Here is a 54,254-nt window from a genome sequence, read left to right as displayed (position 1 = left end):
ATCCTGCTCGGTGACCGGCTCGCGGCCAAGATCGGCGCGCGGGTCAACTCCAACATCACGCTCGCCTCGGCCCAGGGCGTCAGCATGAACGCGACCGTCGTCGGCACCTTCCATTCCGGCTTCCGCGGCACCGACGAGACCACCGGCTACGTGCTGCTGCGCACCGCGCAGATCCTGGAGCGCCAGACCGGGATCATCAACGAGATCCGCGTCCGCACCAACGATCCGATGCAGGCGCGCCTGATCAGCGAGCGCATCGGCGAGCAGACCGGCTACAAGGCGGTCTCCTGGCAGGAGGCGCAGGAGGACCTGTTGTCGGCGATCACGCTGCGCAACGTGCTGATGTACACCATCGTCGGGGCCATCCTGCTGGTCGCGAGCTTCGGCACCTACAACATCATCTCGACCATCACCCACGAGAAGACCCGCGACATCGCCATCCTCAAGTCGCTCGGCTTCCGCGACCGCACGGTCCGCACCATCTTCATCGTCGAGGCGCTGTTCATCGGCCTGACCGGTGCCGCTCTCGGCTGGGCGCTCGGCTACCTGCTCACCCGCGGGCTCGCCTCGCTCGAGTTCAAGACGCCGTTCTCCGACTACAATCATCTGCCCGTGCTGTATTCGCTGAAGCACTATCTGCTGGCGGGCGCGGTCGCGCTGATCTCCAGCGCCGTCGCCGGCTACTTTCCGGCCCGCGCCGCGGCGCGGTTGCATCCGGTCGACATCATCCGGGGCGCGACGTGAGCCCGCCCCTGATCGAGGCGCGGCAAGTGACGAAGGTGCTGCCCGGCGAGGTGCCGGTGACGCTGGTCGCCGACATCGATCTCGTGATCCATCCGCGCGAGCTCATCGCCATCACCGGACCGTCGGGCTCGGGAAAATCCTCGCTGCTCTATCTGCTCGGCCTGCTCGACCTGCCGAGCCAGGGCGACGTGCTGATCGACGGCCGCTCGACGACGGGCATGAACGAGGACGAGCGCGCCGAGGTGCGGCTGTCACGGCTCGGCTTCGTCTTCCAGTTTCATTTCCTGCTGCCGGAATTCTCGATCACCGAGAACGTCGCGCTGCCGATGCGCGCGCTGGCACGGCTGTCGCCGCGCGCCATCACCACGCGCGCCGAGGAGCTGCTGAGCTCGCTCGGCCTCGCCGAGCATCTGCGCAAGACGCCGGACAAGCTGTCGGGCGGCCAGCGCCAGCGCGTGGCGGTGGCGCGCGCGCTCGCCAACGATCCTCCCGTCATCCTGGCCGACGAGCCGACCGGCAGCCTCGACACCGCCGCGACCGCGCAGGTGTTCGGCATCCTGCGCGATCTCGTCACCCTGCGCGGCAAGACCGTGGTCGCGGTCACGCACGACCTCAACCTCGCCGCTCAGATGCAACGGCGCGTGCACATCATCGACGGCCGGCTGGCGCAGGACGAGCTGGCGCGCTGATCCGCCTGCCGCGACCTCGGCACGGCCGACGCGCGAACCGCCGCCCACGCCCGATTTGATCTAGCGCAAAGACGCGAGATTCCGATTCAGAGGATGCTGGCGGCCAGCGGATGTTCCTTCCCCGGATTCACCCGCACACTTCGGATGCTCCCGGGTTTTGCCGCTGCGGGAGCATCCGAATTTTTTATCGGCCTCGTCGCGCAGTTCGCGCCAGCTATCAGGTCTCACCTGCGAGGCCACGTTGCTGCGGAGATGGTCGGGGCAGCTGGATTCGAACCAACGACCTGCAGTACCCAAAACTGCCGCGCTACCAGGCTGCGCTATACCCCGATGTTCTCAAGGGACGATTGTCCTCGACGAACCCGTCACTACACGGTCGCGGCCTCGGCAGCAAGACCGCGGCCTGGCCGTGAAGATGGAGCCGACATGAAAACGGCCCCGGAAAGCACCTTTCCAGGGCCGTCAAGTGCAGTGATCGCAAGCAACTCAGTGCGAGGACAATGCCGGCGAGCCCGTCTCGGGGTGGATCTCGGCCGCCATCATGCCCTTGGAGCCGGGCCCGTAGCGGACCAGCACCCATTGGCCGGGGCGCAGCTCGGTCATGCCGTAGCGGCGCAGGGTCTCCATGTGGACGAAGATGTCCGGGCTCCCTTCCCCGCAGGTCACGAAGCCGAAGCCGCGCAGGCGGTTGAACCACTTGACCTGGGCTCGCTCCAGCCCGCTGGTCGGCGTCACCGTGACATGGGTGCGCGGCGGCAGCATCTGCGCCGGATGGATCGCCGTCGACTCGTCCATCGAGACGATGCGGAAGGCCTGGTAGCCCTTGGAGCGCTGCACGCACTCCACCACCAGGCGAGCCCCTTCATAGGCGGTCTGGTAGCCGTCGCGCCTGAGCACCGTGACGTGCAGCAGCACGTCCGGCCAGCCATTGTCGGGAACGATGAAACCGTATCCCTTCGAGGCGTCGAACCATTTGATGACGCCGCTGATTTCGACGAGGTTCTCGCCAAGACCGGTCATCGCATCGATTGCCGAGTCGCGCGCGACGCCGGTTTGATATTCCGCCCCGAGCCGGGTTGGTGTCGAACCACCAACGACCGGCACCCCAAGCTTCTTGGACTCAAATCCGTCCGACCCCATAACCCCGGACCTCACATATGAATTGTGAGCCGCCACCCCTGCAACGGCGCCCTCATACACGTGCTCACCACCTATACCCACGATGAGTCACGCGAATCTCTCGAATCAAAGATAACATTCCCTCGTGCCGCGCATAGATAAAAATCGGTTTCACTGAGGCATATGAACAGAGATGCCGACAAAAATGCATCAATTTCCGTTCAATTACGGACGAACGATCCGAGTACTTCGCCGATCTCGTGGTGGACAACGAGGTCGGCAACGTCGTCCTGATCGGTCGGTTCCCGGTTGATGATCACGAGTCGCGCGCCAGCCCGCTTTGCCATCAATGGAAAGCCAGCGGCCGGCCACACAACCAGCGACGAGCCGATCGCGACGAACAGATCACAGTGCTGCGCGAGCTCGGTGGCGCGCTGCATTTCATGCTCCGGCATCGACTGACCAAAGGATACCGTCGCGGTCTTCACCGGCTCCGCGCAATCGGGGCAATCCGGCGCGGCCCCGTCGGCCTCGAAGCGCTGGCGCACCCAGGTGAGCTCATAGCGCTGCCCGCATCCGATGCATCGCGCGTAGGTGGTGTTGCCGTGCAGCTCGATGACGTGATCCGGCGCGAAACCGGAGTCCTGGTGCAGGTTGTCGATGTTCTGAGTGATCACGGCCGGAATTTTCCCCGCACGGTAGAGCGACGAAAGCGCCAGATGTCCGCGGCCGGGCCGCGCCGCGGCAAACGTCTCCTGCATCGCGAAGCGCCGCCGCCAGGCCTCGTCCCGCGCCTCCTGGCTGGCGACGAATTCGTCGAAATGGATCGGCCGGTTGCGCGTCCATAGACCGCCGGGAGACCGGAAATCCGGAATGCCCGTCTCGGTCGATATTCCAGCGCCGGTGAAGGGCACGATCACACGCGCCGCAGCGATCATGTCTCCCAGGCGGTTCACCCCGTCGTGCAGATCGGATGCAATCATCAGCGGCGGCCCCGAACCATGAAACCTCGCACCATCATTGTCCTCCCTTCATAGCACGGCAAGCGGGCTCCCGCCTCCGAGCATGTCCGGCCCGGCTGCGTCGTTGCGCCACTCCGCATCCTCCGGAACCAGCCGTGAACGACGCAACTGCAAGCAAGACGAGTCGGATCGTTCCGTGTCTACCGGAAGACGTTGGCGGTGCTCGCCTTCTCTCCCCAGCAAAACGCGCGACCCGCCTGCAGCGGGGCCGCGCGTCCGCAATCACGCCTCAATCGGACACCCACATCGCGCCAGCGATTCGCCAGGAAGTTTGTCACGCGTCTCAGGGCGAGGCTCGCCGGATAGCGACCGGAGCAGAGAGGATCCGTGAGGCAGAACGAGACGCAGGACGACCGCCGCGCGAAGGAGCGCGCCGACATCACCGCAAGGATTGCACGGTTCAAGTCGACCCAGGAGAAGTTCGCGCGCGAACGCGAGGAATATGCCCGCTTGGCGTGGAAGAAGGCACAGCGCGGCGAGGCCGCGGAATAGCAGGGATGAGAGAAGAGCCCGGAGGCTTTCGCCATCCAGGCCCTCCTCCTTACGACTGGCGCTTACCAGTGATGACGCCAGTGGTGGTAGCGATGATAGTACGGTCCGCCGTAATAGGCATACGGCCCGGGCGCGTAGACGTAACGCGGGCCGTAGTCGTAGTAGCCGTAGCCTGGACCATAGTAATACGGGTGCGACGCCGCGATCGCGCCGGCGGTCAGCGCTCCCGCCGCGAGGCCGAATGCGAGACCCGGGCCGATGCCGCGCGCCTGTGCCGGAGCGGGTGCCGCCAGTGCGGTGATGGCGACGGCGCCCGCGGTCGCCAGAACAGCCAATGTCTTTCTCATGATCGAATGTCCTCCAATTCCCGTGCGTCCAAACAACGCAGATGCTGGGGAGTTGGTTGCAGGCCGGCTCCCCGCCGCGCGCGTCTGGAACCGTCACCGTCGCCACACGTTCACTGCCATGGGGGGAATCCGCGATGGCATCCTGGCTGGAACTTCTGTTCAACATCATCGGCTATGGCGGATTCGTCGTGCTTGCGTCCTGTCATCCCAGGACCGAGGCGGCCGGTGTAGCGCCTGAAACAGGAGCGGACGACGGCGCGGATCTGAACGGCGAGCGCCGCTAGAGCCGAGCTTTGCGGCGATCGCCGGGCCTTCATCCACAGTCGATCCAACGCTTGTCCACAGCTCCTCGCCTGGACTCTCCGGATTGCGGATCAACGGCTTGCTGCGCCATATCCACCGGCTTCTCCCCAGCACGCGCGACGGCGCTCCTGCGCGGGCCGGAGGTCGCACGGGCCGGTCAATTTTCCCGCAAAATCCTTTGAACCTGCCTGCGCCACCCCGAGACAGATCAGTACTGGGGATTTCAGGGCCCAGTGCTCGAGGGTGGCGCCACGCGACGAAGATATTCCGTCGCGCTGGCGCTGCTGTCGTTTTTCGGGCCCCCGTGGTGCCAACCTTCGCGATCCGGGGACGGCGGCGCTTCGGCGACCGCAACGCTCAGCCGCGCTGCAACCACATAGCCGCAACGAAAAAGGCCTCCCTTCCGGGAGGCCTTTGACGTGATCACGACCGTGACTGACGGTCAGATCAGGCAACCGCGTCCTTGGCGGCCTTGACCGGGCGCGCGCGCACGATCTTGCGGGCCGGCTTGGCCTTGAACATCATCTCTTCGCCGGTGAAGGGGTTGGTGCCCTTGCGCGCCTTCACGGCGGGCTTCTTGACGACGACGAACTTGGCGAAGCCCGGCACCAGGAACACGCCGTTCTTCTTCAGCTCCTTGTGGCCGACGTCGGTGAGCGTCTCCATGACGTTCTTGACGTCGCGCTTGGACAGCTCGGTCGAGGTCGCAATCTTCTCGATCAGTTGCGACTTGGAAAGTTGGGTAGCCATCGTATCTCCTTGTGATTGATACTGGTGAATGACGTGACGACTGCGCGGCTATCAGCGCATTGCTGCGCAGACTGGTCGGGGCTTTCTGGCTGCATTGCACAGCCGGGACTTCAGTCGTCTGGTGGCGTATCACCCCGCGATTTTCGGGATTCTCCTGCATTTCAAGGGGCCCCGAAGCACCCACAGCGGCGCCAAAATTCCAACGGAGCGCGCAGAAGTCAAGCTGCGTTGGCGATCGAACGGAGCATGCGATTCATTTTCCCCTATATTTCTAGGCATTTTCGACGGTCCTGCGTGATTTTGGCCGCACATTGCAGGCGAAACACGCTGAAATACCTGCATGCGGTCGCATCGCGCCCGTTCATCCATGCCGCGAATCACTGCCAAAACAGCGATTCGCGGGCATGCGGAGAGGCTTTCGCAACACCGCGCAGCCCATCGAATGCGTCGCCGCGCGCACCGCACATCCGCGCGAGCCGGCATCGCCGCAGCATCGGGCTCGATACACGGGCGAACGAATTGCTGCTATGGATCGGCGTCCGCAGGCGGCCATTGACCATCCGCTTCGAGTTCAGGGAGAGAAGAAACGATGCGTTATCTCCACACCATGCTGCGCGTGCGCAATCTCGACGCCGCGCTCAAATTCTATTCCGATGCGCTCGGCCTCAAGGAGGTGCGCCGGATCGACAACGACAAGGGTCGCTTCACACTGGTGTTTCTCTGCGCACCCGAGGATGAACACCTGCTGAAGAGCCTGCCGCCGACGCGCGGCGCCCCGCTGGTCGAGCTCACCTACAATTGGGACGAGGAGAGCTATGGCGAGGACCGCTTCTTCGGCCATCTCGCCTATGAGGTCGACGACATCTACGCCACCTGCGACCGGCTGATGAAGCTCGGCATCACCATCAACCGGCCGCCGCGCGACGGCAACATGGCGTTCGTCCGCTCGCCCGACCTGCACTCGATCGAGCTGTTGCAGAAGGGCGAGCCGAAGGCGCCCGCCGAGCCCTGGCTGTCGATGCCGAACACCGGACATTGGTGAGTCATCTGCCCGCGTGATTCCGGCCGGAACATCGAGGCCACCCTCGCGTTGTCGCTCCGATTGACGGTGAGGATACGAGGAGGCCGAGATGGGTCGTGGAATTCTATTGTGGTTGTTGGGCGTGCCGATTCCGGTGATCATTCTGCTGTGGCTGTTCTTCGGCCGCTGATCCCGCGAACGACGCGTTCGACCGAAAAGCCCCGCCAACGAGCGGGGCTTTTTGCGTAACATGCGCTAATGATGACGCTCGCCAGAGAGGAGCCGAACGTGTCCGCCGACAACAGACTGACGATCTGGGGCCGCCCCAATTCGGTGAACGTGCAGAAGGTGCTGTGGTGTCTCGCCGAGCTCGATGTCGCCCATGACCGGATCGACGCGGGGATGCAGTACGGCCGCAACAACGAAGCGGACTATCTCGCGATGAATCCGAACGGCCGCATCCCGACCCTGGTCGAGGGTGATTTCGTGCTGTGGGAGAGCAACGCGATCATGCGCTACCTCTGCCTCGCTCACGGCGACGGCACGCCGCTCTACCCGACGACGCCGCGGCACCGCGCCGCGGTGGAGCGCTGGCTGGACTGGACGCTGTCGACGGTGCAGCCGATCGAGCGTCCGCTGTTCTGGGGATTGGTGCGTACGCCGCCGGAGCAGCGCGACATGCCCGCCTTGCAGAAGGCGGCCGACGACGCCGCGGCGATGTGGCGCATCCTCGACGCGCATCTGGCCACACGCAGCCATGTCGAGGCCGAGCGCTTCACGCTCGCCGACATCGCGCTCGGCGCCTATGCGCGGCGCTGGTTCGGAGTCGAAGGTGTTGTCAAGCCGGAGCTGCCGAGTCTCGCGCGCTGGTACGGACAGATCGCGCAACGCCCGGCCTTCATCCGCCACATCGCGCCGCCGCTGTCGTGAGCGCCTCAGCGGCCGGCCGAGGTGCCCATCTCGACGCCCAGGGCGCCGCCGACCTTCACGCAGGTATCGGTTCCCTCGACGCGTACGAAGTTCGCACCGTAGGACGCGCAGGGATTGTTGGTGGCGGCGCCTGAACGGGGTGCGGCCTTATTCGGCCCAGCCTTATTCGGCCCGGGAAGCGATGGCACAAGAAGCGATGACCCCGGCGAGCCGGCGGCCGCAACGGTCACGGCGGCGAACGCCGCGAGGACGCCCAGGATGAGAGATCGACACATGCCGCTTGTTAGCGCGTCTGCGGCAGTGAAGCGATACTGGCCTATTTGCCGATGAACTTGACGCCGACCGAGGCGCCGCGGCGCCACACCACCTGGCACTGCCGGCCGGTTCTTGCGTCGCGCGCGAAGGCGAGCCGGATGGTCGCCGGCAGCGCCGCCGCGTCCTGCAAGGTCAGCTTGGCGCCGGCGCTGGAAATGTCCTGAACCAGGCAATGGCGCACGGCGAACCCGCCATCCAGCGTGATCCACGCCGGCTGCTTCATCGATTTGCGGGCTTCCCGCTTCTTGGGCGCGGCCATCATCCTGCTCCTGCTCGCCCGCTGCAGTACGGCAAGGACCCTAATGGACGGTTGACCGGATCACGTACTGGGCGTGCGATTCATGGATGCAGGACCCCGCGCCGACACGTCTCGGCGCAAACCGTCCGTTTCAAGATCGGAGATGGAAGGAAAGCCGGCGCGGAATGGCGCTCCCTAGCGGAATCGAACCGCTCTCTCCACCGTGAAAGGGTGGCGTCCTGACCGATAGACGAAGGGAGCAATACGCACGATGCCAGAGGGCACGAGGCCCCGGTGCCATCGCCGCTTGCACGTTTCGGCAAAACCTTCAGCAAATCAGCCGCTTGAGGCGATGATCTGCGAGGTCGGCTGAACCACCGACGGTGATTCCGTGCCGCGCGCCGAACGTATAGAGGCGTTTCGCCGGCCGGGCAAGCCACCCCGTGCCGGTCTTTCCAGTCTGGTCCCGCATGCTCAACGGGCCGCAAACAGCGGAGAGATGCCGTCCGTGTCGATGTAGACCACGCCGTCCTCGACCTTCACCGGATACGCGGCCAACGCACTCTCCGGAGGGTGGAGCGGTGCGCCGGTACGGGCATCCCACGTCCAATTGTGCACGGGGCAACTGAGCACGCGGCCGTCGAAGCCGGCCTCCTCCATCGGCGCCGCGGTGTGCGGGCAGACGCCCTGGAACGCCTTGAGCTTGCCATCGTCGGGCCAGGCCAGGATGATGAGCTGGGCATCGGCGATCACGAGGCGCATGCCGCCTTCGTCGATGGTGTCGGCCTTGCAGACACGGGTGAACATTCACTGGCCTCATGCTTTCCGTTGCGAACATCGCACGCGAAGCAGCCCGAGCAAGACTCGTTCCGAGGATCGCGCCGTGCCCGCGAGCCCGACAAGACCGTGGCACCCTTCTTGCTGCCCTTCCCGGCATCTTCGTCGAACGAGCCATCATGTCGCAAAGGCGACAGACCGTTCGGCGGCGAGCTGCTGCGGAGTGCGACATGACCGACATGACCGAGCTGAGAACGCGCAAGGAGCCGCTCAATCTCGCCATCGTGCATGTCGATCCCGACGCCTTCATCGCCAACCTCACGGCTTGGCTCGAGATCACCGCCTTCATCAAGGCGCAACGCGCCGGCGAGGCCACGGTGCCTGCCGACGGCAAGACGCCCGCATTGTCGGCGGCGCAATTGAAGAACGGCGGCGTCCATGAGGTCGGCAACGACGCGCTGTTCGCCTTCGCGATGACGGCGTCGCTCAAGGGCGACAAGGCGGCGGTCGACACGGTCGAGACGGCCCTGCTCGACGGCATGGGCAAGGATTTTCCCGGCTCGTTCGCGCTGTGGCACTTCCGCGCCACGATCGATGCGCCGACCACGCTGGACGATTTCGTCGGCCAGGCCGGCAGGAAGATGCTGACCGGCGATCTGTCCCCACCGCCGCTGCGCGCCAAGGAAAATTGGAGCGCCGGACTGCGCTTCTTCGAGAAGGCGCGCAAATCGAACTTCGTCCACGAGATCATGTATCCGCTGGCGAAATGGACGCGGGCGCGCTGGACCGAGACGGCGGAGAAAGGCGTCGCCTTCCTGCACCACATCGAGGACAACGTCCCGGTGCTGCGCGAGGTGCTGGCGGACCCCCGCAACGATCAGGCGTTCATCGCCAACGTGCTGCTGCGGCTCGCACCCGCCGTCGATATGGAGCTGAACGAGGAATATCAGGGCTTCCTGCGTTCGCTGGCGCGACGCAACTGATCCAGGGGGATTCCGGGACACCCCGCCCACGCAAAAAGGCCGGCGGGCGTTACGCCGCCGGCCTTTTGTCGCGACTGCCGGCTCCGGCCGTCCGGTTCCGTCGCACTCCTGGGGGAGTATGCAAACAGGGTCGCGCGGCCTGGTTAACGATGTCTTAATACAAGCCAGCCAACCGTATGCTTACGGGGCAGCACCGTCAGCTCAGCAGCAACGGGAGCTTCTTCTCGCGACGGAGCGCGCGCTCCTGACAGCCCGACAGCCGGATGAGCTTCTGCGGATACATGTCATAGCCGTGGCTGCCGAAGGCGTTCTGCTGCGCCATCGGGACCTGCGCAGGCCTGCCCGTCGCGTCGACGGCACCTGCATCCTGCGAACCTCGGGCCGGTTCGAGCCCTGTGTTCAAAGCGGTCATAGCCAACTCCGAGACGAGTGCCTGCCCCCGAGCTGAAACTATAGTCCACGGCTCGCGGGGCGCAATTGGGCAAAATGCCATCAGCCGGCCGTGGCGCGCGCCTGCTCCGCCTCCTGTTCCCAGCGCAGGATGGTCCGCTCGAGATTGTGGAATTTCTCGGCGACGTCGCCGTCGAACAGCGGGTCCTTGCGGTCGGACATGCGGGCGTCGATGTCGGCCCAATCCTCCGCCTGGAGGGTACGCAGCGCCGCGGGAAACAGCAGGGTCTCCTCCTTGCGCAGATGCTCGCGCTGGCTGTCGATGAACTCATGCACGGCGGCGTGGAAGCGTTCGCGCAGGATCTCCTGGTCCGACAGCACCGCGTTCACGGCGTCGGCAAAGCCGCGCAGCCGCCGCGCCTCGGTCTCGTGCTCGTCGTCGACGTCGCCATAGGCCGCGGCCGCGGCTGGATCGCGCTCGCGCAGCTTGCCGAAGATCATCTCCTCCTTGGGATGATGACAGCGCTGCGGATAGTCCTCGAAATAGGCGATGATGCTCTGCAGAATGTCGTAGTCCGGCCGCCGATTGTGATCGAACAGCTCCAGTTCGTGCTCGAGCACCGAGAGAAGCTTCTCGAGATTCTCGTGCTCCTGCAGCAGCGCTTCGATGATCCTTGCCATGGCCGCCCTCGCCTGTGCGCCGGCCGGGCCTTGCCGAACCGGCATTTTCCCTGAACGCAAAAGACTACGCCCGCGCGGGCGCGGGCGGCATTGCGGCAGATCAAACTGACAGGCCGATGTGACAGGTCAGCGGAACGGGCTCACTCCGCGGCCAGCGCCTGCGGCGCCCGTGCAAGGCCGAGCCGGTCCCAGACGTCGACCAGCGCCTCGGCCAGGGCGTCGATCAGGCCGTCATCATGGTAGGGCGATGGCGTGATCCGCAGCCGCTCCAGGCCGCGCGGCACGGTCGGATAGTTGATCGGCTGGATGTAGATGCCGTGCTCGGACAGGAGCAGGTCGGACGCCGTCTTGCACTTCTCGGGATCGCCGACATGCACCGGCACGATGTGGGTGTCGGACGGCATGACCGGCAGCCCCGAGGCGTTCAGTACGGCCTTGAGCCGCGCCGCCCGATCCTGGTGCCGGTCACGCTCCCACTGCGAGGTCTTGAGGTGGCGGATCGCGGCGGTCGCCGCGGCGCAAACCGCCGGCGGCAAGGCGGTGGTGAAGATGAAGCCCGGCGCATAGGAGCGGACGGCATCGATCAGATTGGCATTGGCAGCGATGTAGCCGCCGAGGCAGCCAAAGGCCTTGGCGAGCGTGCCCTCGAGGATGTCGATGCGGGCCATCGCGCCGTCGCGCTCGGCGATGCCGCCGCCGCGCGGGCCGTACATGCCGACCGCATGGACCTCGTCGACGTAAGTGAGCGCGCCATAACGCTCGGCGAGATCGCAGATCCGGTGCAACGGCGCGACGTCACCGTCCATCGAATACAGGCTCTCGCAGACGATCAGCTTGGGACGGTCGGGATCGGCCGCCCGCAGCAGCTCTTCGAGATGGGCGAGGTCGTTGTGCCGCCAGACCTGCTTCTCGCTCCCGGCCTTGCGGACGCCCTCGATCATCGAATTGTGGTTGAGCGCGTCCGACAGCAGCAGACAGTTCGGCAGCAGTTTTGCGATGGTCGAGATGCCGGTCTCGTTGGAGACGTAGCCCGAGGTGAACACCAGCGCCGCTTGCTTGCCGTGGAGATCGGCGAGCTCGCGCTCGAGCTCGATCAGCGGATGGTTGGTGCCGGCGATGTTGCGGGTGCCGCCGGCGCCGGTGCCCATGCGCGCGGCCACGTCGACCATGGCGCCGATCACCTTCGGATGCTGGCCCATGCCGAGATAGTCATTGGAGCACCAGATCACGACATCCTTCGGCCCCTCCGGCGAATGCCAAATCGCGCGCGGGAAGCGGCCGGCGAGGCGCTCCAGATCGGCAAAGACGCGATAGCGCCGCTCCTGGTGCAACTGGTCGAGGGCACGGTCGAAATAGCTGTCGTAGTTCATCACCTGATCCGTCCTTCCCCTGCCCACGTCCCGAACCTGCGTTCCGGCGCGCCCTTGGAGCCCTGCTCGGGGTCGGACCAAAGCGCAATCCGGCGCCTTCTTCGTTGATCCAGATCAGGGATCGCGCACATTGCCGGGCATCCGGACACCGCTCGCCGCGGCTCTCACCACGACGCGCGCGGAGGCATTCAGGCGGGCAGCGGATTCCCCGCATCGGCAATATCGAGCCGTAGCGGCGCCCCGGTATCAAGAAAGGCGGACAGAGCGGCCTCGTACGGCGCGGGGTCGAGACCGCGCGCGGACAGCCATTGCGGCTCGTAATAGGTCTGGCGGTAGCGCTCCCCGGAATCGCAGATCAGCGTGACCAGCGACCCCGTCTGTCCCTGCTGCCGCATCTCCGCCGCCAGCCGGCACAGCGCCAGGAAGTTGGTTCCGGTCGAGCCGCCGACCGGCCGCCGCAGCCGCCGCGTCAGCACGTTCATGGCCGCCACGGACGCGGCATCCGGCACCTTCATCATCCGGTCCACCACGCCAGGCACGAAGGACGGCTCGCAGCGCGGACGGCCGACGCCTTCGATCAATGACGGCCGTTCGCAAGTCCGGGCGCTGTCGCCGTTGCAGAAGGCGTCGAAGAAGGCCGAATGCTCGACATCGGCGACGCACAGCCGCGTCGGGTGGCGGCGGTACCGCAGATAGCGGCCCATCGTCGCCGACGTGCCGCCGGTCCCTGCGCCCATCACGATCCATTCCGGCAGCGGACAGCGCTCGCCCTGCAACTGGTTGAAGATCGACTCGGCGATGTTGTTGTTGCCGCGCCAATCGGTGGCGCGCTCGGCGAAGGTGAACTGGTCCATGTAATGGCCACCGAGCCGGCCTGCGAGCGCGGCCGCCTCGGCATAGAGAAACCGGCCGTCGTCGATGAGGTGGCAATTGCCGCCGTAATGCGTGATCGCGGCGATCTTCTCTTCCGAGGTGGTGCGCGGCATCACCGCGTAGAACGGCACGCCGATCATCTGCGCGAAATAGGCCTCCGAGACCGCTGTCGACCCGGAGGAGGCCTCGACCACCGGCGTGCCTTCCCGGATATGGCCGTTGCATAGCGCATAGAGAAACAGCGATCGGGCCAGCCGATGCTTGAGGCTCCCGGTCGGGTGGGTCGATTCGTCCTTCAGGTAGATGTCGATGCCGGCGAGCGCGGGCACGATCAGCCGGATCAGATGCGTGTCGGCGGTCCGGCACTGGTCGGCCTCGATGGCCGCTACGGCGTCGTCGACCCAGCCACGGCGATAGCGTGGACCACAGGCTCTGTCGGAAGCTGACCAAGGCGGCGAATTCATCGCGGCAACCGACCATGATCCATCCGCCACATCAAGCCCGGCCGACCGCTCATGCCGCGCAAGCTGGGGGCAAATGGTCCTGCAGCGGCTCGGCGCCGGCCGCGCACTTGGCGCCGTTCGAGAGCGAGCGCAACCGCGCATTCATTCCGCCGGCCAGAACTCGCGCATGACTTGCAACCTTCCAATAATGCAAGCGATTTTCGGAAGTTTTTTTTGAATGACGGCGAGAATGGTCAAACAAATGCACGCTTTTGCGACCAAGCTGGAGATGATCGGCCAATACGACCGAGTCGAGCCTGCATCACGGGCGAGCCGAGCCTGCTCCGAGGGGCACCATGAGAGTTGTTCTTTCGATTGTCCTGGTTGCGTGCGCCATCAGCCAGACCGCTTTTGCTGAGGGTCTGGAGTGCCGGCGCGTAGCCGACCCGACGCCGCGCTTGAGCTGCGTGGAAACGCCGACGACCGCCCAGGCGCCGAGCCCCTCCCGCACCGACGCCTGGACCCCGGGCGAGCCGCGCCAGGAGGCGCCGGCGCGCGACAGCGATACGGCGACGCCAAAAGGACCCCGGCCCCGTTGAGCCCTGCCGTGCGGCCGCGGACTGCGGCCGCACAGCGGTCCCTCCCCAATCGAGCATCCGGACGGGGTTCTTTCCCTTGAAGGGCGGCTCATTCTGCCGACATGTAGATCTTGCCGTGCGGCCACGGACCGATGTCAAATCCATCCCCCGTGCGGGTGGTGGCGGCCGGTTCGGCCCCGCCGCATTGGATGATCGGAGACCATGGCTTACTTGCCATCGCAAATGAACCTGCTCGAAGCCCTCGCGACCGTGATCGGCACCGCCGCGATCGCGCCCGCGCTGCTGATCCTCTGGCTGGTGGTCGCCGCGGGTGACAATTCAGGCCCCCCGCTCAAGATCTGGACCGCCTTCCTGCTGGGTGCCGCCAGCGTGCTGCTGCTCGGCATCGTCCGGATCCCGTTCCAGCATGTCGGGCTGACGCTGGAGAATCCCTGGATCGCGCAAGCGGTCCGGGCTCTGTTCGGCGTCGCCTTGCCGGAAGAGCTCGCCAAGGTCGCGGTGATCGCCGCGCTCTGGTCGCGGCGCCGGCAGGTCGGCAATGCCATGGACACGGTGTTCTACGGCGCCGCCGTCGGGCTCGGCTTCGCGGCTTACGAGAACCTGGCTTATCTCGTCCAGCATGCCGAGATGTGGCGCTCGCTGGCGGTGCTGCGCAGCGTGCTCACCGTGCCGTTTCATGGCGCGCTCGGCATCATTGCCGGTGCCTATCTCGCGATCGCCCGCACCAGTACGGCGCTCGGCGCCAACCGCCACAATCGCGAAGGGGCGCGGCTGTCGAGCTGGGCACTGGTGCTGGCCGCTCCGGTGATGCTGCATGCGGCCTTCGACTATCCGTTGCTGCTGCTGCAGCGGGCGTCGACCCTCGACGCCGCCGCGCGCCTCTGGCTCGGCGGCGTCAGCGTGCTGATCGGGTTCTCCTCGATCGGTCTTGCCGTGCGGCTGGTGCGCCGGGTCGCCCATCACCACACGCCGCGCACCGAGGTAGCGCGGGCAAGGCTGAGCCAGCTGCGCAGGATGTGGGCGCTGCTGCTGTTCGGCGGCGCCGCCGGCTTCGTCGGGCTCGGATTCGTGCTGACCTCCATTCGGCACTGGCTGCTCAACCCCGACCGCAACGTCGCCGCCGTGCTGGTTCCACTCGGTCTCACCGCGATCATCGTCGGCATGGCCCTTCTGATTGTCACAACGACGGTCTATGTTTTCGGCCGCAACCGGATGCGGACGACGGCCTAGTCCCGGCCTGCTGCGGCCGGCAGAGCAACGAAACGCGCATCGCGCGCTTGTCCGGGCCGCAGGTCCTCACCATGTGCGTGGACAGGCGGCCGCGGCGTTGAGCGCGTGACCTTGCCCGGAGTGACGATCATGACCCTTCCCCAGGATACGATTCCGCCCGAGCTCGAACGCATGAGGTCGCAAATGGGGGCGGCCATGCGCGCGCATTGGAAGGCCTTCCTGATCGAGGGCATCCTGCTCGCGGTGCTCGGCCTGCTGGCAATGATCCTCACCCCGCTGGCGAGCCTCGCGGTCACGATCTTCCTCGGCTGGATGTTCCTGATCTCGGGCATCGCCGGGCTCGCACTCACCTTCTGGGCTCGCGGCATGCCGGGCTTCTGGTGGTCGCTGTTGTCGGCCGTGCTCGCCATCGTCGCCGGAATCATCCTGGTGGCGCAGCCGGTCCAGGGGACGGTGACGCTGACGATCGTGATCGGCGTCTATTTCCTCGCCGAGGGCGTCGCCACCATCATGTATGCGCTGGAGCACCGCCGCGAGCTGTCCGGGCGCTGGTCGTGGCTGGCAATCTCGGGCGTCGTCGACATCGCGATCGCCGGAATCATCATTTCGGGCCTGCCCGGCACGGCGATGTGGGCGATCGGTCTGCTGGTCGGCATCAACCTGCTGTTCGGCGGGCTGTCGATGATCGGCATGGCGCTCGCCGCCCGCAACGCCTGAGTCCGAGGGTTGCGATTTTCGAGATGACAAGCGGCCGCGCGGCCGCTATAGAGCGACCATGATCAACGCCGCCACCAGCTACTATTGGTACTTTAGCTACGACAGCTCCCTGGCGGCGGGAGGATCGCGCTCAATCTGACACATTGCAGCAAGATATCCGAACGAGCCGCCAGACCTGGCGGCTTTTCTATTGCCGGCAGGTGCCCACCCAAGAGACCCAGGAGCCCGCCGTGCTGAGCACCACAGACGATCTTCGTATCAAGGAAATCAAGGAATTGAGCCTGCCGGCGGAGGTGATGGGTGAAATCCCCCGCACCCTCACTGCCACCCGTGTGGTGATGGCCGCGCGCAATGCGGTCCACGCCATCCTGACCGGCAGCGACGACCGCCTGCTGGTCATCGTGGGCCCCTGCTCCATCCACGATCCCGCCGCCGCGATCGACTATGCCGGCCGCCTCGCCGCCTTGCGCGAGCGCCTCGCCGACCGCCTGGAGATCGTGATGCGGGTCTATTTCGAGAAGCCGCGCACCACCGTCGGCTGGAAGGGCCTGATCAACGATCCCGGCCTCGACAATTCCTTCGATATCAACAAGGGCCTGCGGCTCGCGCGCAGCGTGTTGTCCGCCGTGAACAATCTCGGCCTGCCGGCGGGATGCGAATTCCTCGACATGACGACGCCGCAGTACATCGCCGACCTCGTCGCCTGGGCCGCGATCGGCGCGCGCACCACCGAGAGCCAGATCCACCGCGAGCTGGCCTCGGGCCTGTCGTGCCCGGTCGGCTTCAAGAACGGCACCGACGGCAACATCCGCATCGCCGCTGATGCGGTGAAATCGGCCGCCCATCCGCATCATTTCATGGCGGTGACCAAGGGCGGCCGCTCGGGCATCGCGGCGACCACGGGCAACGAGGACTGCCACATCATCTTGCGCGGCGGAAGCGGCCCCAATTACGCCGCCGCCCATGTCGAGCAGGCCGCGGCCGAGCTGATCAAGTCTGGACTGCCGGCGCGCCTGATGATCGACACCAGCCACGCCAATTCGAGCAAGAAGCCGGAGAACCAGCCGCTGGTCGCCGCCGACGTCGGCCGCCAGCTCGCCGCAGGCGAGCAACGCATCATGGGCGTGATGATCGAGAGCCATCTCGTCGCCGGACGGCAGGACGTCAAGCCGGGCGTGCCGCTGACCTACGGCCAGAGCATCACCGACGGCTGTATCGGCTGGGACACGACGGTGGAGGTGCTGGAGCAGCTCGCCGAAGCCGTCGCCGCCCGGCGTGCGGCGCTTCGCAACTCCCCACGCGAGCGCTCGGCGTAACGCTCACGAACCAATAAGGCGGCGCGCGTCGGGCGCGCCGCTGGTCGGACTCAGCAGCCGCGGCAGATGCCCTTGATCTTGCGATCGAGGTCGCGGTCTTCCTTGGTCATGCCGCTCATCGAATTGTCTTCGGTCTGCTCGGCCTTCGGCAGGTCGCTGGGACGCACCTGGCGATGGCCGATCGGCGCCTGCGGCGGCATGCCGCTCTTCGATCCGGTGCCGGCGGAGGAGCCGCTGCCGCTCTGCGCCAGCGCGATGCCGTCAGTCGCGGCCATCAGGAGCCCCATCGCGATCGCAAGTCTCTTCATGTTGCTCCTCCGTGTCAGCGGAATCAGCAGGACACTTCATCCCGCGGCGGGCGGATAGAGGTGCGCCTCACCGCAATAGTCAATCACACGATAGCGCGTTTGCGCAGCTGCCACATGATCCTGCTCAACAGTTTCATCGGCAGTGAGGTATTGCGGCCCCACCGGCGCCTTGCCGTAGCCGCCGGGAATGTCGAGCACGTAGTCGGGCTGGCACAGGCCGGACACCCGGCCGCGCAGCGTTCGAATCAGGGCCTGACCTTGCGCCAGCGTGGTCCGCAGATGCGCCGTGCCCGGCGCGAGGTCGCCATGGTGCAGGTAATACGGCTTGATGCGGATCTCCACGAAGGCGCGCATCAGCGCCTCCAGGGTCGCCGCATCGTCATTGACGCCGCGCAGCAGCACCGACTGGCTGACCATGGGAATGCCGGCATCGATCAGCCGCCCGCAGGCCGCCTGAACCGGAGGACTGAGCTCGCGCGGATGGTTGGCGTGCAGCGCGACCCAGGTCGTTGCGCCCGGCACCTTCAGCGCGTCGACCAGCGCTGGCGTGATGCGCTGGGGATCGGCGACCGGCAAACGGGTGTGGATACGGATGATCCTGACGTGCTCGATGCCGGCGAGATCGGCCATGATCTCCTTCAGCCGCCGCGGTGACAGCATCAGCGGATCGCCGCCGGTGAGGATCACCTCCCAGATCTCGCGATGGCCGCGGATGTAGTCGAGCGCGCCGCGATAGGCCTCCTCCGACAGCGCATTGTCCTTGCCGGGCCCGACCATCTCGCGGCGGAAGCAGAAGCGGCAATAGACCGCGCAGACATGCACCAGCTTGAGCAGCACCCGATCGGGATAGCGGTGCACGACGCCGGGCACCGGGGCATGCGAATCGTCCCCGATCGGATCGCCGCGCTCGCCGGGCGCGGCCTTCAGCTCGTCCGGGCTGGGCACGAACTGGCGCGCGATCGGATCGTTGGGATCATCGGCGTCGATCAGGTCGGCGAGATGCGTCGTCACCGCCACGGCGTAGCGCTGCGCCACGCGCGCCAGCGCCGGCTGCTCCGCCGGGTCGGCCAGTCCCTGCGCGACGAGATCCTCGGCGCTGCGCAATGTCGTCGGACGTTCGATCCTGTTCATCGCTCACCTGCCGGCGGCGTCCACACCACCTGGTCGATCCTCACGGCGCCGGCCGCCAGCATCACCAGGCGGTCGAAGCCGAGCGCCACGCCGCTGGCCTGCGGCATCTCGGCCACAGCGGCGAGGAAGTCCTCGTCGAGCGGATAGCGCTCGCCATAGCGGCGCTCCTTCTCGGCCATCTCCTGCTCGAAGCGGCGGCGCTGCTCGGCGGCGTCGGTGAGCTCGCCGAAGCCATTGGCGAGCTCGACGCCGCAGGCATAGACCTCGAACCGCTCGGCGACGCGGGGGTCGGCCGCCACCCGTGCCAGGGCGGCCTCCGGCGCCGGATATTCATAGAGCACGGTGAGCCGCCCCTGCCCGAGATGCGGCTCGACATGCTCGACCAGCACCTTGCTGAACAGGTCCGACCAGGTGTCGTCGCCGCTGATCCGGATCTTGCCGGCGGCGGCCTGGGCCAGCGCCGCACGGTCGCCCGCACCGTCACGGATGGTCGCGAGCAGGTCGATCCCGGCATGGCGCGCGAACGCGCCGGCAACCGTCAGCAGCTCCGGCTCGGCGAAGGGATCGGCGGTGCGGCCACGGAACGCGAATTGCCGGATGCCGGTGGTCCGGGCGGCGTGGGCGATCACCACGACGGTGTCGGCCATGATCGCGTCGTAAGGCGCCTCCGCCCGATACCATTCCAGCATGGTGAATTCCGGCAGGTGCAGGTCGCCGCGCTCGCGGTCGCGGAACACCCGGGCGAACTCGAAGATCCGCCGCTCCCCGGCCGCCAGCAGCTTCTTGCAGGCGAATTCCGGTGACGTTCGAAAAAACCGCCGGTAGCGGGTTCCATCCGGCCCCGTCAGGTCGGTGCGTGGTGCGTGCAGATGGGTCTCGTTGCCCGGCGACACCTGCAGGATGCCGGTCTCGACCTCGGTAAAGCCCTGCTCGTCGAACCAGGCTCGCAACGCCCGGGTGATCGCGGCCCGGGCGAGCAGGAACGGCCTGACATCGGCGTGCCGCTGCGGCGACCACCACGGCGAAGGCGCGGGCTCCCGGGACATCAGAGGGTCGTCCGTTCGGGCCGCAAAAGACTGGCAACCCCGGACAAAATCAGTATGTTGCCGCCCGAAACCGCATTCCGCGTCGCGTGGCGCCCCGGCTTGGGCCGGCGCCCCCTTTTCAGTGTCAGGAAAACAGCTTTGAAAGTCATCGCCAGCTCTATTCGCAAGGGTAACGTCATTGAGCAAGATGGAAAGCTCTATGTCGTCGTGACCGCCGAGAACATCCATCCCGGCAAGGGCACCCCGGTCAGCCAGATCGAAATGCGCCGAATCAGCGACGGCGTGAAGATCTCGGAGCGCTTCAAGACCACCGACCAGGTCGAGAAGGCGACGATCGAGGAGCGCAACTTCACGTTCCTCTACGAGGATGCCGACGGCTTCCACTTCATGAACCCGGAGACCTACGACCAGGTCCAGGTGCCGAAGGACGTGGTCGGCAACCAGGCCGCCTATCTCCAGGAGAACATGACGGTCAAGCTGTCGATGCACGACGTGGTCCCGGTGGCAATCACGCTGCCACAGCGGGTCACGCTCGAGGTCGTCGAGACCGAGCCGGTCACCAAGGGCCAGACCGCGTCGTCGTCCTACAAGCCGGCGGTGCTCTCCAACGGCGTCCGCACCGGCGTGCCGGCGCATATCACGGTCGGCACCCGCATCGTCGTCATGACCGAGGACGGCTCCTACTGCGAGCGCGCCAAGGACTGAGGCATCTCTAGGATCTGACGCCGGGGGGCGTGGGGGAATTTGGGGGCACGGGTCATCACGCTCATCGCCGCCCTGGCGGCGATCATCACGCTGGCCGCGCCATCGACGACGCGCGCGGCCGATGACTTCGCGCCGCCTGCCCTCACCATCAACCGCGCCGACTGGCGCGCGGCGCTGGATCAGCTCCGCTCCGAGCTCAACGCGGCGCCCGAGGTCGCCGCCGACTTCGCTCTGTCCGCGCGCCGGAGCGGTATTTCCGCCGGCGATGCCCGGCGCAGGCCCGCGCTGGTCCAGCTCAACGGCGTAACCTCGACCATCTTCACGGGGATCGGACGCAGTCCGGTCCCCGTTTTGCTGCCGTTCGACACCATCGCCTATCTCGCTGCGCGCCGCAGCGCCGCCATCGCGGCGCGCGACCTGTCGCGCTATCAGGCCGACTTCCAGACCGACCTGTTCGATGCCGGTCCGTCCGGCTACGACGCCGTGTTCTCGCTGCCGCCGGAGGTGACCTCCGGCCTGCCGTCGCGCGTCTTCGCCAAGCCGGTCGAGATCCAGATCACCGGCTCACTCCTCACCTACGAGGTCGCCGATCCCGCCGGCGGCAAGGGCGAAAGCGTCAAGGCGCTGTCAGCGCAATATCCAGATCTGCGCCGCTTCATTCGCGAGGGCTATGTCCGCTACGCCTTCACCCGCTTCGGCGTGCCCTACGTGGTCTCGATCCAGTGTCTCGACAGCGCGCCGCGGCCGCGGCGCCTCGCCTGCCGCGAGGCCTATCCCATCGCCGAGCGTTTCCTGAAGGCGCTGCGCATCGCCGGCGGGCAGCCGTCGCGCATCCCGCCGGAGATCGCGCCGCTCACAGCCGAGCGTCCGGTCACGTTCGATGCCGATTTCACCTATCGGCCTGTTGGCGACATCGTCGCCAACAGCGGCGGACGCGGCCGGAGCGGGCGGGCCGACCGCACCGTCTATTCGCAGATCCGCTATCCCCTGGATGCACCGGCCTATGTGCACTCGCAGTCGTTCGGCCGCCGGCGTGCGAGCGACAAATTCGATCAGCCGTGGAGCCAGTATCCCTGGCGCGACAATTTCTGCGAGGCGCGCAGCTTCAACGTCGGCCAGTGCGCCAGCGGCTTCGGCCATCAGGGCCAGGATCTCAGGCCGGGGGCCTGCCCGGTGCGGCGCGACGGCGCCGAGGGCTGCAATCCGTGGCGGCAGCGCGTGCTCGCCGCGCGCGACGGCGTCGTGATCCGCTCGACCCGGCAGCAGGCCGTGACGGTGCAGGTCAACAGCGGCACCGAGCACATCCGCTTCCGCTACATGCACATGAACCCTTCGGCGATGGATGCCGACGGCCTGCTCAACGGCCGGCGCTTGCGCGAGGGCGAGCCGATCGGCGTGGTCTCGAACTATCTCGACCATCCCAACGGCACCACGCGCCATCTGCATTTCGACGTCCAGCTGTTCACGCGCGATGGCTGGATCTGGGTCAATCCCTACATGACGCTGATCGCGGCCTATGAGCGCCTGATCGGCGGCCGCGGCCGCGAGGTCGGGCTGGAGGAGATCACCGCGTCGCAGCCGCCGTTGACCACCGGCGCGCTCGGACCCTCGCCGCCCGGACCTGCGGCCGATGCTGCCGCCGGGCGCGACCGGAACTGATCGCCGGCGCGGCTGGAACCGCGGCCCACCGTTCCGGGTTGTCTGCGCGGAGGATCGCAGACGGTGACAGCCAACCCACATCGCAGAGCCGGCCCGGCGCTCGTTTCAGCGGCGATTGCGCTGGTGTGTGTCGGCGCGCTGACGATGCTGGTGCGCGACCGCTGGCATCCGCCCGAGATCAAGTCGGCCGACGAAGCGCGTCATTCGACCACCGGCCAGGTCGCCCGCGCTGCCGGCGCGCGCGTGATGCCGACCGACCCCAGCCTCGCGGTCGAGCCCAAGCCGGAAGGCCCCAAGCGCGCGCAGCCGGCCAATCCGTTCTGAGCGCGACATACTTATTAGCTTGCAGCCGGTATCTGTCTCCCGCGGCTCTCAGAGAGACACAAGCTTGCCCGCCATCACCGGTGTGCTCCCTCGCCCTGTTCTTACGGGGAGAGGGTTGGCGTGAGGGGCAGCCGCACGGGAATTATGAGTGGTAGACCTGTCACCCTCGATCCGACCTCTCCCGGCGAGGTGCATGGCGCAAGCCGCGAGATCATCGTTCACATCGCGCGGCCCGCCGTCTCGCAAGGCAACTCATGAGCTCGTTGTCGTCGGTCACGCCGACCACTTGTCCTCTTCGCGGCGTTGCTCCTCGGCATTGAGACGCTCGGCGATCTCGTGCGCCATCGCCTCGTTCTTCGTCGTGGCGATCGGCTTGCCGTCCTGGCGCTGAACGCGCTGCTTATCGGCTTCCAGCGGGAAATCCTCCGGCTCGAGCGGTTCGTCCGTCCCGGTCACGCGCGCCTCCTCTGAGTTGCACGCATAACCCGCCCGGCCCCGCTGCGGTTCCAGGCAGCTCAGGACGGCGCCCTTGCCGGCCGCTCCGCCGGCGTCCAGCGGAACGCGACGCCATAGCGATTCCAGAGATTGATCACGCCGATCGCCGACGTCAGGAACACCAGCTCCGTTTCGGAAAATTCGGCCCGCGCCTGGGCGTAGACCTCGTCGCTGACGCCGCCGTGCAGCGTGGTCAGCGCCTCGGTGAACGCCAGCGCCGCGCGCTCGCGGGCCGAGAATTGCGGCGCCTCGCGCCACACGACGACCAGGTTGATCTTGTCGGCGGAGACGCCGAGCTTCTCGGCCAGCAGCACGTGATGCTGCACGCAGAATGCGCAGCCATTGATCTGCGACGCCCTGATCTTGACGAGCTCGAGCAACTGCTTGTCGAGGCCGGCCTTGGCCGCCTGCTGGCTCACCGCCAGGATGGCCTCGTACAGCTCCGGCGCCTGGCTCCGGAACGCGGTGTATTCGCTGCGCGCATGTGACATTATCCGTCTCTCATGTTATCAGATCTCTGACAACTTATCAGGGCTCTGATGACATGCGCAAGGCACCGGCGTTGACGAACTCGCGAGCCTCGCGAAAGGCCGGCCCCGCGCGTCGGCCCAAATCGCAATCCAAGACGCAACCCAAGAGTCAGCCCAAGACGGCGGCCCGTCCGCCATCGCCCGGCGAGGGCAAGCGCGGCGAGGACGGCCACCTCGCCTATCTGCTGCGCCAGGCGCAGGCCGCGGCGCGGCTCTCGCTCGACCGCGCGCTCGTCGCCACCGGCCTGACCCATCCGCAATTCGTGGTGCTGACGATGCTCAAGGCCTATCCCGGCCTGTCCGGCGCCGACTGCGCCCGCGTCGCGCTGCTGACGCCGCAGACCGTCAACGTCATCATCGGCAATCTCGAGCGGGACGGCGCCGTCCGGCGGACGCCGCATCCGGTCCATGGCCGGATGCTGCAATGGAGCCTGACGCGCCGTGGCCTCGCGCTGCTCGCTACGGCGCGCCGACAGGCGACTGCCATCGAACGCAGGCTCGCCTGCGGCTTGAAACGGAGTGAGCTCGCGACCATCCGGCGCTGGCTCGCGCACATCGCCGCCGATCTCCACGGCGCCTAGCGGGTTCCCGGCGATGCCAAGGCTTTGCCGCGCACCGCCCTGACCGGGTAGACTGGCGGCCATGACCCAGTCCGATTCACGACCCGATCCGATGACCCGCCGCGCCCTGCTCCGCTCCGGCCTCGGCGCCGCCGCGCTGCTCGTCCCGGCCCTGCCGGCGTCCGCGGCGCCGGCCGAGTTCGAGGCGTGGCGCGACGGCTTCCGCAACCGCGCGCTCGCCAAGGGCATCTCGCAGGCGACCTGGACGCGGGTCATGGCACGGCTCGAGCCGGACATGACCGTGTTCAAGGAGATGCGCAACCAGCCCGAGTTCAAGGAGCAGCTCTGGCAATACATCAACCGCCGCGTCTCCGACTGGCGCGTCATCAACGGCAAGATCGCGCTGCAGAAGAACGAGGCGCTGTTCACGCGCATCGAGAAGGATTTTGGCGTCGAGCGCGGCACGCTTCTCGCGCTGTGGGGCGTCGAATCCGCGTTCGGCGATCCGCTGGTGCAGCAGAACCACATGCGCCCGGTGTTTCCGGCGCTCGCCGCGCTCGCCTGGAACGAGCCGCGCCGCAAGGCCTATTGGGAGACCGAGCTCACCAATGCGCTGAAAATCGTCGATCGCGGCTGGAGCACGCCGGAGGAGATGCGCGGCTCCTGGGCCGGCGCCATGGGTCATACGCAATGGATGCCCGAGGTCTGGCTCAATGTCGGCTTCGACTATGACGGCGATGGCAAGATCAACCCGTTCGGCCGCCCCGACGACGCGCTCGGCTCGACCGCGCGCTATCTCGTCAACCGCGGCAAATATCACCGCGGCGAGCACTGGGGCTACGAGGTGCGCGCGCCCGGCAACATGTCTGGCAGCCGCAGCTATGCGGCGTGGCAGGCGGCCGGCGTCACCCGCGCCGACGGCCAGCCGTTCCCGCAGCCCAATGCGTCAGCGCAGCTCTGGATTCCGGTCGCGGGCGGCCCCGCCTTCCTGCTCGGCCCGAACTTCTACTCGGTGAAGTCCTACAATCCGGCCATGAGCTACGCGCTCGCGATCTGCCATCTCGGCGACCGCATTCTGGGCGCCCCGCCCTTCCTGCAGCCCTTCCCCGGCTCGGAGCGCGCGCTGACCTTGGCCGAGGTGCAGGAGATGCAGAAGCGCCTGACCGCCGCCGGCTTCGACACCGGCGGCACCGATGGCCGCGTCGGCAACGACACCATGAAGGCGATCCGCGACTTCCAGGCCAAAGCGGGCCTCACGCCGGCCGACGGCTATGGTGGGCTGAAGGTGCTGGCGAAGCTCAGACAGGGCGGTTGAGCGGTACGGTCGCTGCCGTGTGACCAACAAGTAGAGTGGGCAAAGGCGCTGCCGTGCTCTCTCAACGATCGAAATCGCGGTGGCGCCGTGCCCACCATCCCGCGGTTGAGCACGCGGCCCGACGGTGGGCACGCGGCCTCCTTCGGCGGCTGCTTCGGCCACCCTACGAGTTCGCCGTCATGGCGAGTAGCGCAACGCTCCGGTCATCGCGAGCCTCGCGCCGGAGTGATCACGTCTTGGCGGCCGCCTCGCGGTGGCCGGACCTCGACGCCCGCGCCTTGGGCTGCGACGCGCTGGCAGCCTTCACCCGGATGCGCACCGAGCCGCCGCCCTTGGCCTGCTCCTCGATCTCGAAGGCGCCGGTCTTGCGAACGAGATCGCTGAGCTTGCGACAGCCATAGGTGCGCGGATCGAAGTCGGAGACCAGGTTGGAGAGCTGCTTGCCGACCTCGCCGAGCGCGACCCAGCCGTCCTCGCTCTCCATCTGCGTGATGACCTTCCTGATCATCGGCGTCGCCGCGCTGATCGGCAGCAGCGACTTCGGCGCCGCAGCGCTGTCCGCATCCTTGCTGCCCGCCGCGTCGCTGCGCAAATTCTCCGTGTAGATGAACCTGCGGCAGGCCTGCCTAAAACTCTCCGGCGTCTTCTGCTCGCCGAAGCCGAACACGTCGGTGCCCTGCTCGCGGATGCGCGCCGCGAGACGGGTGAAGTCGCTGTCCGACGACACCAGGCAGAAGCCGTCGAAGCGTCCACTGTGCAGCAGGTCCATCGCGTCGATCACCAGCGTGATGTCGGAGGCGTTCTTGCCGGTCGTATAGGCGAACTGCTGCTGCGGCACGATCGCGTGACGCGCCAGCGTATCGGCCCACGGCTTCGAGCGCGGGCTGGAGAAGTCGCCATAGATCCGGCGCACGCTCGCCTCGCCGATCTTGGCGATCTCCTCGAACAGCCCGTCCGCGATCTTCGCCGAGGCATTGTCGGCATCGATCAGAACGGCAAGACGCGGCGAGCGAGGTTCAGACGGCATCGGATAGTCCTCAAAGTAGGCCCTGTTCTCATTCCCTTATACGCGGGCCGGCATCCAGCCGGATGATTTTCTTGAGACGAACGGCACGGCCACGGGATGCGCGACCTGGCACGGCCCCAGGGGCGTAGCGAGCGGAGACGGTCTGCAGCGCTCCCCACCATTCGTACACGAACAAATTCCGGGTTCCCGGCCTGTTCTGGCGGTTGTTTTCACCTTCTCTTAATTTGCGTCGCACAACGATGCGCGCGACCCAACGGTGGGATCTACGGCAGATGATGAAAGAAGGCACCTATTCAGCCTGGTTCAGGACCCCCAAGGGCCAGGGAACGGGCATCGTCGAGCTGGTCGCTGGCAGGATCTGCGGCGGCGATACCGTGCTCAGCTATGCCGGCAGCTACGAGGCCCATGGCGATCGTTTCACCGCCATCATCAAGACCAAGCGCCATGCCCCGGGACAGCCGTCGCTGTTCGGCCCGGACGAGCTGACGCTCAGCCTCGAAGGATGCTGCCGGGGCACGCCTGTCACCTGCTCCGGCTATGCCGCGGAAGCTCCCGACGTGCCGTTCGAGGCGCTTCTGCTGTTCTCGGCGTCCGACGACGCCGAGCCTCCCCCAGCTCCCCGGCCAACGCCGAAATTCAATCCCGATCAACTCCCGAAGCCATCCTGGCGCTGAGCTTCCGGCGCGGCCCGCCGGCTGTCACTGCGGCTTCGTGCGGCGCATGCTGAGATATCCGCCAACAGCGCCCAGCACCGGGCTCAAGGCGATGAAGGCCAGCTGCGTCCCAAGCCCGCCACGGCCGCCAAACATCGCGTACACGCCGAACCCCATGCACAGGATCGACGAGAGAGCTCCGTTCAGGATGTCGTCGTGCTTGGCAAGCCGCCCAGACACGTAGCCGCCCAACACGGAGCTGAGGGCTCCGAACGTGAACGACAACGCCTTGAAGAGATTGCTCGCCATCAGTGCACGCGGATCGGAGGCCGCGAGCTCCGCCGCGGCCGATCCCGACACGATGAAGACGAGGATCGTCACGGGATAGATGGCAAGGTTCGTCGACAGAATGTCGACGATATTTCCGATCACGACGCCCTTGAACGATACGCGATTCATCTAGCCCCCCTCAGCCGCCTGCGCACCTTGCCGAGCCGGTCAAGAGCGTGCAACCGCCTCGCGCGTGCGCATCCTCGACGTTCGCCAAAGCGTGCTGCACCTGGCGCGCTGCCCCGGGGGCCTCAGTTCTCCAATCACGTGGCGCCATGCCGGCATCGCTGCGCCAATCGAACCCATTCCGCAGGACAATCAGCCGCCTGCTTCCTTCAGCTCTCGGGAGCCAACTTTCCGCTTGCTTTTATTCCGAAAATCGGAAATAACATCCGGGTCTCGTCCTCATGAGAGGGGCGCTTCGCGATCGTCATGAACGTGGAGGGCGGGATGCGGTGGCCGCGATCGTGTCGCAGCGTGCTCCATGCGCGCGGACGAACGGCAGGTTGCGGACGTGAAATCGCGTGGTCCTGGCGCCCCGAAGCTGGCGCCAAGTCGTCGGGTGATGATGAGCCCTGAGGGCGACGGTGGCTAACAAGCCGGACACCGGGGAGATCGCGTATAAGCGTGAAAACCATCGCGCAGGGAATGCCGGTTGATCGGCCTACCTGTGGTGACTGCCGCCTGCTTTTTGTTTGCAGGCGGGCCATGGGTGAGGCCTTCGCCCGGCATTCCCTGCGCCCTCTCCCATCAAGAGGGTCTTTGACGATGCATCACTCGGGCGCGAATGCGCGGCGGGATGCAAAGACACGCGAATTCATGAAAGGCACGACAGCCGCGTCATCCTCCGCTGTCGTCCCGGCCTCCGCGCCGGGACCCATACCCACAGGGAGCAAGGTGAGGCACGAACAGCGTGAGCATTTCGTTCTCACAACAACTGCTGCGGCGTATGGGAAGCTTGTCCGGGACGACGCCGAATGTGGAACCGCTACCTGATCATCGCCGGCCCATGGTCCGGCACGGCCACATCCAGCACGCGCAGCTGCACGCGCTCGATGCCCTGGTAGCGGTCGACGGTGAGGGTGCCGGCGACGTGCAGGATCTGGCCCCGATGCTGAACCAGGGCGTTGCCGAGCTTCTGGCCGACCGAGCGGAATGCGATCGCATTCACGGTAGCGCCGTCGCCGGATTTGAAACGCAGCTTGAGATGCGCCTGCCCGACCTCGTCGGCATAAACCAGCTGATGCGACGGCAGCGCCACGATCGGCTCGGGATTGCCGCTGCCGAACGGACCTGCACGATTGAGCGTCGCCACCAGCTCGGGCGTTGCGGCGCGCGCGCTGATGGCGCCGTCGATCAGGATCTCATTGACGTGCCGCGCGTCGGCGACGTCGGCCGCCAGCGCGCTTTCCAGATAGGCGCGGAATTCCGCCAGCCGCTCCTTGCGCAAGGTGACGCCGGCGGCCATCGCGTGCCCGCCGCCCTTCATCAGGATGCCCTGCTCCACCGCATGCCGCACCGCCTTGCCGAGATCGACACCCGGAATCGAGCGGCCCGATCCGGTGCCGATGCCGCCCGGCTCGAGCGCGATCGCAAACGCCGGCCGGGCAAACTTTTCCTTCAGCCGCGAGGCGACCAGCCCGACCACGCCGGGATGCCAGCCTTCCGACGCGGTCACGATCACCGCGCCCTTGTCCTCAAAGCCGAGCGAGGCCAGCGCCTCGGCCTCGGCCTGCGCTTCGGCCTGCTGCTCGATGACGCGGCGCTCGCTGTTGAGGCGGTCGAGCTCGGCGGCGATGCGCGCGGCTTCCGAGACGTCGCTCTCCAACAGCAGCCGCACGCCGAGATCGGCGCGGCCGATGCGCCCGCCCGCATTGATGCGCGGCCCCAGCATGAAGCCGAGATGCCAGGCTTCGGGCGGGCCGTTGAGACGGGCGACATCCATCAGCGCGGTGTGACCGACATGGTCGCGCCGGCGCATCGCGATCAGGCCCTTGGCGACGAAGGCGCGGTTGAGCGCGATCAGCGGCGCGACGTCGGCGACGGTGCCGAGCGCAACGTGATGCAACATGGACAGCAGATCCGGCTCCGGGCGCGTGCTGCTCCAGAAGCCGCGGCCGCGCAGCTCGCGATTGACGGCAACCAGCGTCACCAGGGTCAGCCCGACCGCGGCGAGATAGCCGAGGCCGGAGAGATCATCCGGCCGGTTCGGATTCACCAGCGCCTCGACCTCCGGCAGCTCGTCGCCGCATTGATGGTGATCGATCACCACCACGGACATGCCGAGCCGCCGCGCTTCCGCCAGCGGCTCGAGGCTGGTGGTGCCGCAATCGACCGTGACGAGCAAGGTCGCGCCCTTGTTCACCAGCGCCCGGATGGCGTCGACGTTCGGGCCGTAGCCTTCGAAGATGCGGTCGGGAATGTGGATCAGCGGATCGAGCCCGCAATGGCGCAGATGCCAGGCGAGCAGCGCCGCCGAGGTCGCGCCGTCGACATCGTAGTCGCCGAAGATCGCGACCTTCTCGCCCCTCACCGCGGCGTCGGCAATGCGCTGCGCCGCCGCTTCCATCTGCGTCACCGTGAACGGGTCCGGCATCAGCTTGCGGATGGTCGGATCGAGGAAGTCGTTGACCGCGTCGAGCTCGACGTCGCGGCCGGCGAGGACGCGCGCCAGCATCTCCGGCAACTGATAGCGTTGCACCATCGCCAGGGCCCGCGCCGCGCCGCGTGCGTCCAGCCGGTCGCGCCACAATTTGTTGGTCAGCGACAGCCGCACGCCGAGGAACGCCTGCGGAGCGCTCAGGGGCAGTGCAAGGGCGGATGGTGCCATGATGCGCAGGGCCTCGCTTGCAGCGCAGCGATTCGAAAACGGACCCCTCGAATCTACAGCAACTGGCATCCATCAGCAGGTTCCTTCGCTGGAGCCCACCGGATTTGTGCCGGAGAACCACGGAACTCACAGGAAATGAGAGGACTGCTGATATATACGCCTGGTTGCCCAAAATTAGAGCTGCGTTCAATGGAGTGCATTAAACAGCCGTTAGGCGAATTCCGTAACATTTCAATCAATTATTTCGTCCGATTTGTTCGCCCTCTTCGTGCCGACGAGGAGGCGCGGCAACATGGAGTTGATTGCCGATGCTGACCGCGCCCGAGTTGAAGACGCTTTCCTCCGCCGCTCCGTCACAAACGACTCCCAAGGACGACGAGACCGACGTTTCGGCGCTGATCGCGCGGCTCACCGGCGAGGTCAATCAGATCGCCTGCGAGAAGACCAAGTCGATCCAGCAGATCACCAACCAGATGAAGATGCTGGCCTTGAACGCGCTGATCGAGAGCTCGCGGGTGGGCGCGCAAGGCGCGGGCTTCGCCGTGGTGGCCCAGGAGGTCCGCGCCGTCGGCCAATTGGTCGAGACCATCGCGCGCGAGCTCGAAGGCCAGCTCACGACGCGCACCGGCAATCTCAAGAGCTCGATCGAGCGCATGACCGAACGGGCCCGCGGCGAGCGCATGGTCGATCTGGCGCTGAATGCGATCGAGCTGATCGACCGCAATCTCTATGAGCGGACCTGCGACGTGCGCTGGTGGGCGACCGACTCCGCCGTGGTCGATTGCGCCGCCGCTCCGGACGCGGCGCGCGTCGCCCATGTCTCCGAACGGCTCGCGGTGATTCTCTCGGCCTACACGGTCTATCTCGATCTGTGGCTGTGCGATCCCAGCGGCAAGGTGATCGCCAACGGCCGCGCCGACCGCTTCAACGTCGTCGGCCAGAGCGTGGCCGAGACCAGATGGTTTCGCGAGGCGCGTGGATTGCGCTCGGGCGACGACTACGTCGCCGGCGACGTTGAGTGCCAGCCGCTGCTCGGCAACGCCCAGGTCGCGACCTATTGCGCCTCGGTCCGAGAGGACGGCAAGGCGCATGGCAAGCCGCTCGGCGTGCTCGCCATTCATTTCGACTGGGAGGCGCAGGCGCGCGCGATCGTCCAGGGCGTGCGCGTCAGCGAGAGCGACAGGGCGCGCGCACTGCTGGTGGATTCCAGCCATCGCGTGATCGCATCCTCGGACGGTCAGGGCATTCTCAGCGAGCGCGTGTCGCTGAAGCTCGATGGCAAGCGCAGCGGCTTCTATCAGGATGCGTCCGGACGATTGGTCGCGTTCCACGCCACGCCCGGCTACGAGACCTACAAGGGGCTCGGCTGGTACGGCGTGATCGTGTCGGGCGCGTGAGGCGGGAGGATCAGCAGCCCAAGCGGTCGGCGATGCCGTTGAAATCATCGGCAACGATGTCCCAGGCCCCGGTGGCGTCGAAGTCGCGGCTCTGCAGCGGGCCGTATTCAGTGGGACGGGCGACGAAGGCGGTCTTCAGGCCGTAACGTTGTGCCGCCTCGAGATCGTTGTTGTGCGCGGCGACCATCATCACCTCGCCGGGCGCAAGACCCAGCAGACGCGCGGCGCCGAGATAGGTCTCGGGGTCGGGCTTGTAGTGCGCGAACAGCTCGGCGGAGAGGATCAGGTCCCATGGAAGGCCTGCGAACTTCGCCATGTTGGTGAGCAGCGCGACGTTGCCGTTGGAGAGCGGCGCGATGATGTATTTGGACTTCAGCCGGGTCAGGCCGGCGACACTGTCGGCCCACGGATGCAGCCGGTGCCAGCCGCGGGTGAGATGATCGAGATCGGCTTCGGTGAGCCCGGTGATGCCGAGCTCGGCGACCAGCGTCTCCAGCGAACGGCGATGCAGGACGTCGAGGATGACGTAGCCGCGCTCGGGGTGCTTGCGGACCTCGTCCATCGAGCCGACATAGAGCCCGCGCCAGCCATCGACCAGCGCGGTCCAGTCGCCCTGGATGCCGCGGGTCTTCGACCACGCGGTGAAGTCGTTGATCAGGCTGGTGCGCCAGTCGACGACGGTGCCGAACACGTCGAACACCAGCGCCTTGACCATGGACAGATCGGACATGCTGAATCGCTCCCCGACTTCGTCATTCCGGGATGCCTGCGAAGCGCGCAGACCCGGAATCTCGATCTGCGAGCTCGGGATTCCGGGTTCACGCTTCCGCCTTCGCTCTACGAGCTTCGGCGGACAAGTCGCGTGCCCCGGAATGACAGGGTTGGATTAGTCGAGGTGGAACTTCGCCAACTGGCGGTGCTCGGCGCGGATGTAGCGCACCGTGCCAGTGACCGAGCGCATCACGACGGTCTCGGTCTCGATGACGCCGTCCTTGCGGAACTTGACGCCGGAGAGCAGCGAGCCGGTGGTGACGCCGGTCGCCGCGAACAGGCAGTCGCCGCGCGCCATGTCCTCGATGCCGTAGATCATCTTGGGATCACCGACGCCCATCTTGTGGGCGCGCTCGCGCTTCTCCTCGGTGTCGAGGATCAGGCGGCACTGCATCTGGCCGCCGATGCAGCGCAGCGCCACCGCGGCCAGCACGCCCTCAGGCGCGCCGCCGGTGCCGAGATACATGTCGACGCCGGTATTGTCCGGGTCGGCGCAGTGGATCACGCCGGCGACGTCGCCGTCGGTGATCAGGCGCACCGCGGCGCCGGTCGAGCGGACGCCCTGGATGATGTCGGCGTGGCGCGCACGGTCGAGCACCAGCACCGTGATCGCGCCGGGCTCGACGCCCTTGGCCTTGGCGAGCCGGCGCACGTTGTCGGCCGGCGTCGCGTCGATGTCGACGACGCCCTTGGCGTAGCCGGGGCCGACCGCGATCTTCTGCATGTACACGTCGGGGGCATGCAGCAAGGTGCCGCCATCGGCCATCGCCATGGTCGCGATCGCGCCCGGCATGTTCTTGGCGCACAAGGTCGTCCCCTCGAGCGGATCGACCGCGATGTCGACCTTGGGGCCGGCATTGAGGCCGACCTTCTCGCCGATGTAGAGCATCGGCGCTTCGTCGCGCTCGCCCTCGCCGATCACGACCGTGCCTTCGATCGGCAGCTTGTTGAGCTCGCGGCGCATCGCATCCACGGCCGCCTGGTCGGCCGGCTTCTCCTGGCCGTGGCCGCGCAGCCGCGCCGCCGACACCGCCGCCCGTTCGGTCACGCGCACCAGCTCCAGCGTCAGGATGCGCTCGAGCAGCAATTGTTGCGGGACAGAAATCTGCGTCGACATCGATCAACTCCTCAAGACGTCAAGGCGGACATCCGCCATCAAAATCTACCGCTCGCACGCCGCCCCCCTGGGCGGCATCCGGGTCAGGCGGTCGGCACGAACGGCCGCTCCCCGCCTGTCTACTCTCCCGCTTTGAGCATGAACCTATACCAAACGCCACGCGTTTGTTTGAGCAGGGACAAGCGGTTCCCTGGGCATCATGCGCTAGTTCTTCTCGATCCGGATGACCTGGGGCTTGCCGCTGATGACCTTGTCGCGCTGCACCGCCTGGAGCGCGCGATGCACGGCATCCTCGTGTGTCGCATAGGTGATCAGGATGACCGGCACCGGCGCCGACTTGCCGGCCGTCTTCGCCGGCTCGCTGCCGTTGGGATGGCGCTGCACGATCGATTCGATCGAGATCTTCTGCTCGGCCAGCCGGGTGGCGATGGTGGCGGCGGTGCCGGCATGGTCACGCGCCATCAGGCGGATGTAATAGCCACCCTCGTGCCGCTCCATCGGCGCCTTCTCGGTCGCCTGCAGCTTCTCGACCGGGCGGCCGAACGGCGCGGCTCGGATGCCGCGCGCGACATCGGCGATATCGGCCACGACCGCGGAGGCCGTCGCGGCGCCCCCTGCTCCCGGACCGACCAGCGTGATCGGCGGGATACCGTCGCCGTCGATCGTGACCGCGTTGGTGACGCCCATCACCTGGGCGATCGAGGAGGATTTCGGCACCATCGTCGGATGCACCCGCTGCTCGATGCCCTTGGCGGTCCGCACGGCGACGCCGAGCAGCTTGACGCGGTAGCCGAGCTCGGCCGCCGCCTTCAGGTCCTCCGGAGCGATCGAGGAGATGCCTTCCACATAGATGGATTTCTCCGCCACCTGGGTGCCGAAGGCGAGGCTCGCGAGGATCGCGAGCTTCTGCGCGGTGTCGTGGCCATGAATGTCGAACGACGGATCGGCCTCGGCATAGCCGAGGCGCTGGGCGTCCTTCAGGCACTCGTCGAACGACAGCCCTTCCTGCTCCATCCGGGTCAGGATGTAGTTGCAGGTGCCGTTGAGGATGCCATAGACGCGGCTGATGCCGGTGCCGGCGAGACCCTCGCGCAGGGTCTTGATCACCGGAATGGCGGCGCAGACGGCCGCCTCGAAATTCAGCGCGCCGCCATGCTTCTCGGCCGCCTTGGCGAGCTTCAGACCGTGCTTTGCGATCAGCGCCTTGTTGGCGGTCACCACCGACTTGCCGGCCTTCAGCGCGGTGTCGATCGCCGACAGCGCAGGATCGCCGGCGCCGCCCATCAGCTCGACCAGGCAATCGACCTCCGGATCCGAGGCAAGCGCCAGCGCATCCTTGGCCCAGGTGATGCCGGACAGATCGATGCCGCGCTTCTTGGCCTTCGACCGCGCCGTCACGGCGACAACCTTGACCGGGCGCCCCGTCCGCTCGGTCAGCACGCGCGCCTGACGCTCGATGAGACGAACGACCTCGACACCCACGGTGCCGAGGCCCGCGATGCCCACTCTCAGGGGTGCGACCATGGAATCAAAGAACCTGTCGAAAGGAAAGTACGGGAGGGCTCAGCGCCGGTTGGCGATGGGAACGACGTTGTGCAACGTTTCGATCCCGCTTTCAAGGAAGCGGCGGACACCGCGCGCGGCCTGCCGAATGCGCTGCTCGTTCTCGACCATCGCGATGCGGACATAGCCCTCGCCATGCTCGCCGAAGCCGACGCCCGGCGACACCGCGACGCCGGACTTCTCGACCATGAGCGTCGCGAACTGCATGCTGCCGAGGCTCTTGAACTTCTCCGGCAGCGGCGCCCAGGCGAACATCGAGGCCTCCGGCGACGGGATCTCCCAGCCGGCCCGGCCGAACGACTCGACCAGCGTGTCGCGGCGCTTGCGATAGACGTCGCGCATCTCGCGGATGCAGTCGTCGGGGCCGTTGAGCGCAGCGGTGGCCGCCACCTGGACCGGCGTGAACGCGCCGTAGTCGAGGTACGATTTGACGCGCGCGAGCGCCGCGATGATGCGCTCGTTGCCGACGGCAAAGCCCATGCGCCAGCCGGCCATCGAATAGGTCTTAGACATCGAGGTGAATTCGACGGCGACATCCATCGCGCCGGGCACCTGCAGCACCGACGGCGGCGGGTTCTTGTCGTCGAAATACACCTCGGCATAAGCGAGGTCCGAGAGGATCAGGATCTCGTGCTTCTTCGCGAATGCGACGAGGTCGCGATAGAAGTCGAGGCTCGCGACATAGGCGGTCGGGTTGCTCGGATAGCAGACGATCAGCGCCAGCGGCTTCGGAATGGAATGGATGATCGCGCGCTCGGCCGCCTCGAAGAATTGCGGGGTCGGCTCGGACGGCACCGAGCGGATCACGCCGCCCGCCATCAGGAAACCGAAGGCGTGAATCGGATAGCTCGGATTCGGGCAGAGGATGACATCGCCCGGTGCGGTGATCGCCTGCGCGACGTTGGCAAAACCTTCCTTCGAGCCCAAGGTCGCCACGATCTGAGTGTCGGGATTGAGCTTCACCCCGAAACGGCGGTCGTAATAGCCGGCCTGCGCCCGGCGCAGTCCGACGATGCCGCGCGAGGCCGAATAGCGGTCGGTCCGCGGCTTGCCCAGGGTCTCCTTGAGCTTCTCCAGCACGTGCGGCGGCGCCGGGAGATCCGGATTGCCCATGCCGAGATCGATGATGTCGGCCCCGGCATTCCGCGCGGCCGCCTTGGCCCGGTTGACCTGCTCGAACACGTAAGGCGGCAAACGGCGGATGCGGTAAAAATCTTCCATGGGTCTCTCGGCTCCGGCAACCGGGGGCGGATTCGCCAGCAGGGCTGGCGCTGCGGCGGCGCGCGCCATGCCTTGAAACCGGTGCTGGATCAGGAGTTTAGCACGGGCTCGCGGCTTGGCTGGCAACGACACGCGGAGGTGTTGATTCCGGTTGTTTTATCATGGCCGCCGCGCCGCGCCAGACAATTACGCCGCGCCACGCGGCCGATCGCCCAGCCTTTGTCCCGGGCCGGTCATTTGGGCCTGACGCTGGTACCCGCCGAAGCCTGGCGGTCGCGCGCCGCGAGCAGCTCCTTTTCGATCTTGTCGCGCTCCTGCGGCGAGATGATCGGCGCATCGCGGTCGCGCGGCACGTCGTTGACGGGCAGATACCCACCCGGCTCCTTGGGTCGGGCGACGGCATCCGCGTCGAGCGAAGGCATGTCCGCGATTGGACTGGAGCACCCGGCAAACGCGAGCGCGCCGAACACGACGAGTCCCGCAACAAGGGCGCGCCGTCCCGACCTCCAACCTCGCCCCTGCGTCCCCACGCGCACGTCCCTCAGCCCCCAACTTCCAGTCGACGGTCCCCGGCCCGACCGCAGCGCGGCGCATTTTGCCGCAGCACAACCAATTGTCACTCGAAACGTGACCGGCTTGAACAGGAATTTCATCCAGCTACGTGATCATGATGTCGGAAGCGAGAGATTTTTTCGCAGCGCAACAATCAGAAATCGAATTTGCCGCAAACTCGCGGATTATTGATCTCGCGCGGTGACGAAACGATCCCGACGCGATAGTGTGATCGAGCCATGACCGACGTTCAGAACAGCAGCAATCCAGAAAAAACATTCGATGCGGAAGCGTTCGCGATGAACATCGCGAAGGCCATGGAAAGCAGCGGCAAGGCGCTGTCCGCCTATCTGAAGCCGCGCGAGACCGGCGAGGTTCAGGACCGGCCACCGACCGAATTGACCGAGGTCGTCAAATCCTTCACCGCGGTCGCCGACTACTGGCTGTCGGACAAGGATCGCGCCAGCGACGTCCAGACCAAGATCGCCAAGGGCTATCTCGATTTGTGGGGCTCGGCCGCGCGCCGTCTCGCCGGCGAAGACGCGCCCCCGGCCATTTCGCCCTCGCCGCGCGACAAGCGCTTCGCCGATCCGGAATGGAAGTCGAACCAGTTCTTCGATTTCGTGATGCAGGCCTATCTGCTGACGACGCAATGGGCGCAGGACCTCGTCCACAATGCCGAAGGCCTCGATCCGCACACGCGCAAGAAGGCCGAGTTTTACGTCAACCAGATCACCAATGCGCTGGCGCCCTCGAATTTCGTTCTGACCAATCCCGAGGTGCTGCGGCAGACGGTGGCGTCGAGCGGCGATAACCTGGTGCGTGGCATGCAGATGCTCGCGGAGGACATCGAGGCCGGCAAGGGCTCGCTCAAGATTCGCCAGTCCGACCCGGCCAATCTCGAGGTCGGCGTCAACATGGCGACGACGCCGGGCAAGGTCATCTTCCAGAACGACATGATGCAACTGATCCAGTACGCGCCGTCGACGGAGAACGTGCTGCGCACGCCGCTGCTGATCGTGCCGCCCTGGATCAACAAGTTCTACATCCTCGATCTGCGCCCCGAGAAATCCTTCATCAAATGGTGCGTCGATCAGGGCCTCACGGTGTTCGTGATCTCCTGGGTCAATCCCGACAAGAAGCTCGGGACCAAGACCTGGGAGGACTACATGAAGGAAGGTCCGCTCACCGCGATGGACGTCATCGAGAAGGTGACGGGCGAGATGAAGGTGCACACGATGGGCTATTGCGTCGGCGGCACCATGCTGGCGACGACGCTGGCCTGGCTCGCCGACAAGCGCCGCCAGCGCGTGACCTCCGCGACCTTCCTGGCCGCACAGGTCGACTTCACCCATGCCGGCGATCTCCTGGTGTTCGTCGACGAGACCCAGATCTCGGCGCTGGAACGCGACATGCAGGCCTCGGGCGTGCTCGAAGGCAGCAAGATGGCGATGGCCTTCAACATGCTGCGCTCGAACGACCTGATCTGGTCCTACGTCGTCAACAATTACCTGAAGGGCCAGGCGCCGCAGGCGTTTGACCTGCTGCACTGGAATTCGGACGCCACGCGGATGTCGGCGGCGAACCATTCCTACTATCTGCGCAACTGCTATCTGGAGAACCGGCTGACGCAGGGCACCATGGTGCTCGACAACACGCTGCTCGACCTCTCCAAGGTGAAGGTGCCGGTCTACAATCTCGCCACCCGCGAGGACCACATCGCGCCGGCCGACTCCGTGCTGTACGGATCGCAATTCTTCGGCGGTCCGGTAAAGTACGTGCTGTCGGGCTCGGGCCACATCGCCGGCGTCGTCAACCCGCCCTCCTCCGGCAAGTATCAGTACTGGACCAATGACCAGATCCACGACATCTCGCTGAAGGACTGGATGAAGGGCGCGCAGGAGCACAAGGGCTCGTGGTGGCCGGACTGGCGCGAATGGCTGAGCCAGCTGGATCCGGAAGAAGTTCCCGCACGCGACGTCGGCAGCGAGGCCTATCCACCGCTCGAGGATGCGCCGGGCTCCTATGTCCGCGTCCGCGCATAGCGTGATCCGCCGCGATTGACTATAACCGCTCCGTCCCGCCGGGACGGGACGGGAATCAGTTGAGGGGATCTCGATGACGCGCGAACTGTTCTGGCTGACGCTCACGGTCATTCTGACCGGCCTGCTGTGGGTTCCCTACATCCTGAACCGCTGCCAGGTCCGCGGCCTCACGGGCGCCATGGCCAATCCCTCCCGCAACGACAAGCCGCACGCACCGTGGGCCACGCGGCTGATGTTCGCGCACGACAATGCGGTCGAGAACCTCGTGATCTTCGCGCCGCTGGTGCTGATCCTCAATGCGATCGACTACTCGACCAAATGGACCGTGCTCGCCTGCGCCGTCTATTTCTGGTCGCGCGTCGCTCACGTCATCGTCTACGCGATCGGCCTGCCGGTGTTCCGGACGCTGGCGTTCGTGGTCGGCTTCGCGGCACAGGCTGTGCTCGCGGTCGCGATCTTCGGCTGGCTCTAGCGATCCGCTAGGGCAGATTGTCCCGCAGGAAGATATCGATGCGGATGCGCTCCTGATCGGGACTGATCGGCTCCCCCGAGCAGTGCGCGAGCAGGACGCGCGCCGCCGAGCGCGCCTCGTGGCCGGGATCCTGGTTGATGATGGCGTCGCACGTGCCGCGGACCAGGAACCTCCTGGTGTGCTGGGTCAGCTCATGCGTGATCCACACCACCTCGCGAGCCCGCCCTGAGGCCTCCAGGGCATCGGCGATGCCGCGATTGCCGGCGCCGCAGCAATAGATGCCGAGCAGATCCGCATGGCGCGCGAGCAGCGCCGCGGTCAGCTCCCGCGTGCGCTCGCTGTCGTCGCGGCCCTCGATCACGGGCAGCGCCCGCAGGTTCGGATATTCGCTGGAGAGGATCTGGTTGAAGCCGAACTGCCGCTCGGCATGATCGCGCAGCGACAGAGATCCCGCGATCACCGCGACCGTTCCCTCGCGACCGCCGAGATAGCGTCCCATCAGGGTGGCGGCGGTTCGCCCCGCGGCCGGATTGTCGATCCCGACATAATGCAGGCGGCGCGAGCTGGGCGCGTCCGAGACCAGGGTCACCACCGCGACGCCGCGCGCGGTGAGCTCGTCGATGGCGGCGCGCACTCTGGGGTGATCGAGCGCGATGACCGCAACGCCCTGATAGGCCGGCGACAGGTTCTCCAGCGCACCGGCCAGCACGTCAGGATCGAACACGTCGACGTGGAGGATATCGATGAAGCCGCGCTGGCCGGCCAGCCACTCCGCCGTGCGCTGGACCTGCTCGGTCAGGACGGTCATGAAGCTGTTGCCACCGGTCGGCAGCACGAAGGCAAAGCGGAAGCTCTGGCCGCGCGCGAGCCGTGCCGCGGCGACGTCGGCGCGATAACCCAGCTTGGCAACAGCGGCCTCCACCCGGGCAACGGTCTTGGCACGCACGCCCTCGCGCCGGTTGATGACGCGGTCGACGGTGGCGAGCGACACGCCCGCCGTCCGCGCGACGTCCTCCAGCGTGGCCCGGACCGGCAACGGGTTCGCGTCAGCCGTCACTCGCGCGCCGCCCATAACATGCCGCGGGTCATCAACGTCCGGATCTCCGGCACGTCGAGCTCGTAAGCGCGGTGGCCGAGCGAGGAATAGAACACCCTGCCCGCGCCGTAGCGCTTCTTCCAGACCACCGGCATCACCACCCCCTCGATCCACGGGGCGTGCTCTCCGGTGAAGGTCGTGGTCGCCAACACCTCGTTGGCCGGGTCGACGTGCATGTAATACTGCTCGGAACGGTGCTCGAAACTTGTCAGGCCCTTCATGATGGGATCGTCCGGCCGGGTCAAGTCGACCCGGTAGTCGATGATATTGCCGGGATGGGCGACCCATTGCCCGCCGCACAGGAACTGGTAGTCGACCGAATCGCGGAAGGCATCGCACATGCCGCCATGATGGCCGGCGAGCCCAACGCCGCTGCGCACCGCCGCGCAGAGATTGAGCGCTTCCGCCTTCTCGATCTTGGACATCGTGTAGATCGGGATGATCAGCGACAGATCGTGGATCGCAGGATCTGCGAATGCAGCCGTCGTGGTCTCGATCCGCACCTCGAAGCCTTCCGCCTTGAGCCAGCCGCGGATCATCGAGGCACAGAGATCGGGGTCATGTCCCGGCCAGCCGCCCCACACAATCATTGCCTTGCGCATGTCTCTGTCCTCAGTCGATCTGTCCGGTGTCGCGTCCAACCGGCAACATCGCCGGCCGCTCCACGCGGCTCTCGATCTTGACCCGCCGGCCTTCGTTTGCGGAGGTCTGGAACGCTTCCATGACCTCCAGCACGTGGAACGCGAGCGCGCCGCTGGCGCGATGCGGCCGGTCGTTCAGGATCGCGGTCGCCATGTCAGCGACGCCGATGGAGCGGAACTCGCCGTCGATGTGACCATGCGTCAACGGCATCGTCTGCCAGTCGCCGCCGGTCCTGGCGACCTGGACCTCGCCGCCGAAGCGGTTGGGGTCCGGCACCAGCATGCTGCCCTCGTCGCCATAGATCTCGATGGGGGCGTGCCGGTGCTTCGGGACGTCGAAGCTCATCGTGACCGAGACCACCGCACCGCTTTCGAATTCGAGCGTGCCTGCGACGTGCGTCTGCACCTCGACCGGGATCAGCGTGCCGCTCATCGGCTGGCTGGTGACGAGGCGCTCCGCTCGCGGGCGCGCGGTCGAGCCCATGACGCTCGCCACCGGGCCGAGCAGTTGCACGAGATCGGTGATGTAGTACGGCCCCATGTCGAGCATCGGCCCGCCGCCGCGCAGATAATAGAAGCCCGGCGCGGGATGCCAGCGCTCATGGCCGGGGCAGCCGAAGAAGGCGCTACCGGCCACGGGTGTGCCGATCGCGCCGTCGTCGATCAGCTTGCGTGCGGTCTGGTGTCCGCCGCCCAGGAAGGTGTCGGGCGCGCAGCCGACGCGGAGATTCTTCTGCGCGGCAAGCTCGATCACCTTGCGGGCCTCGGCGACGTCGATGCCCAGCGGCTTCTCGGAATGCACGTGCTTGCCGGCGTTCAGCACGGCGAGACTGACGTCGGTATGGGCGAGCGGCACGGTGAGATTGATGACGATCTCGACGTCATCGCGCTTCAGCAATTGATCGACCCGCATCGCCGGCAGGCCGAAGGCCGCGCCCTGCCGCTCGGCGGCGTCGCTGCGCATGTCGGCGAGCGCCTTGATGTCCAGAACGGGAAAGCGCTGCGCGGCCTTCAGATACGCCGTGCTGATGTTGCCGCAGCCGATGATGCCGATGCCGACTTTTCTCATTGGGGTCTCCGTGAGGTCTCGTTCATCCCTTGACCGCGCCCGATGTCAGGCCGGCAACGATGTGCTTCTGCGCCAGGAGGAAAAGGACGATCGTGGGCAGGATGGTCAGGGTGATGAAGGCGAGGATCAGGTGCCACTCGGAGGAATATTCGCCCTGATAAACCATGATGCCGAGCGGCCAGGGATACAGCGCGTCGGTGTTGAGCATCACGAGCGGCAACAGATAGGCGTTCCAGCTGTTCACGAAAGTGATGGTGCCCACGGTCGCCAGGATCGGGCGCGACAATGGCAGCGTCACATAGCGGAAGAATTTGACGTAGCTGCAGCCGTCGACCAGCGCGGCCTCGAGCAGCTCGTAGGGGATGTCCTTGAAGAAGCGGCGCAGCAGCAGCACGCTCATCGCAAGGCTGAAGGCGACCTGCGGCAGCGCGACGCCGAAATAGGTGTCCAGCAGCCCGAGATCGCGCACCTTGATGAACAGCGGCAACACCGCGGTCGCCGCCGGAAACAGCAGGCCGAGCGTCAGATAGCTCAACAGCATCGAGCTGCCGTAGAATCGGACATGAGCAAAGGTGAAGGCCGCCATCGACGCGACGATGAGAGTCAGGACCACCGTCAGCGTGGAGATGATCAGCGAGTTGCGCAGCAGCTGCCAGTAGCGCCCGGAGAACAGGATGTCGGCATAATTCTGCCACTCCCAGCGCTGCGGCAGGCCAAACGGATTGACGCGCAGTTCCCCGAGCGACTTGAAGCCGCCCAGCAGCGTCGCGAGCAGCGGCACCAGCACGAAGATGGCGACGATCGCGAGGAACACCGCCTTGAACAGCACGGCGGGATCGAACGGCGCTTGGCTCGTCTCGGCACTATTCATCGCGCATGAACCATCGCTTGTAGGTGAAGGCAAATGTCACACAGATCACGAACAGGATGACACCGATGGCGCTGCCATAGCCGACCCGCATGCGGGAGATGCCGTTGTTGTAGAGGAAGCTCACCATCGTGTTCGAGGAGTCGGCGGGGCCACCGCGGGTCAGCGGCATCACGAGATCGAACAGCTGCAGCGAGCCGACGATGGCGAAGAACACCGACAGCCGGATCGTCGGATAGAGCAAGGGGATGACGACATGGCGCAGGCTCTGCGTCCGGGTGGCTCCGTCGATCCGTGCCGCCTCGATCAGGCTCTTGTCGATGCTTTGCAGCGCCGCGATGAACAGCATCATGTGGAAGCCGAAATACTTCCAGACGATCACGATCAGCACCGCCAGCATCGCCGTGTCGGTCGAGGCCAGCAGATGCGGCGGCTCGGCGCCGAAGCTGCGCCAGATCGACGCGACCAGGCCGTAATCGCCGTCATAGACGAAGCTGAAGATCAGCCCGGTCGCGATCTCGGCGAGGATATAGGGCATGAAGAACAGCATGCGCAGCGCGACCGCGCCGCGAAACCGCTCCGCGAGCATCAGGGCCAGTGTCAACGCCAGCGGCAGCTGGACGCAGAGCGAGACCGCAATGATCAGGCCGTTGTTGCGCAGCGCGAGCCAGAAGGCGCGCGTCTCCAGCACGAAGCGGTAGTTGTCGAAGCCGATCCAATGGGTCGGCCGTCCGAATCCGTTCCAGTTGAAGCCGGAGTACCAGGCGGCCTCGCCGATCGGCAGCACCACGAACAGCGTGAACAGCAGCAGCGCCGGCGGCAGGAACAGGACCAGGACGGTGAAGCGGCCGTCCCAGCTCGGGCCGCGCACCGCGCGCGCGGAGAGCGATGCCGGCGACACCATCGCCGGCGAGCCCGCGATCGGCCGCGCCACGTCAGTTGCCCTGCTTCCGCGCCGCCTCGATCGCCTGGGCGGCGTCCTGCGGGGTCATGCTGCCGCCGGCAATCTCCGCGGAGACGTCATTGACGACACGGCCGACGGAGGGACCCAGGCTCTGGTCATAGAAGTTCTGGTGATAGTTCGATTTCGCCAGATTGGACGCGATCAGCTTCATGAAGGAATTGTTGAGGCCGGCGTCGGCGCCCTGCACCACCGGGATGATGAAATTCCCTGCCGCCAGCCGGGTCTGGACGTCCCTGGAGATGAAGTACTTCAGGAAATCGACCGCTTCCTTGGGCGAGCCCTTGGTGACCAGCCAGCCGGTGATGCCGCCGAGCGTATCCGTCGGTGCGCCCTTGCCGCCTTGCACGACCGGAAAATCGAACCAGCAGATCTTGTCTTCGCTGAGGCCCACCTTGTCGGCGGCGAGCGCCCGCTGCAGGTTGTAGACGGAGCTGATCGCGAGCGTCATGGCCGCCTTGCCGTCGCCGAAATAGCCGACCGCCTGCGGATTCTTGAAGCCAAGAAAGCCGTTCTGGAACGGCTGGAGATCGACGAGCTGCTTGAACAGCTCGCCGGACTTGACGAAGGTGTCGCCAGCAAAGCCGCCATTCTCGCCGCGCAACGCCGCGTCGAATGCCGGCTTGCCGCCGATGCGCACCGCCAGATGCGTCCAGTAGAAATGCAGCGGCCATTTGTCGGCGCCACCGACGACGATCGGGGTCACCCCCGCGGCCTTCAATGCCTTCACGGCGGCCAGCAGATCATCCCAGCTCTTGATGGCAGCCGGATCGACCTTCGCCTTGGCCATCAGCTCCTTGTTGCAGACGAAGCCGACCTGCGACAGCGAGATCGGCAGGCCGTAGACATGGCCGTTGTCGGTGAAGGCCGCGAGTGCTGCCGGCGTCACGCTGTCGCTGTAACCCTTCACCTGGTCGGTGATGTCCTCGAGGACGCCGGCCTCGATCTGCGCCTTCAGCACGCCGCCGGCCCAGCTGTAGATGATGTTCGGCCGGTCCTTGGATTGCAGGATGGTCGGCAGCTTGGCCTTGTATGCCTCGTTTTCGAGGAACTGCATCTCGATCTTGGTGCCGGGATGCGACGCCTCGTAGGCGCGCGCCACCTCCTCCCAGATCTTCACCTGGGCCGGATTGACCTCGATATGCAGCCATTTCACCGTGGTATCGGCGCTTGCGGCGGTCGCGCCAAGCAGACATGCGGCAGCGGCGAGTCCCAGCTTCGCGAGCAGTCTCATCACAACCCTCCCAACCGTCATTTTTTGTTGCGGTAATCCTGTCCTCATTTTTTGAGGTACGCAACTGAAATTCTGACAGTGAGAACCTCAAGGATGAGGTGTTCGCATTTGCGATACGTATTGCAGGCGGGAGAGACGGCTAGCTGAGCTGGGAAGGCGCGGGCCGACCGGCGCGAGCTGGCGCCGGCTGCGCAAGAGAATATGCCGTGGACCGTATGACGCTCAGGTGCACCGTGCCTTGAAATCGGCGGCGACGAGTTTTGCCATCACGTCGTTGAGGTGGGCCTGGTCGCGCGTCTCGATCACCAGCTCCAGCAGGGTCGCCTTCGCCGGCAGGTCCGAGAAGGTGCGCTGGTGCGAGACCTCGATGATGTTGGCGCCCGCATCCGCAAGCAGGGTGGAGACGGCCGCGAGCTGTCCCGGGCGGTCGACGATGTCGATCGACAACTGCGTCAGCCGCCCCTCACGCGCCAGCTCGCGGGTCAGGACCGAGGCGATCAACCGGGTATCGATGTTGCCGCCGCTCAGCACCAGGCCGACATTGCGTCCGGCAAACTGCGCAGGATGCGCGAGCACGGCGGCGAGACCGACGGCGCCGGCGCCTTCGACCACTGTCTTCTCGATCGAGATCAAGGTCGCCAGCGCACGCTCGATCTGCGGCTCGGTGACCAGCAATATGTCATCGACGAGCTGTCGGATGATCTCGGTCGTGATCCGGCCCGGCGACTTCACCGCGATGCCCTCGGCCAGCGTATCACCGCGCATCGGCAGCTGGCTGTTGCGGACGGCGTTGTACATGGAGGGATAGAGTTCGGCCTGCACGCCGACGATGCGCAGGCCCGGCTTGATGGCGCGCGCCGCGACCGCCATGCCAGAGATCAGCCCGCCGCCCCCGATCGGCACCACGAGCGTATCGAGCTCGGGGACCACCGCGAGCATCTCCAGCGCCACCGTGCCCTGCCCGGCGATGATCAGCGGATCGTCGTACGGGTGGATCATGGTCATGCCCTTGGCCGCACCGTGCTCTCGGGCAAATGCCCCCGCCTCTTCCAGGGTGGCGCCGGAAATCACGACCTCGGCGCCGTGCCGCTTGGTGTTCTCCACCTTCACCATCGGCGTGCCCACCGGCATCACGATGGTCGCGGGAATGCCGAGACGCCGCGCATTGTAGGCGACGCCCTGCGCGTGGTTGCCGGCCGACATCGCGATCACGCCGCGTTCGCGCTGCCCGGCGGACAGCGCATTCAGCCGGTTCAGCGCGCCGCGCTCCTTGAACGAGGAGGTGAACTGCAGGTTCTCGAATTTGAGCCAGACGTTGCAGCCGCAGATCTCGCCGAGCGTCCTGCTCTGGTTGCAGGCCGTCGCGAGCACGGCGCCGCCGATGGTTTCCGCGGCGGCGCGCACGTCGTTGACGGTGACGGGCAGCGCGTTCAAATCGGTGGCGGTCATGGGTCTGCCCATTCCTCAGCGTGCGTCATTGCACAGCGCGGCCGGCGGAACGCAGGCCGTCGCATGATGTTGCCGATCGTGCCCGGCGCTTCCGCGACCGGATGATCCAGATCGATCTCAGCTCACGAGATCGGGCAGTCCGAGCATCAGCCGCATGTTCTGCACGGCCGCGCCCGATGCGCCCTTGCCGAGATTGTCGAGCCGCGCCACCAGCACCGCCTGATGATGCTTGTCGCTGGCGAAGACGTAGAGCTCGAGCTCGTTGGTCTCGTTCAGCGCCTCCGGCTCGAGCCGGCCGCTCTTGGCCGCCGCGCCGTCGAGCGGCATCACCGAGACGTATTGGCTGCCGGCATAGTGCTTCGCCAGGGCCGCCTGCAGGTCCGAGCCCGACGGCCTGCCCGGCAGGGTGTCGAGCTGCAGCGGCACGGAGACCAGCATGCCTTGCCGGTAGTTGCCGACCGAGGGAATGAAGATCGGCCGCCGGGTCAGCCGCGAATAGAGCTGCAGTTCGGGCAGATGCTTGTGCTCGAGGCCGAGGCCGTATAGCTCGAAGCTCGGCGCGGTGCCGTTCTCGAAGGCCGCGATCATGGTCTTGCCGCCGCCGGAATAGCCGCTGACGGCATTCACCGTCACCGGATAGTCCTGCGGCAGCAGGCCGGCATCGACCAATGGCCGCAACAGCGCGATGCCCCCGGTGGGATAGCAGCCGGGGTTGGAGACCTTGCGTGCATTGCGGATCTTGTCGGCCTGATCGGCGGCGAGCTCGGGAAAGCCATAGGCCCAGTCCGGCGCGACGCGATAGGCGGTCGACGCGTCCAGCACCTTCGGCGCAGAGCTGCCCATGCCGTCGATCAGCGCCACCGTCTCCTTGGCGGCGTCATCGGGCAGGCAAAGGATGACGAGATCGACCTCGGCCATCAGCGCCCGCTTGGCTGCCGGATCCTTGCGCTTGTCCTCGGCGATCGTCTTCACGACGATATCCGGCTGGTGCCGGAGCCGCTCGGCGATTCCCAGGCCGGTCGTGCCCGAGCCGCCGTCGACGAACACGGCGCGTGTCGCAGTCCCGGAGGTGATGTGAGCTTTCGGCAAATTGCTGTCGATCACGGTCATGGCACGCTCCTTAGGTCTGGGTTTCGCCGGCAAAGGCCTGGGGCCGCGCCTGCCGCATGAGAGACGATATCTGTTGCGAGCCGATGTCGGGCCGCTCGCCGAGCCGGGTCGCGACCGCCGCATAATCGGCTTCCGACTTATGCTGGTTGAGCTTGAAGCTGCCCTCGACCTCGTCGATCGTCATCACGATGCCGACGATCGCCTTGCGCATCGCCTCGAGCCGGCCAGCGCTCATCTTGCCCGAGGTCCACGGCGCCTTCGGCAACAGCCATTGCTCGAACTTGGCGCTGACCGCATCCACCTGCTCTGCAAGCTCCGCCTCCGACAGGATGCGCGCCGGGCCGGTCAGATGCACCGCCTGATAAAGCCAGGTCGGCACCTGATCGGGCGAGACGTACCAGTCGGCCGACACATAGGCATCGGCGCCGTTGACGGCGAGCAGCCACCGCGTCGCGCCGTCGGCGAGCTTCGCCAGCGGATTGCCGCGGGCGACGTGGAAGAACGCCTGCGGCGTGCCGTCGTTCAGCGCCCCCAGGTGAAACGGCACGGAGGACGCAATCGGCCTAGTGCCGTCCCACGCGCAGACCGTGCCGAAGCCGCGCGCCTCCGCAAAGCCGAGGCTCGCGGCGCGATCGGGCTTGAAGGGCGGTGGCGTGTACATCGGAAAACTCCTGCTGGACGAAGGAGCCGCCTGATCGATCGCGCTGCAAGGAGAAAGTTTGCCGCGGGACGGATCCGGCGGCAGGGGCTGTGATCTAGACGCAGATCATCGCCCGTACCGCGGAGGTACGACGGCGCATTTCGGCGATCATGTTGGTCGCTGCGTTGATCATGGGGGCAGGCCTATAGGGCCGCAGGGTTCCTGCGTCAAGCTCGCACGTCGGCCCGGCCCGTTCGGGGCTGGCGTCAGACCGCATGCCACAGCCATTCCATGGTGCGCCCGATGATGTCGCCGAACAACAGCAGCACCGCCGACCACACCAGCGCCGACACGAAGTTGGCGATCTGGAACACCATGTAGGGCATCTCGAAAATGCCCGCCGCCAGCGGCACCGACGCGCGCAACGGGCCGAAGAACCGGCCGATGAAGATGCTCGGCACGCCCCAATCGCGCACGAAGGCCTCGCCGCGCGGCAGCAGCTCCGGGTATCGCGACAGCGGCCACATCTGGGCGACGCGGTCCTTGTAGCGGTAGCCGAACCAGTAGGAGACCCAGTCGCCGAGCGCGGCGCCGATTCCACCGGCCAACCATATCGGCCAGAAGCTGATCCCGGTGGCGCCGATCAAGGCGCCGATCGCGACCAGGGCGCCCCAGGCGGGAATCAGGAGCGAGACGAAGGCCAGGGACTCGCCAAAGGCAAGCAGCAGGACGATCGGAGCAGCCCAGGCCTGATGGTCGCGCACGAAGTCGGCAACCGCGCGGCCAAAATCTTCCATCTGCTCGACGCCTTTCTGCTCCGCGGCGCTTAAGTGCTTGAAGGCCTTCGCGGTTCCATGGCGCAGACTGGTACGCCACCGAACCCGCCCACTTCAAGTCACAACAACCGGCTGAACCGCGTGAACAGCGGCGATCCGGCGATCGGAACCGGCCAAAACGTGGCGGGCTGGTGAACGTCGTTGTTTCCCGGGGTCATTGTTTTATGCCGGTCCATGGCATAGTCAGGCCCAACGATTCGTTCCATCTTGCGCACACGCAACATCCAATTCCATGGGTAAACCGTTGAAATCAGCTGCAAAAGCCAAGGCCAAGGGCGTCACGGACCCGTTGGCGGCGTTCGCCGCCAAGGGCAAGGCTCCGGCCAAGCCAGCCGCCCGCGCAGGCAGCGCCGAGGGCGATTACACCGCCCGTGACATCGAGGTCCTCGAGGGCCTGGAGCCGGTGCGGCGCCGCCCCGGCATGTATATCGGCGGCACCGACGAAAAGGCGCTGCACCACCTGTTCGCCGAGGTCATCGACAACTCGATGGACGAGGCGCTGGCCGGCCACGCCACCTTCATCGAGGTCGAGCTCGATGCCGAAGGCTTCCTCACCGTGACCGACAACGGCCGCGGCATTCCGATCGATCCACATCCGAAGTTTCCCAAGAAGTCGGCGCTCGAGATCATCATGTGCACCCTGCACGCGGGCGGCAAGTTCGACTCCAAGGTCTACGAGACCTCGGGCGGTCTGCACGGCGTCGGCATCTCCGTGGTGAACGCGCTGTCGACCCGGCTCGAGGTCGAGGTCGCACGCAACCAGAAGCTCTACCGCATGATCTTCGAGCGCGGCCACCCGAAGGGCAAGCTCGAGGAGGTCGGCAAGGTCGCCAACCGGCGCGGCACACGGGTACGTTTCCAACCCGACCCGACCATCTTCGGCGCCAAGGCGACGTTCAAGCCGCAGCGCCTGTTCAAGATGGCGCGCTCGAAAGCCTATCTGTTCGGCGGCGTCGAGATCCGCTGGAAATGCGATCCGTCGCTGCTGAAGGGCATCGAGGACGTCCAGCCCGAGGCGACGTTCCACTTCCCCGGCGGCCTGAAGGACTATCTGGCCGCAGCGATCCATGCCGACACGCTGGTCCATCCGGATATCTTCGCCGGCAAGTCGGGCCGCACCGGCGGCCATGGCGGCTGCGAATGGGCGGTCGCCTGGACCGCTGATGCCGACGGCTTCCTGTCGTCCTACTGCAACACGATTCCGACGCCCGACGGCGGCACGCACGAATCCGGCATCCGCAGCGCGCTGCTGCGCGGCCTGAAGGACCACGCCGAGCGCGTCGGCCAAGGCAAGCGCTCGGCCAACATCACCTCCGAGGACATCATGGCGGGCGCCGCCATCATGCTCTCGGTGTTCGTGCGCGAGCCCGAATTCCAGGGCCAGACCAAGGATCGCCTCGCGACCGCCGAGGCCCAGCGCATCGTCGAGCAAGCCGTCAAGGATCCGTTCGATCACTGGTTGTCGGGCAATCCGGTGCAGGCCAACCGGCTGCTCGATTTCGTCATCGAGCGCGCCGAGGAGCGCATCCGCCGTCGCCAGGAGAAGGAGACGGCGCGCAAGACCGCGACCAAGAAGCTGCGCCTGCCGGGCAAGCTTGCCGATTGCACGGATGCCGGCACCGAGGGCTCCGAGCTGTTCATCGTCGAGGGCGATTCGGCCGGCGGCAGCGCCAAGCAGGCGCGCGACCGCAAGAAGCAGGCGGTGCTGCCGCTGCGCGGCAAGATCCTCAACGTGGCCTCCGCCGGCAAGGACAAGCTGACGGCGAATGCCCAGCTCGCCGACCTCGTGATGGCGATCGGCGCTGGCACGGGCACGTCGTATCGCGAAGAGGATCTGCGCTACCAGCGTATCATCATCATGACCGATGCCGACGTGGACGGCGCCCACATCGCCTCGCTGCTGATCACGTTCTTCTACAGGCAGATGAGACCGCTGATCGACGAGGGCCACCTCTACCTCGCCGTGCCGCCGCTCTACCGACTGACCCATGGCAGCAAGACGTTCTACGCGCGCGACGATGCCCACCGGGACGAGCTCCTCAAGCGCGAGTTCAACGCCAACGCCAAGGTCGAGATCGGCCGCTTCAAAGGTCTCGGCGAGATGATGCCGGCGCAATTGAAGGAAACCACCATGGATCCGGCCAAGCGCACCCTGCTGCGCGTGATGCTGCTCGCCGAAGATCGCGACGGCACCGCCGACTCGGTCGAGCGGCTGATGGGGACCAAGGCGGAGGCCCGCTTTGCCTTCATTTCGGAAAAGGCCGAATTCGCCAGCGACGAGCTGCTCGACGTCTAGCTTTTGACCCGATTTCACGCCTCGATTGCAGGTTCCATTCACTCGCGCGAACCTGCAATCACCTAGTTTGATCAGAGACTTACGAGGGCCGCGCGCATCCCGCAGCGCACTTTCCCCTCCGGTGTGCTCAACCTGCAACAGCTTTTGGGCACCAATCGGCTATAGTTCGGGCACATCTGGCGAGGGAATCGCCGCCGCAACCCGGCACCTGCGACACGACGATCTTGGGGAATTGAATATGAAAAAGCTTTTGCTTGCTGCCACTGCGCTGGTTGCGATCACGGGTGCCGCTTCGGCTGCTGATCTGGCGGCTCGCCCCTATGTGAAGGCGCCGATGATGCCGGTGGCGCCGAGCTGGACCGGTTTCTACATCTTCGGTGGCGCCGGCGGCGGCCTCTGGGATGCCGACTCGCACACCAACTTCAACGGCGTGCCGGTGACGATCGATCAGCGCGTCGGCGGCGACGGCTTCCTCGGCACGGTCGGCGCGGGCTATGACTGGCAGGTCAACCCGACCTGGGTCTTCGGCGTGTTCGCCGATGGTCAGTTCGGTAGCCTGCGCGGTACCCTGCAGGATCAGTTCGCTGCCCTGACCGGCCGCATCAAGATGGAGACCGCCTGGGCCGCGGGCGCCCGCGTCGGCTACCTGGTTGCGCCGAACGTGCTGTCCTACGTCAACGCCGGCTACTCCGGTTCGCACTGGTCGGGCACTGGCCTGACCACCCTCACGGGCGCGGCGTCCGGCTTCCACACCGACTCGTTCAACCGCAACGGCTGGTTCGTTGGCGGCGGCGTCGAGAACAACCTGAACATCTTCGGCATCTCGGCGCCGGGCTGGTTCATGAAGACCGAATATCGCGCGGCCTATTACGACCGGAAGGACATCGCGGTCCGTACCGACGCTGGCAACCTCGTGACGACCGACTCGGTCAGCTTCAAGCCGTGGGTGCAGACCATCAGCACCTCGCTGGTCTACCGCTTCAACTGGACCGGCCCGGCCGTCAAGTACTGAGCAGACCGCACTCGGTCGTTCGATCATTCTGCGAAAAGCCCCGGTTGATCCGGGGCTTTTTGTTTTCGGCTCGGATATTGGCGGCTGGAGCCGCTGGTCATCTGCCGCGGCGGCCGCTAGCCTCCTCGTCATAAAACTTCACAAAAAAGACGGCAGCAGCGTCTCCGATGCTGTGACGCGGTCGATGAGGGAGGAAGTGGCCATGCGGAGATTCCTGATGATCGGCGGCCTGCTTCTGCTCGCCGTCGGCCTGCTCTGGGTCGGCCAGGGCACCGGGGTGGTGGCATGGCCGCGGACGAGCTTCATGATCAACCAGCTGCAATGGGCCGGCTACGGCGTCGGCATGGGTGCACTCGGCCTGGTGATGATCTGGCAGGGCACCTGCTGACGTCTGACAACAACATGGAGACACGACATGGCGGGCCGCTTCGACCTGAGTGGCAAGGTTGCGATCGTGACAGGAGGCAACGGCGGAATCGGCCTGGGGATGGCGCGCGGGCTTGCCGATGCCGGCGCCGACATTGCCGTGGTCGGCCGCAACGAAGCCAAGTCACAGGCGGCGGTGGCTGATCTCGCCGGTCGCGGCGGCCGTGCCATCGCCGTCACAGCCGACGTCAGCGACAAGGACGACGTCGCCGCCATGGTCGCGCGCGTGGCCAGCGAGCTCGGTCGCATCGACATCCTCATCAACAATGCCGGCATGAGCATTCGCAAGCCGCCGCACGTGCTCGAGCTGGAGGAGTGGCAGCAGGTGATCGACACCAATCTCACCAGCGCGTTCCTGTGCTCGAAGGCCGCCTACCCGGCCCTCAAGGCGAGCGGCGGCGGCAAAATCATCAACATCGGCTCGATGCTGTCGATCTTCGGCGCCAGCTTCGCGCCGGCCTACGCGGCCAGCAAAGGCGGCATCGTGCAGTACACGCGCGCCTGTGCCTGCGCCTGGGCGCCCGACAACATCCAGGTCAACGCGATTCTGCCGGGCTGGATCGACACCGACCTGACGCGCGCGGCGCGTAGCCAGATCGACGGCCTGCACGACCGCGTGCTGGCGCGCACGCCCGCGGCACGGTGGGGCGACATCGACGACTTCGCCGGCATCGCGACGTTCCTGAGCTCGCCGGCCTCCGACTTCGTCACCGGTACCGCGATTCCCGTCGATGGTGGCTATTCGATCATGGCGTAGCCGACGCCTCAGCGTCGAAAGCTCTTGATCTCGGAGACGCTGCCGTCGCGATAGGTCAACTCCACCGAGACGAACTTCGTCGCCGGCGGCAGCTTCAAATAGGGCGTGGCGTTGGAGGGAATCGCAATGGGATCGCGCATGTCGCAGCCGGGCATGTTGAGGACCTTGTCCGGCACCGCCGTGTCGATGCCGATGCGGACCTCGCGGATGGCGCAGCGATACGACATCAGGTGCGTGTAGTAGACTAGGAGGCCGTTGAACTCGCGGAACGACAGCCAGCTCGTCGCGGTCATGTCGAGGATCTTGCGCTGGTCGTGCACCAGCGCGGCCTCCGGCTCGAAGCGGATCGGGAACGGTCCCTGCATCTCGCCGGATGCATCGACATAGCGGACCTGGATGGTTCCCGCGGGCGCATCCGCCGGCAGCTGGATCGAGGGATTGGGCATGCGCTTGCGCGTG

The 54,254-nt window shown here is 66.2% G+C and carries 57 protein-coding genes and 2 tRNA genes (2 of these 59 cut by a window edge); 23 read left to right on the top strand and 36 right to left on the bottom strand.

Annotation, left to right across the window (positions count from 1 at the left end; genetic code table 11):
- Positions 1–744, top strand: the 3' portion of a protein-coding gene (locus tag ACQR1H_RS12185) for an ABC transporter permease (protein ID WP_316215759.1). The gene continues 492 nt to the left of window position 1, outside the view; 744 of the gene's 1,236 nt are visible here — the last part of the coding sequence; its start codon lies off the left edge, out of view; the stop codon is at positions 742–744.
- On the top strand, positions 741–1,433 hold the full coding sequence (locus ACQR1H_RS12180) for an ABC transporter ATP-binding protein (RefSeq protein ID WP_315800071.1): 693 nt from the start codon (positions 741–743) through the stop codon (positions 1,431–1,433). The genes ACQR1H_RS12185 and ACQR1H_RS12180 overlap by 4 nt, the downstream gene beginning before the upstream one ends.
- A gap of 253 nt (positions 1,434–1,686) precedes the next feature.
- On the opposite strand, the gene ACQR1H_RS12175 is transcribed toward ACQR1H_RS12180, so the two are convergent.
- From ACQR1H_RS12175 to ACQR1H_RS12165, 3 genes are all read right to left on the bottom strand, one after another.
- A tRNA-Pro gene (locus tag ACQR1H_RS12175) sits at positions 1,687–1,763 on the bottom strand.
- A gap of 156 nt (positions 1,764–1,919) precedes the next feature.
- Positions 1,920–2,573: a cold-shock protein gene (locus ACQR1H_RS12170; RefSeq protein ID WP_315800077.1), complete on the bottom strand. Its 654-nt coding sequence runs from the start codon at positions 2,571–2,573 to the stop codon at positions 1,920–1,922.
- A gap of 200 nt (positions 2,574–2,773) precedes the next feature.
- Positions 2,774–3,535 carry an SIR2 family NAD-dependent protein deacylase gene (locus tag ACQR1H_RS12165; protein ID WP_316215758.1) on the bottom strand — a complete coding sequence of 254 codons (762 nt, stop codon included), beginning with the start codon at positions 3,533–3,535 and terminating at the stop codon, positions 2,774–2,776.
- 366 nt (positions 3,536–3,901) lie between these two features.
- On the opposite strand from ACQR1H_RS12165, the gene ACQR1H_RS12160 reads away from it, so the two are divergent.
- Complete coding sequence (locus ACQR1H_RS12160) at positions 3,902–4,066, top strand: hypothetical protein (RefSeq protein ID WP_315712073.1); 165 nt, start codon at positions 3,902–3,904, stop codon at positions 4,064–4,066.
- A 62-nt stretch (positions 4,067–4,128) separates the two neighbouring features.
- Here ACQR1H_RS12160 and ACQR1H_RS12155 read toward each other — a convergent pair whose 3' ends face one another.
- Positions 4,129–4,413: a hypothetical protein gene (locus tag ACQR1H_RS12155; protein ID WP_315800079.1), complete on the bottom strand. Its 285-nt coding sequence runs from the start codon at positions 4,411–4,413 to the stop codon at positions 4,129–4,131.
- A 134-nt stretch (positions 4,414–4,547) separates the two neighbouring features.
- On the opposite strand from ACQR1H_RS12155, the gene ACQR1H_RS12150 reads away from it, so the two are divergent.
- A complete protein-coding gene (locus tag ACQR1H_RS12150; RefSeq protein WP_315800080.1) occupies positions 4,548–4,697 on the top strand; it encodes a hypothetical protein in 150 nt (49 codons plus the stop codon).
- Between the two features lie 466 nt (positions 4,698–5,163).
- Here ACQR1H_RS12150 and ACQR1H_RS12145 read toward each other — a convergent pair whose 3' ends face one another.
- Positions 5,164–5,466, bottom strand: coding sequence for an HU family DNA-binding protein (locus ACQR1H_RS12145; RefSeq protein WP_172109121.1), 303 nt, complete (start codon positions 5,464–5,466; stop codon positions 5,164–5,166).
- Between the two features lie 589 nt (positions 5,467–6,055).
- Here ACQR1H_RS12145 and ACQR1H_RS12140 point away from each other — a divergent pair.
- Together ACQR1H_RS12140 and ACQR1H_RS12135 are read left to right on the top strand one after the other, a co-directional pair.
- Positions 6,056–6,508: a VOC family protein gene (locus tag ACQR1H_RS12140; RefSeq protein ID WP_012044102.1), complete on the top strand. Its 453-nt coding sequence runs from the start codon at positions 6,056–6,058 to the stop codon at positions 6,506–6,508.
- A 267-nt stretch (positions 6,509–6,775) separates the two neighbouring features.
- Positions 6,776–7,417 carry a glutathione S-transferase family protein gene (locus ACQR1H_RS12135; protein WP_316178865.1) on the top strand — a complete coding sequence of 214 codons (642 nt, stop codon included), beginning with the start codon at positions 6,776–6,778 and terminating at the stop codon, positions 7,415–7,417.
- Positions 7,418–7,733: 316 nt separating this feature from the next.
- Here ACQR1H_RS12135 and ACQR1H_RS12130 read toward each other — a convergent pair whose 3' ends face one another.
- The 3 genes from ACQR1H_RS12130 to ACQR1H_RS12120 all read right to left on the bottom strand — a co-directional run bounded on the left by ACQR1H_RS12130 (position 7,734) and on the right by ACQR1H_RS12120 (position 8,777).
- Positions 7,734–7,991 carry a PilZ domain-containing protein gene (locus ACQR1H_RS12130; RefSeq protein ID WP_315712079.1) on the bottom strand — a complete coding sequence of 86 codons (258 nt, stop codon included), beginning with the start codon at positions 7,989–7,991 and terminating at the stop codon, positions 7,734–7,736.
- A 165-nt stretch (positions 7,992–8,156) separates the two neighbouring features.
- A tRNA-Glu gene (locus ACQR1H_RS12125) sits at positions 8,157–8,231 on the bottom strand.
- A gap of 213 nt (positions 8,232–8,444) precedes the next feature.
- Positions 8,445–8,777 carry a Rieske 2Fe-2S domain-containing protein gene (locus ACQR1H_RS12120; protein WP_316178866.1) on the bottom strand — a complete coding sequence of 111 codons (333 nt, stop codon included), beginning with the start codon at positions 8,775–8,777 and terminating at the stop codon, positions 8,445–8,447.
- A gap of 200 nt (positions 8,778–8,977) precedes the next feature.
- Between ACQR1H_RS12120 and ACQR1H_RS12115 the strand changes: the two genes are divergently transcribed.
- On the top strand, positions 8,978–9,730 hold the full coding sequence (locus tag ACQR1H_RS12115) for a hypothetical protein (RefSeq protein ID WP_316178867.1): 753 nt from the start codon (positions 8,978–8,980) through the stop codon (positions 9,728–9,730).
- 196 nt (positions 9,731–9,926) lie between these two features.
- Here ACQR1H_RS12115 and ACQR1H_RS12110 read toward each other — a convergent pair whose 3' ends face one another.
- The 4 genes from ACQR1H_RS12110 to ACQR1H_RS12095 form a co-directional block, all read right to left on the bottom strand.
- Positions 9,927–10,142 carry a hypothetical protein gene (locus tag ACQR1H_RS12110; RefSeq protein WP_315800084.1) on the bottom strand — a complete coding sequence of 72 codons (216 nt, stop codon included), beginning with the start codon at positions 10,140–10,142 and terminating at the stop codon, positions 9,927–9,929.
- A gap of 80 nt (positions 10,143–10,222) precedes the next feature.
- Complete coding sequence (locus tag ACQR1H_RS12105; protein ID WP_315800085.1) at positions 10,223–10,801, bottom strand: hemerythrin domain-containing protein; 579 nt, start codon at positions 10,799–10,801, stop codon at positions 10,223–10,225.
- 140 nt (positions 10,802–10,941) lie between these two features.
- On the bottom strand, positions 10,942–12,171 hold the full coding sequence (hemA, locus tag ACQR1H_RS12100) for a 5-aminolevulinate synthase (RefSeq protein ID WP_434839506.1): 1,230 nt from the start codon (positions 12,169–12,171) through the stop codon (positions 10,942–10,944).
- A gap of 188 nt (positions 12,172–12,359) precedes the next feature.
- Positions 12,360–13,508 (bottom strand): PLP-dependent cysteine synthase family protein, encoded by a 1,149-nt coding sequence (locus tag ACQR1H_RS12095; protein WP_434839505.1) that lies wholly within the window; start codon positions 13,506–13,508, stop codon positions 12,360–12,362.
- Positions 13,509–14,287: 779 nt separating this feature from the next.
- Here ACQR1H_RS12095 and ACQR1H_RS12090 point away from each other — a divergent pair.
- The 3 genes from ACQR1H_RS12090 to ACQR1H_RS12080 all read left to right on the top strand — a co-directional run bounded on the left by ACQR1H_RS12090 (position 14,288) and on the right by ACQR1H_RS12080 (position 17,349).
- Positions 14,288–15,316 (top strand): PrsW family glutamic-type intramembrane protease, encoded by a 1,029-nt coding sequence (locus ACQR1H_RS12090; RefSeq protein ID WP_315800088.1) that lies wholly within the window; start codon positions 14,288–14,290, stop codon positions 15,314–15,316.
- A gap of 129 nt (positions 15,317–15,445) precedes the next feature.
- Positions 15,446–16,033 (top strand): HdeD family acid-resistance protein, encoded by a 588-nt coding sequence (locus ACQR1H_RS12085; protein WP_316178874.1) that lies wholly within the window; start codon positions 15,446–15,448, stop codon positions 16,031–16,033.
- A 230-nt stretch (positions 16,034–16,263) separates the two neighbouring features.
- Positions 16,264–17,349 (top strand): 3-deoxy-7-phosphoheptulonate synthase, encoded by a 1,086-nt coding sequence (locus ACQR1H_RS12080; protein WP_434839504.1) that lies wholly within the window; start codon positions 16,264–16,266, stop codon positions 17,347–17,349.
- A 50-nt stretch (positions 17,350–17,399) separates the two neighbouring features.
- Here ACQR1H_RS12080 and ACQR1H_RS12075 read toward each other — a convergent pair whose 3' ends face one another.
- Genes ACQR1H_RS12075 through epmA form a run of 3 tightly spaced genes read right to left on the bottom strand, consistent with a single transcriptional unit; the run spans position 17,400 to position 19,834 of the window.
- On the bottom strand, positions 17,400–17,657 hold the full coding sequence (locus ACQR1H_RS12075) for a hypothetical protein (protein ID WP_315800091.1): 258 nt from the start codon (positions 17,655–17,657) through the stop codon (positions 17,400–17,402).
- Positions 17,658–17,693: 36 nt separating this feature from the next.
- The gene (locus ACQR1H_RS12070; RefSeq protein WP_434907591.1) at positions 17,694–18,788 is read right to left on the bottom strand and encodes a lysine-2,3-aminomutase-like protein; all 1,095 of its coding nucleotides are present in this window, start codon (positions 18,786–18,788) and stop codon (positions 17,694–17,696) included.
- Positions 18,785–19,834, bottom strand: a complete 1,050-nt coding sequence (gene epmA / locus ACQR1H_RS12065) for an EF-P lysine aminoacylase EpmA (protein WP_434907590.1) — start codon at positions 19,832–19,834, stop codon at positions 18,785–18,787. Before epmA ends, ACQR1H_RS12070 begins: the two co-directional genes overlap by 4 nt.
- 138 nt (positions 19,835–19,972) lie before the next feature.
- Here epmA and efp point away from each other — a divergent pair, with 138 nt between their 5' ends.
- From efp to ACQR1H_RS12050, 3 genes are all read left to right on the top strand, one after another.
- Entirely contained in the window at positions 19,973–20,539 is a 567-nt protein-coding gene (gene efp, locus ACQR1H_RS12060; RefSeq protein WP_006614774.1) for an elongation factor P, read from the top strand.
- 39 nt (positions 20,540–20,578) lie between these two features.
- Positions 20,579–22,198, top strand: coding sequence for a M23 family peptidase (locus ACQR1H_RS12055; RefSeq protein ID WP_434907589.1), 1,620 nt, complete (start codon positions 20,579–20,581; stop codon positions 22,196–22,198).
- A 63-nt stretch (positions 22,199–22,261) separates the two neighbouring features.
- Entirely contained in the window at positions 22,262–22,522 is a 261-nt protein-coding gene (locus ACQR1H_RS12050) for a hypothetical protein (protein WP_315800095.1), read from the top strand.
- 273 nt (positions 22,523–22,795) lie between these two features.
- Here the strand turns inward: ACQR1H_RS12050 and ACQR1H_RS12045 are convergent, their stop codons facing one another.
- Complete coding sequence (locus tag ACQR1H_RS12045; RefSeq protein WP_434907588.1) at positions 22,796–22,978, bottom strand: hypothetical protein; 183 nt, start codon at positions 22,976–22,978, stop codon at positions 22,796–22,798.
- Positions 22,979–23,037: 59 nt separating this feature from the next.
- Positions 23,038–23,508 (bottom strand): carboxymuconolactone decarboxylase family protein, encoded by a 471-nt coding sequence (locus ACQR1H_RS12040; protein WP_316178886.1) that lies wholly within the window; start codon positions 23,506–23,508, stop codon positions 23,038–23,040.
- Between the two features lie 53 nt (positions 23,509–23,561).
- On the opposite strand from ACQR1H_RS12040, the gene ACQR1H_RS12035 reads away from it, so the two are divergent.
- Entirely contained in the window at positions 23,562–24,128 is a 567-nt protein-coding gene (locus tag ACQR1H_RS12035) for a MarR family winged helix-turn-helix transcriptional regulator (RefSeq protein WP_434907587.1), read from the top strand.
- A 61-nt stretch (positions 24,129–24,189) separates the two neighbouring features.
- Positions 24,190–25,422: a lytic murein transglycosylase gene (locus ACQR1H_RS12030; RefSeq protein ID WP_434907586.1), complete on the top strand. Its 1,233-nt coding sequence runs from the start codon at positions 24,190–24,192 to the stop codon at positions 25,420–25,422.
- Between the two features lie 229 nt (positions 25,423–25,651).
- Here ACQR1H_RS12030 and ACQR1H_RS12025 read toward each other — a convergent pair whose 3' ends face one another.
- Positions 25,652–26,449 carry an NYN domain-containing protein gene (locus ACQR1H_RS12025; protein WP_316178891.1) on the bottom strand — a complete coding sequence of 266 codons (798 nt, stop codon included), beginning with the start codon at positions 26,447–26,449 and terminating at the stop codon, positions 25,652–25,654.
- 272 nt (positions 26,450–26,721) lie between these two features.
- On the opposite strand from ACQR1H_RS12025, the gene ACQR1H_RS12020 reads away from it, so the two are divergent.
- The gene (locus ACQR1H_RS12020) at positions 26,722–27,123 is read left to right on the top strand and encodes a hypothetical protein (RefSeq protein ID WP_434886077.1); all 402 of its coding nucleotides are present in this window, start codon (positions 26,722–26,724) and stop codon (positions 27,121–27,123) included.
- Between the two features lie 24 nt (positions 27,124–27,147).
- On the opposite strand, the gene ACQR1H_RS12015 is transcribed toward ACQR1H_RS12020, so the two are convergent.
- Both ACQR1H_RS12015 and recJ read right to left on the bottom strand, forming a co-directional pair.
- Positions 27,148–27,561, bottom strand: coding sequence for a hypothetical protein (locus ACQR1H_RS12015; protein WP_434845959.1), 414 nt, complete (start codon positions 27,559–27,561; stop codon positions 27,148–27,150).
- Between the two features lie 859 nt (positions 27,562–28,420).
- Positions 28,421–30,262, bottom strand: a complete 1,842-nt coding sequence (recJ, locus tag ACQR1H_RS12010) for a single-stranded-DNA-specific exonuclease RecJ (RefSeq protein WP_434907585.1) — start codon at positions 30,260–30,262, stop codon at positions 28,421–28,423.
- A 308-nt stretch (positions 30,263–30,570) separates the two neighbouring features.
- Between recJ and ACQR1H_RS12005 the strand changes: the two genes are divergently transcribed.
- Positions 30,571–31,659: a methyl-accepting chemotaxis protein gene (locus ACQR1H_RS12005; protein WP_434883115.1), complete on the top strand. Its 1,089-nt coding sequence runs from the start codon at positions 30,571–30,573 to the stop codon at positions 31,657–31,659.
- 10 nt (positions 31,660–31,669) lie between these two features.
- On the opposite strand, the gene ACQR1H_RS12000 is transcribed toward ACQR1H_RS12005, so the two are convergent.
- From ACQR1H_RS12000 to ACQR1H_RS11980, 5 genes are all read right to left on the bottom strand, one after another.
- Positions 31,670–32,389, bottom strand: coding sequence for a haloacid dehalogenase type II (locus ACQR1H_RS12000; protein WP_434880930.1), 720 nt, complete (start codon positions 32,387–32,389; stop codon positions 31,670–31,672).
- 156 nt (positions 32,390–32,545) lie between these two features.
- Entirely contained in the window at positions 32,546–33,547 is a 1,002-nt protein-coding gene (gene glpX / locus ACQR1H_RS11995) for a class II fructose-bisphosphatase (RefSeq protein ID WP_434907584.1), read from the bottom strand.
- Between the two features lie 204 nt (positions 33,548–33,751).
- Positions 33,752–35,071, bottom strand: a complete 1,320-nt coding sequence (locus tag ACQR1H_RS11990; protein ID WP_315800108.1) for a homoserine dehydrogenase — start codon at positions 35,069–35,071, stop codon at positions 33,752–33,754.
- A 39-nt stretch (positions 35,072–35,110) separates the two neighbouring features.
- The gene (locus ACQR1H_RS11985) at positions 35,111–36,331 is read right to left on the bottom strand and encodes an LL-diaminopimelate aminotransferase (protein WP_315800109.1); all 1,221 of its coding nucleotides are present in this window, start codon (positions 36,329–36,331) and stop codon (positions 35,111–35,113) included.
- 233 nt (positions 36,332–36,564) lie between these two features.
- Complete coding sequence (locus tag ACQR1H_RS11980) at positions 36,565–36,801, bottom strand: hypothetical protein (RefSeq protein ID WP_434863605.1); 237 nt, start codon at positions 36,799–36,801, stop codon at positions 36,565–36,567.
- Positions 36,802–37,122: 321 nt separating this feature from the next.
- On the opposite strand from ACQR1H_RS11980, the gene ACQR1H_RS11975 reads away from it, so the two are divergent.
- Both ACQR1H_RS11975 and ACQR1H_RS11970 read left to right on the top strand, forming a co-directional pair.
- A complete protein-coding gene (locus ACQR1H_RS11975; RefSeq protein WP_315800111.1) occupies positions 37,123–38,928 on the top strand; it encodes a PHA/PHB synthase family protein in 1,806 nt (601 codons plus the stop codon).
- Positions 38,929–39,001: 73 nt separating this feature from the next.
- Positions 39,002–39,400: an MAPEG family protein gene (locus ACQR1H_RS11970; protein ID WP_315800112.1), complete on the top strand. Its 399-nt coding sequence runs from the start codon at positions 39,002–39,004 to the stop codon at positions 39,398–39,400.
- A gap of 7 nt (positions 39,401–39,407) precedes the next feature.
- Here ACQR1H_RS11970 and ACQR1H_RS11965 read toward each other — a convergent pair whose 3' ends face one another.
- The 10 genes from ACQR1H_RS11965 to ACQR1H_RS11920 all read right to left on the bottom strand — a co-directional run bounded on the left by ACQR1H_RS11965 (position 39,408) and on the right by ACQR1H_RS11920 (position 49,265).
- The gene (locus tag ACQR1H_RS11965; RefSeq protein WP_315800113.1) at positions 39,408–40,457 is read right to left on the bottom strand and encodes a LacI family DNA-binding transcriptional regulator; all 1,050 of its coding nucleotides are present in this window, start codon (positions 40,455–40,457) and stop codon (positions 39,408–39,410) included.
- Entirely contained in the window at positions 40,454–41,098 is a 645-nt protein-coding gene (locus ACQR1H_RS11960; RefSeq protein ID WP_315712128.1) for a ThuA domain-containing protein, read from the bottom strand. The genes ACQR1H_RS11965 and ACQR1H_RS11960 overlap by 4 nt, the downstream gene beginning before the upstream one ends.
- 10 nt (positions 41,099–41,108) lie before the next feature.
- Entirely contained in the window at positions 41,109–42,206 is a 1,098-nt protein-coding gene (locus ACQR1H_RS11955) for a Gfo/Idh/MocA family protein (protein ID WP_315800114.1), read from the bottom strand.
- 22 nt (positions 42,207–42,228) lie between these two features.
- On the bottom strand, positions 42,229–43,077 hold the full coding sequence (locus ACQR1H_RS11950) for a carbohydrate ABC transporter permease (RefSeq protein ID WP_315800115.1): 849 nt from the start codon (positions 43,075–43,077) through the stop codon (positions 42,229–42,231).
- A complete protein-coding gene (locus ACQR1H_RS11945) occupies positions 43,070–44,008 on the bottom strand; it encodes a carbohydrate ABC transporter permease (RefSeq protein WP_315800116.1) in 939 nt (312 codons plus the stop codon). The genes ACQR1H_RS11950 and ACQR1H_RS11945 overlap by 8 nt, the downstream gene beginning before the upstream one ends.
- Before the next feature lies 1 nt (position 44,009).
- The gene (locus tag ACQR1H_RS11940) at positions 44,010–45,269 is read right to left on the bottom strand and encodes an extracellular solute-binding protein (protein WP_434863604.1); all 1,260 of its coding nucleotides are present in this window, start codon (positions 45,267–45,269) and stop codon (positions 44,010–44,012) included.
- Positions 45,270–45,491: 222 nt separating this feature from the next.
- The gene (locus ACQR1H_RS11935) at positions 45,492–46,718 is read right to left on the bottom strand and encodes a threonine ammonia-lyase (RefSeq protein ID WP_315800118.1); all 1,227 of its coding nucleotides are present in this window, start codon (positions 46,716–46,718) and stop codon (positions 45,492–45,494) included.
- A gap of 117 nt (positions 46,719–46,835) precedes the next feature.
- Complete coding sequence (argC, locus tag ACQR1H_RS11930; RefSeq protein WP_316215736.1) at positions 46,836–47,828, bottom strand: N-acetyl-gamma-glutamyl-phosphate reductase; 993 nt, start codon at positions 47,826–47,828, stop codon at positions 46,836–46,838.
- Positions 47,829–47,838: 10 nt separating this feature from the next.
- Positions 47,839–48,489, bottom strand: coding sequence for an FMN-binding negative transcriptional regulator (locus ACQR1H_RS11925; RefSeq protein ID WP_315800120.1), 651 nt, complete (start codon positions 48,487–48,489; stop codon positions 47,839–47,841).
- A gap of 245 nt (positions 48,490–48,734) precedes the next feature.
- Positions 48,735–49,265 (bottom strand): DedA family protein, encoded by a 531-nt coding sequence (locus tag ACQR1H_RS11920; protein ID WP_315800121.1) that lies wholly within the window; start codon positions 49,263–49,265, stop codon positions 48,735–48,737.
- Between the two features lie 271 nt (positions 49,266–49,536).
- On the opposite strand from ACQR1H_RS11920, the gene parE reads away from it, so the two are divergent.
- The 4 genes from parE to ACQR1H_RS11900 all read left to right on the top strand — a co-directional run bounded on the left by parE (position 49,537) and on the right by ACQR1H_RS11900 (position 53,795).
- Positions 49,537–51,600 carry a DNA topoisomerase IV subunit B gene (gene parE / locus ACQR1H_RS11915; protein ID WP_316215734.1) on the top strand — a complete coding sequence of 688 codons (2,064 nt, stop codon included), beginning with the start codon at positions 49,537–49,539 and terminating at the stop codon, positions 51,598–51,600.
- 238 nt (positions 51,601–51,838) lie between these two features.
- On the top strand, positions 51,839–52,612 hold the full coding sequence (locus ACQR1H_RS11910) for an outer membrane protein (protein WP_316236562.1): 774 nt from the start codon (positions 51,839–51,841) through the stop codon (positions 52,610–52,612).
- A gap of 202 nt (positions 52,613–52,814) precedes the next feature.
- The gene (locus ACQR1H_RS11905; RefSeq protein ID WP_009027935.1) at positions 52,815–53,000 is read left to right on the top strand and encodes a hypothetical protein; all 186 of its coding nucleotides are present in this window, start codon (positions 52,815–52,817) and stop codon (positions 52,998–53,000) included.
- Between the two features lie 27 nt (positions 53,001–53,027).
- Positions 53,028–53,795: an SDR family NAD(P)-dependent oxidoreductase gene (locus ACQR1H_RS11900; RefSeq protein WP_315800124.1), complete on the top strand. Its 768-nt coding sequence runs from the start codon at positions 53,028–53,030 to the stop codon at positions 53,793–53,795.
- An 8-nt stretch (positions 53,796–53,803) separates the two neighbouring features.
- On the opposite strand, the gene ACQR1H_RS11895 is transcribed toward ACQR1H_RS11900, so the two are convergent.
- Positions 53,804–54,254, bottom strand: partial view of a caspase family protein gene (locus ACQR1H_RS11895; RefSeq protein WP_410053121.1) — the 3' portion only. 1,046 nt of this gene lie beyond the right edge of the window; the window shows 451 of its 1,497 coding nt (coding positions 1,047–1,497); its start codon lies off the right edge, out of view; the stop codon is at positions 53,804–53,806.

Source organism: Bradyrhizobium sp. HKCCYLRH2015 (genome assembly GCF_051168215.1).
GTDB lineage: Bacteria > Pseudomonadota > Alphaproteobacteria > Rhizobiales > Xanthobacteraceae > Bradyrhizobium.
The sequence above is the reverse complement of the archived record's forward strand: the minus strand, read 5'-3'. Positions and strand labels throughout refer to the sequence as shown.

What these genes read in the sequence shown, in the direction of transcription:
- ACQR1H_RS12170 (WP_315800077.1), bottom strand. Translation starts at nt 2,573, where the DNA reads ATGGGGTCGGACGGATTTGAGTCCAAGAAGCTTGGGGTGCCGGTCGTT.
- ACQR1H_RS12165 (WP_316215758.1), bottom strand. Translation starts at nt 3,535, where the DNA reads ATGATTGCATCCGATCTGCACGACGGGGTGAACCGCCTGGGAGACATG.
- ACQR1H_RS12155 (WP_315800079.1), bottom strand. Translation starts at nt 4,413, where the DNA reads ATGAGAAAGACATTGGCTGTTCTGGCGACCGCGGGCGCCGTCGCCATC.
- ACQR1H_RS12150 (WP_315800080.1), top strand. Translation starts at nt 4,548, where the DNA reads ATGGCATCCTGGCTGGAACTTCTGTTCAACATCATCGGCTATGGCGGA.
- ACQR1H_RS12145 (WP_172109121.1), bottom strand. Translation starts at nt 5,466, where the DNA reads ATGGCTACCCAACTTTCCAAGTCGCAACTGATCGAGAAGATTGCGACC.
- ACQR1H_RS12140 (WP_012044102.1), top strand. Translation starts at nt 6,056, where the DNA reads ATGCGTTATCTCCACACCATGCTGCGCGTGCGCAATCTCGACGCCGCG.
- ACQR1H_RS12130 (WP_315712079.1), bottom strand. Translation starts at nt 7,991, where the DNA reads ATGGCCGCGCCCAAGAAGCGGGAAGCCCGCAAATCGATGAAGCAGCCG.
- ACQR1H_RS12120 (WP_316178866.1), bottom strand. Translation starts at nt 8,777, where the DNA reads ATGTTCACCCGTGTCTGCAAGGCCGACACCATCGACGAAGGCGGCATG.
- ACQR1H_RS12115 (WP_316178867.1), top strand. Translation starts at nt 8,978, where the DNA reads ATGACCGACATGACCGAGCTGAGAACGCGCAAGGAGCCGCTCAATCTC.
- ACQR1H_RS12110 (WP_315800084.1), bottom strand. Translation starts at nt 10,142, where the DNA reads ATGACCGCTTTGAACACAGGGCTCGAACCGGCCCGAGGTTCGCAGGAT.
- ACQR1H_RS12105 (WP_315800085.1), bottom strand. Translation starts at nt 10,801, where the DNA reads ATGGCAAGGATCATCGAAGCGCTGCTGCAGGAGCACGAGAATCTCGAG.
- hemA (WP_434839506.1), bottom strand. Translation starts at nt 12,171, where the DNA reads ATGAACTACGACAGCTATTTCGACCGTGCCCTCGACCAGTTGCACCAG.
- ACQR1H_RS12095 (WP_434839505.1), bottom strand. Translation starts at nt 13,508, where the DNA reads ATGAATTCGCCGCCTTGGTCAGCTTCCGACAGAGCCTGTGGTCCACGC.
- ACQR1H_RS12090 (WP_315800088.1), top strand. Translation starts at nt 14,288, where the DNA reads ATGGCTTACTTGCCATCGCAAATGAACCTGCTCGAAGCCCTCGCGACC.
- ACQR1H_RS12085 (WP_316178874.1), top strand. Translation starts at nt 15,446, where the DNA reads ATGACCCTTCCCCAGGATACGATTCCGCCCGAGCTCGAACGCATGAGG.
- ACQR1H_RS12075 (WP_315800091.1), bottom strand. Translation starts at nt 17,657, where the DNA reads ATGAAGAGACTTGCGATCGCGATGGGGCTCCTGATGGCCGCGACTGAC.
- ACQR1H_RS12070 (WP_434907591.1), bottom strand. Translation starts at nt 18,788, where the DNA reads ATGAACAGGATCGAACGTCCGACGACATTGCGCAGCGCCGAGGATCTC.
- epmA (WP_434907590.1), bottom strand. Translation starts at nt 19,834, where the DNA reads ATGTCCCGGGAGCCCGCGCCTTCGCCGTGGTGGTCGCCGCAGCGGCAC.
- ACQR1H_RS12040 (WP_316178886.1), bottom strand. Translation starts at nt 23,508, where the DNA reads ATGTCACATGCGCGCAGCGAATACACCGCGTTCCGGAGCCAGGCGCCG.
- ACQR1H_RS12035 (WP_434907587.1), top strand. Translation starts at nt 23,562, where the DNA reads ATGCGCAAGGCACCGGCGTTGACGAACTCGCGAGCCTCGCGAAAGGCC.
- ACQR1H_RS12030 (WP_434907586.1), top strand. Translation starts at nt 24,190, where the DNA reads ATGACCCAGTCCGATTCACGACCCGATCCGATGACCCGCCGCGCCCTG.
- ACQR1H_RS12025 (WP_316178891.1), bottom strand. Translation starts at nt 26,449, where the DNA reads ATGCCGTCTGAACCTCGCTCGCCGCGTCTTGCCGTTCTGATCGATGCC.
- ACQR1H_RS12020 (WP_434886077.1), top strand. Translation starts at nt 26,722, where the DNA reads ATGATGAAAGAAGGCACCTATTCAGCCTGGTTCAGGACCCCCAAGGGC.
- ACQR1H_RS12015 (WP_434845959.1), bottom strand. Translation starts at nt 27,561, where the DNA reads ATGAATCGCGTATCGTTCAAGGGCGTCGTGATCGGAAATATCGTCGAC.
- recJ (WP_434907585.1), bottom strand. Translation starts at nt 30,262, where the DNA reads ATGGCACCATCCGCCCTTGCACTGCCCCTGAGCGCTCCGCAGGCGTTC.
- ACQR1H_RS12005 (WP_434883115.1), top strand. Translation starts at nt 30,571, where the DNA reads ATGCTGACCGCGCCCGAGTTGAAGACGCTTTCCTCCGCCGCTCCGTCA.
- ACQR1H_RS12000 (WP_434880930.1), bottom strand. Translation starts at nt 32,389, where the DNA reads ATGTCCGATCTGTCCATGGTCAAGGCGCTGGTGTTCGACGTGTTCGGC.
- glpX (WP_434907584.1), bottom strand. Translation starts at nt 33,547, where the DNA reads ATGTCGACGCAGATTTCTGTCCCGCAACAATTGCTGCTCGAGCGCATC.
- ACQR1H_RS11990 (WP_315800108.1), bottom strand. Translation starts at nt 35,071, where the DNA reads ATGGTCGCACCCCTGAGAGTGGGCATCGCGGGCCTCGGCACCGTGGGT.
- ACQR1H_RS11985 (WP_315800109.1), bottom strand. Translation starts at nt 36,331, where the DNA reads ATGGAAGATTTTTACCGCATCCGCCGTTTGCCGCCTTACGTGTTCGAG.
- ACQR1H_RS11975 (WP_315800111.1), top strand. Translation starts at nt 37,123, where the DNA reads ATGACCGACGTTCAGAACAGCAGCAATCCAGAAAAAACATTCGATGCG.
- ACQR1H_RS11970 (WP_315800112.1), top strand. Translation starts at nt 39,002, where the DNA reads ATGACGCGCGAACTGTTCTGGCTGACGCTCACGGTCATTCTGACCGGC.
- ACQR1H_RS11960 (WP_315712128.1), bottom strand. Translation starts at nt 41,098, where the DNA reads ATGCGCAAGGCAATGATTGTGTGGGGCGGCTGGCCGGGACATGACCCC.
- ACQR1H_RS11955 (WP_315800114.1), bottom strand. Translation starts at nt 42,206, where the DNA reads ATGAGAAAAGTCGGCATCGGCATCATCGGCTGCGGCAACATCAGCACG.
- ACQR1H_RS11950 (WP_315800115.1), bottom strand. Translation starts at nt 43,077, where the DNA reads ATGAATAGTGCCGAGACGAGCCAAGCGCCGTTCGATCCCGCCGTGCTG.
- ACQR1H_RS11940 (WP_434863604.1), bottom strand. Translation starts at nt 45,269, where the DNA reads ATGAGACTGCTCGCGAAGCTGGGACTCGCCGCTGCCGCATGTCTGCTT.
- ACQR1H_RS11935 (WP_315800118.1), bottom strand. Translation starts at nt 46,718, where the DNA reads ATGACCGCCACCGATTTGAACGCGCTGCCCGTCACCGTCAACGACGTG.
- argC (WP_316215736.1), bottom strand. Translation starts at nt 47,828, where the DNA reads ATGACCGTGATCGACAGCAATTTGCCGAAAGCTCACATCACCTCCGGG.
- ACQR1H_RS11925 (WP_315800120.1), bottom strand. Translation starts at nt 48,489, where the DNA reads ATGTACACGCCACCGCCCTTCAAGCCCGATCGCGCCGCGAGCCTCGGC.
- ACQR1H_RS11920 (WP_315800121.1), bottom strand. Translation starts at nt 49,265, where the DNA reads ATGGAAGATTTTGGCCGCGCGGTTGCCGACTTCGTGCGCGACCATCAG.
- parE (WP_316215734.1), top strand. Translation starts at nt 49,537, where the DNA reads ATGGGTAAACCGTTGAAATCAGCTGCAAAAGCCAAGGCCAAGGGCGTC.
- ACQR1H_RS11910 (WP_316236562.1), top strand. Translation starts at nt 51,839, where the DNA reads ATGAAAAAGCTTTTGCTTGCTGCCACTGCGCTGGTTGCGATCACGGGT.
- ACQR1H_RS11905 (WP_009027935.1), top strand. Translation starts at nt 52,815, where the DNA reads ATGCGGAGATTCCTGATGATCGGCGGCCTGCTTCTGCTCGCCGTCGGC.
- ACQR1H_RS11900 (WP_315800124.1), top strand. Translation starts at nt 53,028, where the DNA reads ATGGCGGGCCGCTTCGACCTGAGTGGCAAGGTTGCGATCGTGACAGGA.